This window comes from Amycolatopsis sp. FU40 (assembly GCF_021903635.1).
Lineage (GTDB): Bacteria > Actinomycetota > Actinomycetes > Mycobacteriales > Pseudonocardiaceae > Amycolatopsis > Amycolatopsis dendrobii.
In genome coordinates, this window is sequence record NZ_CP091381.1 from 451,663 (window position 1) to 508,716 (window position 57,054).

At 70.7% G+C, this 57,054-nt stretch carries 54 protein-coding genes (2 of these 54 cut by a window edge); 26 read left to right on the forward strand and 28 right to left on the reverse strand.

Annotated features, from left to right (window positions below; all coding sequences use genetic code 11):
• The 3 genes in view from L3Q65_RS03340 to L3Q65_RS03350 are tightly spaced (at most 47 nt apart) and all read right to left on the reverse strand, a layout consistent with a single transcriptional unit that may run on beyond the window.
• Positions 1–165 carry the start of a 3-hydroxyacyl-CoA dehydrogenase NAD-binding domain-containing protein gene (locus L3Q65_RS03340; protein WP_237598764.1) on the reverse strand. It extends 798 nt beyond the left edge of the window, so only the first 165 of its 963 coding nucleotides appear in the window; the start codon lies at positions 163–165; its stop codon lies beyond the left edge, outside the window.
• The gene (locus L3Q65_RS03345) at positions 162–1,274 is read right to left on the reverse strand and encodes an NAD/NADP-dependent octopine/nopaline dehydrogenase family protein (RefSeq protein ID WP_220506953.1); all 1,113 of its coding nucleotides are present in this window, start codon (positions 1,272–1,274) and stop codon (positions 162–164) included. Before L3Q65_RS03345 ends, L3Q65_RS03340 begins: the two co-directional genes overlap by 4 nt.
• 47 nt (positions 1,275–1,321) lie before the next feature.
• Complete coding sequence (locus L3Q65_RS03350; protein WP_182890518.1) at positions 1,322–2,104, reverse strand: SDR family NAD(P)-dependent oxidoreductase; 783 nt, start codon at positions 2,102–2,104, stop codon at positions 1,322–1,324.
• Between the two features lie 51 nt (positions 2,105–2,155).
• Between L3Q65_RS03350 and L3Q65_RS03355 the strand changes: the two genes are divergently transcribed.
• Entirely contained in the window at positions 2,156–2,920 is a 765-nt protein-coding gene (locus L3Q65_RS03355) for an IclR family transcriptional regulator (protein WP_182890517.1), read from the forward strand.
• Positions 2,921–2,963: 43 nt separating this feature from the next.
• On the opposite strand, the gene L3Q65_RS03360 is transcribed toward L3Q65_RS03355, so the two are convergent.
• The 3 genes from L3Q65_RS03360 to L3Q65_RS03370 form a co-directional block, all read right to left on the reverse strand.
• Positions 2,964–4,235, reverse strand: a complete 1,272-nt coding sequence (locus L3Q65_RS03360) for a ribonuclease D (RefSeq protein ID WP_237598765.1) — start codon at positions 4,233–4,235, stop codon at positions 2,964–2,966.
• Between the two features lie 71 nt (positions 4,236–4,306).
• Positions 4,307–5,023 (reverse strand): response regulator transcription factor, encoded by a 717-nt coding sequence (locus L3Q65_RS03365; protein ID WP_033291604.1) that lies wholly within the window; start codon positions 5,021–5,023, stop codon positions 4,307–4,309.
• A gap of 672 nt (positions 5,024–5,695) precedes the next feature.
• The gene (locus tag L3Q65_RS03370) at positions 5,696–6,259 is read right to left on the reverse strand and encodes a DUF3000 domain-containing protein (RefSeq protein WP_182890515.1); all 564 of its coding nucleotides are present in this window, start codon (positions 6,257–6,259) and stop codon (positions 5,696–5,698) included.
• Positions 6,260–6,994: 735 nt separating this feature from the next.
• On the opposite strand from L3Q65_RS03370, the gene hemE reads away from it, so the two are divergent.
• From hemE to L3Q65_RS03390, 4 genes are read left to right on the forward strand one after another with little or no spacing between them, the layout of a single operon-like run.
• Positions 6,995–8,077, forward strand: coding sequence for a uroporphyrinogen decarboxylase (gene hemE, locus L3Q65_RS03375; protein WP_237598766.1), 1,083 nt, complete (start codon positions 6,995–6,997; stop codon positions 8,075–8,077).
• On the forward strand, positions 8,074–9,483 hold the full coding sequence (gene hemG, locus L3Q65_RS03380; RefSeq protein ID WP_237598767.1) for a protoporphyrinogen oxidase: 1,410 nt from the start codon (positions 8,074–8,076) through the stop codon (positions 9,481–9,483). The genes hemE and hemG overlap by 4 nt, the downstream gene beginning before the upstream one ends.
• A 46-nt stretch (positions 9,484–9,529) precedes the next feature.
• Positions 9,530–10,222, forward strand: a complete 693-nt coding sequence (gene hemQ / locus L3Q65_RS03385; RefSeq protein WP_182890512.1) for a hydrogen peroxide-dependent heme synthase — start codon at positions 9,530–9,532, stop codon at positions 10,220–10,222.
• Positions 10,223–10,228: 6 nt separating this feature from the next.
• On the forward strand, positions 10,229–11,596 hold the full coding sequence (locus L3Q65_RS03390) for a CoA transferase (protein ID WP_237598768.1): 1,368 nt from the start codon (positions 10,229–10,231) through the stop codon (positions 11,594–11,596).
• Between the two features lie 251 nt (positions 11,597–11,847).
• Here L3Q65_RS03390 and L3Q65_RS03395 read toward each other — a convergent pair whose 3' ends face one another.
• From L3Q65_RS03395 to L3Q65_RS03440, 10 genes are all read right to left on the reverse strand, one after another.
• The gene (locus L3Q65_RS03395) at positions 11,848–12,627 is read right to left on the reverse strand and encodes a TIGR04222 domain-containing membrane protein (RefSeq protein ID WP_182890510.1); all 780 of its coding nucleotides are present in this window, start codon (positions 12,625–12,627) and stop codon (positions 11,848–11,850) included.
• A gap of 101 nt (positions 12,628–12,728) precedes the next feature.
• The gene (locus L3Q65_RS03400; protein ID WP_182890509.1) at positions 12,729–13,055 is read right to left on the reverse strand and encodes a hypothetical protein; all 327 of its coding nucleotides are present in this window, start codon (positions 13,053–13,055) and stop codon (positions 12,729–12,731) included.
• Positions 13,052–13,855: a DUF692 domain-containing protein gene (locus L3Q65_RS03405; protein WP_182890508.1), complete on the reverse strand. Its 804-nt coding sequence runs from the start codon at positions 13,853–13,855 to the stop codon at positions 13,052–13,054. Before L3Q65_RS03405 ends, L3Q65_RS03400 begins: the two co-directional genes overlap by 4 nt.
• Positions 13,848–14,675, reverse strand: coding sequence for a TIGR04222 domain-containing membrane protein (locus L3Q65_RS03410; protein WP_182890507.1), 828 nt, complete (start codon positions 14,673–14,675; stop codon positions 13,848–13,850). The genes L3Q65_RS03405 and L3Q65_RS03410 overlap by 8 nt, the downstream gene beginning before the upstream one ends.
• A gap of 47 nt (positions 14,676–14,722) precedes the next feature.
• Entirely contained in the window at positions 14,723–15,670 is a 948-nt protein-coding gene (locus L3Q65_RS03415; protein ID WP_237598769.1) for a TIGR04222 domain-containing membrane protein, read from the reverse strand.
• 98 nt (positions 15,671–15,768) lie between these two features.
• Positions 15,769–16,677, reverse strand: a complete 909-nt coding sequence (locus tag L3Q65_RS03420; RefSeq protein ID WP_237598770.1) for a TIGR04222 domain-containing membrane protein — start codon at positions 16,675–16,677, stop codon at positions 15,769–15,771.
• A 112-nt stretch (positions 16,678–16,789) separates the two neighbouring features.
• A complete protein-coding gene (gene msrB / locus L3Q65_RS03425; RefSeq protein ID WP_182890504.1) occupies positions 16,790–17,218 on the reverse strand; it encodes a peptide-methionine (R)-S-oxide reductase MsrB in 429 nt (142 codons plus the stop codon).
• 19 nt (positions 17,219–17,237) lie between these two features.
• Positions 17,238–17,543, reverse strand: coding sequence for a hypothetical protein (locus L3Q65_RS03430; RefSeq protein WP_116206679.1), 306 nt, complete (start codon positions 17,541–17,543; stop codon positions 17,238–17,240).
• A gap of 70 nt (positions 17,544–17,613) precedes the next feature.
• Complete coding sequence (locus tag L3Q65_RS03435; RefSeq protein ID WP_237598771.1) at positions 17,614–19,209, reverse strand: serine/threonine-protein kinase; 1,596 nt, start codon at positions 19,207–19,209, stop codon at positions 17,614–17,616.
• A 165-nt stretch (positions 19,210–19,374) separates the two neighbouring features.
• Positions 19,375–20,049, reverse strand: a complete 675-nt coding sequence (locus L3Q65_RS03440; RefSeq protein ID WP_237598772.1) for a TVP38/TMEM64 family protein — start codon at positions 20,047–20,049, stop codon at positions 19,375–19,377.
• A 37-nt stretch (positions 20,050–20,086) separates the two neighbouring features.
• Here L3Q65_RS03440 and L3Q65_RS03445 point away from each other — a divergent pair, with 37 nt between their 5' ends.
• The 3 genes from L3Q65_RS03445 (at position 20,087) to L3Q65_RS03455 (ending at position 22,804) form a co-directional block, all read left to right on the forward strand.
• Positions 20,087–21,109, forward strand: a complete 1,023-nt coding sequence (locus L3Q65_RS03445; RefSeq protein ID WP_182890502.1) for a DNA polymerase domain-containing protein — start codon at positions 20,087–20,089, stop codon at positions 21,107–21,109.
• A 192-nt stretch (positions 21,110–21,301) separates the two neighbouring features.
• Positions 21,302–21,694, forward strand: a complete 393-nt coding sequence (locus L3Q65_RS03450) for a DUF6221 family protein (RefSeq protein WP_037713305.1) — start codon at positions 21,302–21,304, stop codon at positions 21,692–21,694.
• A 114-nt stretch (positions 21,695–21,808) separates the two neighbouring features.
• Positions 21,809–22,804: an LLM class flavin-dependent oxidoreductase gene (locus tag L3Q65_RS03455; protein WP_182890501.1), complete on the forward strand. Its 996-nt coding sequence runs from the start codon at positions 21,809–21,811 to the stop codon at positions 22,802–22,804.
• Here L3Q65_RS03455 and L3Q65_RS03460 read toward each other — a convergent pair.
• Both L3Q65_RS03460 and L3Q65_RS03465 read right to left on the reverse strand, forming a co-directional pair.
• A complete protein-coding gene (locus L3Q65_RS03460; RefSeq protein ID WP_237598773.1) occupies positions 22,801–23,457 on the reverse strand; it encodes a maleylpyruvate isomerase N-terminal domain-containing protein in 657 nt (218 codons plus the stop codon). The genes L3Q65_RS03455 and L3Q65_RS03460 overlap by 4 nt on opposite strands.
• Before the next feature lie 40 nt (positions 23,458–23,497).
• A complete protein-coding gene (locus tag L3Q65_RS03465; RefSeq protein WP_182890499.1) occupies positions 23,498–25,090 on the reverse strand; it encodes a CdaR family transcriptional regulator in 1,593 nt (530 codons plus the stop codon).
• A 117-nt stretch (positions 25,091–25,207) separates the two neighbouring features.
• Between L3Q65_RS03465 and pruA the strand changes: the two genes are divergently transcribed.
• Both pruA and L3Q65_RS03475 read left to right on the forward strand, forming a co-directional pair.
• A complete protein-coding gene (gene pruA / locus L3Q65_RS03470; RefSeq protein WP_237598774.1) occupies positions 25,208–26,836 on the forward strand; it encodes an L-glutamate gamma-semialdehyde dehydrogenase in 1,629 nt (542 codons plus the stop codon).
• 15 nt (positions 26,837–26,851) lie between these two features.
• Positions 26,852–27,781 carry a proline dehydrogenase family protein gene (locus L3Q65_RS03475; RefSeq protein WP_182890497.1) on the forward strand — a complete coding sequence of 310 codons (930 nt, stop codon included), beginning with the start codon at positions 26,852–26,854 and terminating at the stop codon, positions 27,779–27,781.
• Positions 27,782–27,856: 75 nt separating this feature from the next.
• Here the strand turns inward: L3Q65_RS03475 and trxA are convergent, their stop codons facing one another.
• The gene (gene trxA / locus L3Q65_RS03480; RefSeq protein ID WP_134666387.1) at positions 27,857–28,228 is read right to left on the reverse strand and encodes a thioredoxin; all 372 of its coding nucleotides are present in this window, start codon (positions 28,226–28,228) and stop codon (positions 27,857–27,859) included.
• Positions 28,229–28,315: 87 nt separating this feature from the next.
• On the opposite strand from trxA, the gene L3Q65_RS03485 reads away from it, so the two are divergent.
• Positions 28,316–28,555 carry a DUF2630 family protein gene (locus L3Q65_RS03485; protein ID WP_182890496.1) on the forward strand — a complete coding sequence of 80 codons (240 nt, stop codon included), beginning with the start codon at positions 28,316–28,318 and terminating at the stop codon, positions 28,553–28,555.
• A gap of 74 nt (positions 28,556–28,629) precedes the next feature.
• Positions 28,630–29,217, forward strand: a complete 588-nt coding sequence (locus tag L3Q65_RS03490; protein ID WP_182890495.1) for a TetR/AcrR family transcriptional regulator — start codon at positions 28,630–28,632, stop codon at positions 29,215–29,217.
• 353 nt (positions 29,218–29,570) lie between these two features.
• Here L3Q65_RS03490 and L3Q65_RS03495 read toward each other — a convergent pair whose 3' ends face one another.
• From L3Q65_RS03495 to L3Q65_RS03525, 7 genes are all read right to left on the reverse strand, one after another.
• Positions 29,571–31,139: an alpha/beta fold hydrolase gene (locus L3Q65_RS03495; protein WP_237598775.1), complete on the reverse strand. Its 1,569-nt coding sequence runs from the start codon at positions 31,137–31,139 to the stop codon at positions 29,571–29,573.
• Positions 31,140–31,232: 93 nt separating this feature from the next.
• Positions 31,233–32,306 carry an ATP-dependent DNA ligase gene (locus L3Q65_RS03500; RefSeq protein WP_182890493.1) on the reverse strand — a complete coding sequence of 358 codons (1,074 nt, stop codon included), beginning with the start codon at positions 32,304–32,306 and terminating at the stop codon, positions 31,233–31,235.
• A gap of 26 nt (positions 32,307–32,332) precedes the next feature.
• Positions 32,333–32,932 carry an alkaline shock response membrane anchor protein AmaP gene (locus L3Q65_RS03505; protein ID WP_182890492.1) on the reverse strand — a complete coding sequence of 200 codons (600 nt, stop codon included), beginning with the start codon at positions 32,930–32,932 and terminating at the stop codon, positions 32,333–32,335.
• On the reverse strand, positions 32,932–33,465 hold the full coding sequence (locus tag L3Q65_RS03510; protein ID WP_182890491.1) for a DUF6286 domain-containing protein: 534 nt from the start codon (positions 33,463–33,465) through the stop codon (positions 32,932–32,934). The genes L3Q65_RS03505 and L3Q65_RS03510 overlap by 1 nt, the downstream gene beginning before the upstream one ends.
• Complete coding sequence (locus L3Q65_RS03515; protein ID WP_237598776.1) at positions 33,465–33,851, reverse strand: Asp23/Gls24 family envelope stress response protein; 387 nt, start codon at positions 33,849–33,851, stop codon at positions 33,465–33,467. The genes L3Q65_RS03510 and L3Q65_RS03515 overlap by 1 nt, the downstream gene beginning before the upstream one ends.
• Complete coding sequence (locus L3Q65_RS03520) at positions 33,848–34,024, reverse strand: hypothetical protein (RefSeq protein ID WP_009075692.1); 177 nt, start codon at positions 34,022–34,024, stop codon at positions 33,848–33,850. The genes L3Q65_RS03515 and L3Q65_RS03520 overlap by 4 nt, the downstream gene beginning before the upstream one ends.
• A 239-nt stretch (positions 34,025–34,263) precedes the next feature.
• Entirely contained in the window at positions 34,264–34,719 is a 456-nt protein-coding gene (locus L3Q65_RS03525; protein WP_237598777.1) for an Asp23/Gls24 family envelope stress response protein, read from the reverse strand.
• Between the two features lie 670 nt (positions 34,720–35,389).
• On the opposite strand from L3Q65_RS03525, the gene zapE reads away from it, so the two are divergent.
• Positions 35,390–36,433 carry a cell division protein ZapE gene (zapE, locus tag L3Q65_RS03530; RefSeq protein ID WP_182890488.1) on the forward strand — a complete coding sequence of 348 codons (1,044 nt, stop codon included), beginning with the start codon at positions 35,390–35,392 and terminating at the stop codon, positions 36,431–36,433.
• Here zapE and L3Q65_RS03535 read toward each other — a convergent pair.
• Positions 36,375–36,956 (reverse strand): phosphatase PAP2 family protein, encoded by a 582-nt coding sequence (locus tag L3Q65_RS03535; RefSeq protein WP_237598778.1) that lies wholly within the window; start codon positions 36,954–36,956, stop codon positions 36,375–36,377. The genes zapE and L3Q65_RS03535 overlap by 59 nt on opposite strands.
• Before the next feature lie 77 nt (positions 36,957–37,033).
• On the opposite strand from L3Q65_RS03535, the gene L3Q65_RS03540 reads away from it, so the two are divergent.
• From L3Q65_RS03540 to L3Q65_RS03550, 3 genes are all read left to right on the forward strand, one after another.
• A complete protein-coding gene (locus L3Q65_RS03540) occupies positions 37,034–38,167 on the forward strand; it encodes a serine hydrolase domain-containing protein (RefSeq protein WP_182890487.1) in 1,134 nt (377 codons plus the stop codon).
• A gap of 35 nt (positions 38,168–38,202) precedes the next feature.
• A complete protein-coding gene (locus L3Q65_RS03545) occupies positions 38,203–38,553 on the forward strand; it encodes a hypothetical protein (protein ID WP_182890486.1) in 351 nt (116 codons plus the stop codon).
• A gap of 62 nt (positions 38,554–38,615) precedes the next feature.
• Complete coding sequence (locus L3Q65_RS03550; RefSeq protein WP_237598779.1) at positions 38,616–40,094, forward strand: hypothetical protein; 1,479 nt, start codon at positions 38,616–38,618, stop codon at positions 40,092–40,094.
• Positions 40,095–40,127: 33 nt separating this feature from the next.
• Here L3Q65_RS03550 and rocD read toward each other — a convergent pair whose 3' ends face one another.
• Positions 40,128–41,366, reverse strand: coding sequence for an ornithine--oxo-acid transaminase (rocD, locus tag L3Q65_RS03555; RefSeq protein WP_220506952.1), 1,239 nt, complete (start codon positions 41,364–41,366; stop codon positions 40,128–40,130).
• A 184-nt stretch (positions 41,367–41,550) separates the two neighbouring features.
• On the opposite strand from rocD, the gene L3Q65_RS03560 reads away from it, so the two are divergent.
• The 10 genes from L3Q65_RS03560 to L3Q65_RS03605 all read left to right on the forward strand — a co-directional run.
• Positions 41,551–42,405, forward strand: coding sequence for a PPK2 family polyphosphate kinase (locus L3Q65_RS03560; protein ID WP_182890484.1), 855 nt, complete (start codon positions 41,551–41,553; stop codon positions 42,403–42,405).
• Between the two features lie 21 nt (positions 42,406–42,426).
• A complete protein-coding gene (locus L3Q65_RS03565) occupies positions 42,427–44,529 on the forward strand; it encodes a S9 family peptidase (protein ID WP_237598780.1) in 2,103 nt (700 codons plus the stop codon).
• A 288-nt stretch (positions 44,530–44,817) separates the two neighbouring features.
• Complete coding sequence (locus tag L3Q65_RS03570) at positions 44,818–46,311, forward strand: aminotransferase class I/II-fold pyridoxal phosphate-dependent enzyme (RefSeq protein ID WP_237598781.1); 1,494 nt, start codon at positions 44,818–44,820, stop codon at positions 46,309–46,311.
• Complete coding sequence (locus tag L3Q65_RS03575; RefSeq protein WP_237598782.1) at positions 46,308–47,600, forward strand: lysine N(6)-hydroxylase/L-ornithine N(5)-oxygenase family protein; 1,293 nt, start codon at positions 46,308–46,310, stop codon at positions 47,598–47,600. The genes L3Q65_RS03570 and L3Q65_RS03575 overlap by 4 nt, the downstream gene beginning before the upstream one ends.
• Positions 47,597–49,390 (forward strand): IucA/IucC family siderophore biosynthesis protein, encoded by a 1,794-nt coding sequence (locus L3Q65_RS03580; protein ID WP_237598783.1) that lies wholly within the window; start codon positions 47,597–47,599, stop codon positions 49,388–49,390. The genes L3Q65_RS03575 and L3Q65_RS03580 overlap by 4 nt, the downstream gene beginning before the upstream one ends.
• Positions 49,387–50,691, forward strand: a complete 1,305-nt coding sequence (locus L3Q65_RS03585) for a glutamine synthetase (protein WP_237598784.1) — start codon at positions 49,387–49,389, stop codon at positions 50,689–50,691. The genes L3Q65_RS03580 and L3Q65_RS03585 overlap by 4 nt, the downstream gene beginning before the upstream one ends.
• Positions 50,692–50,713: 22 nt before the next feature.
• Positions 50,714–52,144, forward strand: a complete 1,431-nt coding sequence (sthA, locus tag L3Q65_RS03590; RefSeq protein WP_182890478.1) for a Si-specific NAD(P)(+) transhydrogenase — start codon at positions 50,714–50,716, stop codon at positions 52,142–52,144.
• Between the two features lie 75 nt (positions 52,145–52,219).
• Positions 52,220–54,154: an intein-containing Rv2578c family radical SAM protein gene (locus L3Q65_RS03595; protein ID WP_237598785.1), complete on the forward strand. Its 1,935-nt coding sequence runs from the start codon at positions 52,220–52,222 to the stop codon at positions 54,152–54,154.
• 973 nt (positions 54,155–55,127) lie between these two features.
• On the forward strand, positions 55,128–56,924 hold the full coding sequence (aspS, locus tag L3Q65_RS03600) for an aspartate--tRNA ligase (protein ID WP_182890476.1): 1,797 nt from the start codon (positions 55,128–55,130) through the stop codon (positions 56,922–56,924).
• Between the two features lie 42 nt (positions 56,925–56,966).
• Positions 56,967–57,054, forward strand: the 5' portion of a protein-coding gene (locus L3Q65_RS03605) for a DUF389 domain-containing protein (protein WP_237598786.1). Its footprint extends 854 nt past the window's final position; only the first 88 of its 942 coding nucleotides appear in the window; its start codon is at positions 56,967–56,969; the stop codon falls past the right edge of the window.

Genomic DNA, 57,054 nt, shown 5'->3' on the forward strand with positions numbered 1-57,054 from the left:
CGCGCGCAGCCGGTCGGCGAGGCGCTTGCGCACCTCGTCGCGCCGGAGCTGGCGTTCTTCCTCGGTGCGGTCCTTGACGTCCGCGAGCAGCACCGGATGTCCCGCCGCGAGGAAGGCCAGCGCGATGCCCTCGCCCATCCGCCCGGCGCCGACGATGGCGATCACGACTGGACTCCGTCCTGCAGCAGCTTGGTCAGCCCGGCGCGGTCGAGATCCGCCAGGCCGAGGTTCTCGAAGGTCCGGCCCTCGGCGTAGAAATCGCGGCCGGTGATGGCGGAACCCAACGCCAGCAATCCTTCCGCGACCGGCGTCGGCACCCCGGCGAACCGGCCCGCGGACACCAGCAGCGACAGCCCGAGCCGGGTGTCTTCCACCATGTAGCGATGCGTGTGGAGGTCGATCTTCTCGCGCCAGTCGCCGCTGTCGGTGAGCCTTTCGTGCGCCGAGCGGCCGTACATCCATTCTTCGCCGTCGGTGGCGTAGTGGTCGGCCAGCGGGAAGTGCGGCGCGCCGTAGCCGAACGCTTCGCGCAGCGCGACCCGCTCGGCGTCCAGCGCGTCGGTGACGCTCCGGATCGACGGCTGTGTGCCCTCGTTGTGGATGTCCCAGGCGGCGAAATGCTCCAGCGGACCGGCGTTCATCGTGATCAGCGGCGGGTGGATGATCGGACCCGCGTTCATCAGCGCACCGCTGAGCCCGTCGCCCGCGTCCTCGACGCTCGGGTACGCCTCGCGCAGCGTCTTGAACGCGCTTTCCGCCAGCCGCAGCGGGAAAACCCCGGTCGGCAGACGGGTCGCGTACCCGCTGATCACCACTTCCGCGTCCCCGTGCCGGCGCGCGAGATACGGCAGCGTCCCGGCTTCGGCGAACGCGATCTCCGAGCTCCCGCCCGCCGCCGCGACGGCCTTGGCGAACACCATCGAACCGAACGTGCCCGGCGGCAGGAACACCACCTGGCCCTCGGCCAGCAGCGGGGCGAGCCGGGGAGCCAGGTCGTCGTGCGTGGTCGACGGCAGCGGGAGCACGACCAGAGCCGCGTCGCGCACCGCCTCGGCGAGGTCCGTCACCGGGTTGATCTCCCCGGCGCCGTCGCCCACCGGCACCGATCGGGAACCCCGGTAGTCCCGGACGCCCACCGCTCCGGTCGCGCGCACCGCTTCCAGCGCCTCGGCGTTCCGCCGCCACCAGCGCACTTCGTGGCCGTGCTCGGCGAGTTCCGCCACCGTGGCCCAGGAACCGTGCCCGCCCCCGAGAACCGCGATCTTCACTGTCATGTGCTCCTGTCTCGTACTGGTGTTCTTCTCGCGCCGACCGCACTTTCTCACGGGTCGACGAGGTCGGTCTCGGCCCACAGCCGATCTTGCTGTTCGCGCACGATCCGGCCGAACTCGCCCGGCACGATCGTCCGGTACGGCCCGGATTCGACCGCCACCCGCGCGATGGTCTCGATCGCCGGCTCCGGATCGCGCTGCATGGCGAGGAAATCCGAGAAGTCGTGGTCCGAGGCAGGTGCGTTCTCGACGAGTTTTTCGTTGAACCCCGTGGAAAACGGCCCGGGCTCGACGACCCGGACTTCGATGCCGTGCGGCCGCAGTTCCTGGCGCACCGCCTGTGCCATGGCTTCGAGGGCGGACTTGCTCGCCCCGTACGGGCCCGCGCCGGGAGCGACGAACAGCCCGGCCACCGACGTCACGAACACGATCCGTCCGCCCCGCCCGGCGGCGACGAGCCGGTCGGAGACCAGCCGCGTCAGCTCCAGCGTGCCGAAGACGTTGACCTCGAACGTCTTCCGGACCACTGCGGAATCCGTACGCAGAAGCGGTCCTTCCGCGCCGAATCCGGCATTGTTGAGCAGAACCGACGCGTCGAGCGCCGCCGCTGCCTCGCGATCAGCCGGGTCGAGCAGATCAAGCCGGGAGACCTCCGCGGCGAGCCCGCGTTCGGCGAACGCCGTCCGGACCGGCTCGATCTGGTCGTCCCGTTCGACGGTGGCGAACACCCGGTGTCCCCGCGCGGCGAGCGTCAATCCCGCTCCCAGCCCGAGACCCGATCCCGCCCCGGTGATCAAAACCGACTCGGTGCGTTCCTCGTTTGGCCGACCCACGCCCGCAGTGTCGCTTGCGTCGCGGCCCGGCCTCAATCAGACTTCCGCCACATGGAAGCCAGACCCACCGCGGCGGCGCGGCTGCTGTCGGTGCTGGACTGCTTCAGCCCGCGGACGCCGGTCCTTTCCCTGACCGAAATCGCCCAGTCCGCGCGCCTGCCGTTGAGCACGGCGCACCGCCTGGTCGGCGAACTGGCCGAATGGGGAGCGCTGGCCCGCGACGAACACGGCGGCTATCACCTCGGCCTGAAACTGTGGGAGCTGGGCTCGCTGTCGCTGGCCAGGGCGTCGATCCGCGAAATCGCGCTGCCGTACCTCGGCGACCTGTTCGACGCGACCGGCGAAAACGTGCACCTGTCCGTGCTGGACGGAACCGACGTCGTGTTCCTGGCCAGGCTGGCCGGACACCGCTCGGTCGGCATCCTGACCACGACCGGCAGCCGCCTTCCCGCGACCACCACCGCCACCGGCCGCGTCCTGCTCGCGCACGCCGCCGCGGATACCCGCGAATCCGCGCTGACCAGCCCGATCCCGGCGGAAACAACGCACACCACGACCGACCCGGAGACCCTGCGCGCCGAACTCGCCGACATCGCCCGCACCGGCTACTGCGTCGCCGACCGCCAGCTCGCCGACGACGCGGTCGCCGTCGCCGCCCCGATCCGAGACGCTTCCTCCCGCGTTACCGCGGCGGTCGCGGTCGTGGGCCGCCGGGAGACGACCTCGGTGGCCCATCTGGTGCCCGCGGTGGTCACCACAGCCACCGGCGTGGCGCGGTCGCTCGGATACCGCCGACCGGCACGCCGCCGTTTGTGACGGGGTCTCAACCTCAGCTAGAGGTCTGAACCACCGGCCCGGGTCAGGAAGCCGTGCTGTGCAACGCCTTGCTCAGCGCCGCCGCGGTCAGCTCCACCTGCCACGGCCGCGCCCCGCCCGCCCGCAGCGCGTCCGCGACCGAGTCCTCCGCGAGGTCGGCCGGGGGACGCCAGCAGGTGCGCCGGACCAAATCCGGCAGCAGGAGGTTCTCCACCGGCAGCTTGCGGTCCTCCGCGATCGCGGCCAAAGCGGCACGCGCGGCGGCGAGCCGGGCGGCGGCGTCGGGGTCCTTGTCGGCCCAGCGGTTCACCGGCGGCGGACCGTCGGACGGCTGGCTCGGGCTCGGCAGCTCGCTCGCCGGCAACGCCTTGGCCGCCTGGAGGTGCCGCAGCCAGCTGGCCGTGTATTTGCGCTGCACGCGTCCGCTGAACACCGGCAGCGCCTGCAACTCCTCGACTGTCTTCGGGTCCGACGTCACCGCGTTGACGATCGCGCTGTCAGGCAGGATCCGGCTCGGCGCGCGGTCGCGTTTGCGGGCCAGTTCGTCGCGGGCCTGCCACATCTCCCGTACCGCGGCGAGGCCGCGCGGGCTGCGGATCTTGTGCACCCCGGACGTCCGGCGCCACGGTTCGGCCCGCGGCGCGGGCGGGGGAGCGGTGCGCACCGCCTCGAACTCCTGCTGCGCCCACTCCAGCTTGCCCTGAGCGGCCAGTTCGGTCTCGAGTTTCGCGCGCAGTTCGTTGAGCAGTTCGACGTCGAGCGCGGCGTAGTTGAGCCAGTCGATCGGCAGCGGACGCTTCGACCAGTCCGCGGCGCTGTGCCCCTTCTCGAGCGTGTACCCGAGCAGCAGCTCTACCAGCGTGCCCAGCGCGACGCGTTCGTACCCGGCCAGCCGCCCGGCCAGTTCGGTGTCGAACAGCGATCGCGGCCGCAGGTCCAGTTCCGCCAGGCACGGCAGATCCTGGGACGCGGCGTGCAGCACCCATTCGGCGTCGTTGAGGACGTCCCGCAGCGGGGCGAGGTCGTCGGCGAGCGCGATCGGATCGATCAGCACCGTGCCGGAGCCTTCGCGGCGCAGCTGGACGAGATAGGCCTTCGGCCAGTAGCGGTAGCCCGAAGCCCGCTCGGTGTCGACGGCGACGGCACCCGTGCCCGCGGCGAGCCGCGCGCACGCCTCGGCGAGCGCGTCGGGATCGGCCACGACCGGAGGGGTGCCTTCCGCCGGTTCCCTGAGCAGCACCGGCGTTCGGGAGGCCCCGGAGTTCTCGGTGGTCTCGTCTCCGGTCCGCGCTCCGTCCGCCTGTGCAGTTCCCATGTCCGACGACCCTACGGGACGGGTGGACCGCGCCTGGTCCGCCCGCCCCGCAGGGACGTGGTTCGTCGTCGTCAGCGGATCACGCCGGCTCGCATCGCCAGCGCGACCATCTGCGCCCGGTCGCCCGTGCCGAGCTTGCGCCCGATGCGGGACAGGTGGGACTTGACGGTGAGCGCGGAGAGGGAAAGCTCCTCCCCGATCTCCTTGTTCGACTGCCCGTCCGCGACGAGCTGGAGCACCTCCACCTCGCGAGCCGACAGCTCGCGCGGGGTGTTGTCGGTGCCCGCCACTCGCGTGCCGGTCGCCAGGACCGGGGCCACGCTCGGGTCGGCGTAAACGCCGCCTTCGAGAACCCGGCGCACGCCGTCGGTGACCACCACCGGCGACGCCGACTTCAGCAGGTACGCCTGAGCTCCGGCCTGGAACGCGGAGCGCACCGCGTACGGGTCGTCGGAGGATGCCAGCACCACCACGCGCGGCCAGCCGTGGCTACGGAGTTCCGTAACCAGCTCGATGCCGCTGCCGTCCGGCAGTCCGAGATCGAGGATCGCCAGGTCGCACGGGCCGGTGGCCTGTGCTCGCGCCCTCGCCTCGGCCACCGTGGCGGCTTCGTGGACGGTGCCCGCACCCATTTGTGCGAGTCGTGCTGCGATTGCCTCCCTCAACAGCGGGTGGTCATCGACCACCAACACGGAAAAAAGCTCTTCCCGCGGGTGCGGAACCATGCTCGCCGGCAAGGCGCCGGCTGGCGTGGATCGGACGGCCTGAGATAAGCCGACGGTAGCCACGTCACTACCTCCCTGGAGTCGGTCGTGCCCCCCGACCGGCACCGGGACCTTCGGCCGTTCAGCCGCGCCAGCTTTAGACCGAAAGTGGTGTCGTCCCAGGCACTGTAGCCGTCCGGACGCCGTTGCGGGGGGATCGAATGGGTATCTATCCGAAACAGTTCGTCACTCAGCGAGGTCGTTGTAACACGATCGGACTAACGATCGGAGTCTTGTTAACGACTGGCGACCGGGCTGCGATGCACCTGAGTTACCGGCAACGAAACGGGCGTGCAGATGGCCCGTGCACCTGCGGGTGCTTGCGGAGCCGGGCTGCCGTCCCGACGGTCCGGGCCCGGAAATGCGCCCCGGCCGGGGCAAGATCATTTTCTTTCATGTTTTGCCGCGCATCCTGCTCGCTCGCCCGCGCCTCGCCGGAAGCGCCGGGAAGGGGTCCGCGACCGCGTCGGAGCTGGTTACCGGGGGTTCACTGCCTGTGATCACGCCCGGCCACGAACGTGCGGCATCCGGAGCAGTGCCGCCTGCAGTCCACGATGGACGGTCGGCCGCGGACGCCCGGACGCCCCGCCGAAGATCCCCGCGGAGCGCCGCGAGGGCCCGGATCCGCCCGGGAAGGCGCGTTCGTGCGCGTGCAAGCGCCGCGAAGACGCTGCCCGACCGGGTGAACTTAGGAAATCAGGAGCTCTGCCGCTGCTCGAACAGCGTGACGCCCACCGGAGGCAGCCCCACGACGCTCGCCATCACCTGGCAGAACGCCAGCCCGTGCGGCCCGAGCGCGGCGTCGGTCGGGGTCCAGGACGCCCGCAGTTCGAGGTCGTCCGTGCGGGCGGGACCGGAGATGTCGCCGAACCGGGCCGAGGACGTCTCGGTGACGGTGCCGCCGAGCGCCTTCCACGACGCCCCGGAGGCCTCCAGCGCGTCGGTGAGCCACGACCAGCCGACCGCGGGAAGGAACGGATCCGTGGCCAGCTCGCGGTCGAGTTCGGCGCGGACGTACATGACCAGCCGCAGCACGCCGTCCCAGCCCTCCTGGCCGTCCGGGTCGTGCAGCAGCACCAGCCTGCCGGACGCGAGCACGTCCGCGGGGCCGGAGACCTCGCAGCTCAACGCATAGGACCACGGCGCGAGCCGCTGCGGCGCACGCATCGTCTCCAGCCGGATCTCCGGGCGCGGCCGGACGGCTTGCAGCGCCGCGACGGCTTCGCGGAAGAGCTCGGGCACTGGCGTCATCGCGGTCACGCTCCGACTGTAGGGCGGCAACACCCGGTTGCGGACGCAGGCGCGCCGAGCGAGACCCACCCGCGACCCGCGGGACGGCTCGGCTGGCCAATGCCCCACGCGCTCCACTGCGCCGCACGCTTGCTCCGCGGGGCACTCGGCTCCGCTCCCTTCGTGAGTGTTTATGCCGGTTCTAACCGGCATAAACACTCACGAGACTCCGCGCGTTCGGGCGCGCTGCGCGAGGCGATGGCGGCGTGGCCCTGGGCAGCCGCTCTAGGCCTCTGAGTGGCGAGCCCGGGGAGAACCGTCGCGCATCGCCTGCCGCCTTGTCGTGCCGGGTCGTTGTCCACGCCGTCGTCGCGCCGCAGCCCCGCTGTCCGCCCGGTCTTGCCCAGCCGGCCTCACCGCGCACTCCGCTTTGCCCCGCTGTCTCGTTGCCCACTCCGCCTTGCTCCCGCCTCGATGACCGCCGCGGTTCTGCCCCGCCGTCCGTCCAGTCACGCCTCGCCTTCTTCCGTCCTGTGCACCCGACGCCGCTTCGGGTGCATGACGGGACTCGGCGAGCCAACGCCGTGCCGGGTGCGCCGGAGGCAACGAACGCCGCGGCCGACGCGACACGCAACGAATGCTGCACTGCGATCCGGTGGAGGGCACCGAATCCGAAGCGGGCCGTGGGAATGCCGCTGCCGCGAAAACCGGGTTGTGGCTCGTTGGGCACGGGGCGGCCCGGGACTGCCGGGCCCGCGTGGGACCATGGGGTTCGTGCCTCAGGTTTCGTCCGCGCCCGTCGGCGCCCCGTCCGTTTCGCCCCGTCGCGCTCTGCCCGGCTCGGCTTTCCTCGCCGCCGCGCGCGGGGAGCGGCCCGCGCACGTTCCCGTGTGGTTCATGCGCCAGGCAGGCCGCTCGCTGCCGGAGTACCGCGCGCTGCGCGAGGGCGTGCCGATGCTCGACGCGTGCTTCGACCCGGAGATGCTCGCCGAGATCACGATGCAGCCGGTCCGCAGGCTGGGCGTCGACGCGGCGATCCTGTTCAGCGACATCGTGGTCCCGCTCAAGGCGGCGGGCGTCGACATCGACATCGTCCCCGGCACCGGTCCGGTCGTGGCCTCGCCGGTGCGCGACGCGGACGCCGTGCGCGCTCTGCCGAAGCTCGAACCGGAGCAGGTCGGGAAGGTCGCCGAGGGCGTCCGGCTGCTGGTGGAGCGGCTCGGCGAAACCCCGCTGATCGGGTTCGCCGGCGCGCCGTTCACGCTGGCCAGCTACCTGATCGAGGGCGGCCCGAGCCGCAACCACGAGCACACCAAGGCCTTGATGCACTCGCAGCCCGAGGTCTGGCACGACCTCGCCGCGCGCCTCGCCGACGTCGCCGCCACGTTCCTGCGCGCCCAGCTCGAGGCGGGCGTCGACGCGGTGCAGTTGTTCGACTCGTGGGCCGGTGCGCTGTCCGAGCGCGACTACCGCGAGTTCGTGCTGCCGCATTCGACCCGGGTGCTGGCCGTGGCCGGGGAGTACGGCGTGCCGCGGATCCATTTCGGCGTCGGCACCGGCGAGCTGCTCGGCGCGATGCGCGAGGCGGGCGCGGACGTGGTCGGCGTCGACTGGCGGATCCCGCTCGACGTCGCGGTCCACCGGCTCGGCGGCAACGTGTCGGTGCAGGGCAACCTCGACCCGGCGCTGCTGTACGCGTCGTGGCCGGTCCTGGAGGCCGAGGTGCGCCGGATCGTCGAAGAGGGCCGCGCCGCTCGCGGGCACGTCTTCAACCTCGGCCACGGCGTGCTGCCGGGCGTCGACCCGGAGGTGCTGAAGCGGGTCGTCGACCTGGTGCACTCGCTGTGAAACACGTCGCGGTCGTCGGCGGCGGGATCTCCGGGCTGGCCGCGGCGTACCGGGTGCGCCGGCTGCTCGGCGACCGGGTCACGATCACCGTCTTCGAGAGCACGGCCTCGATCGGCGGGAAGCTGCGCACGGCGGAGGTCGGCGGAGTCAGCTACGACGTCGGGGCCGAAGCGTTCCTCGCCCGGCGGCCCGAGGTGGTTTCGCTGGTGGAGGAGGTCGGCCTCGCCGATCGCCTGGTGCATCCGACGAAGGCGCGCGCCAAAATCCACGCCGGCGGTTCGGTGCAGAGCCTGCCGCCCGGCACCGTGATGGGAGTCCCGGCGTCCGCGGACTCGGTCGCGGGCGTGCTGTCCGAAGACGGCCGCAGCGCGGTCGAGAAAGAACGTTCGCTCGGTCCGGTCGACCTGGGCGAAGGCGATGTGCCGCTCGGGCCGCTGCTGCGCACGCGCTTCGGCGACGAACTGGTGGACAGGCTGGTCGACCCGTTGCTGGGCGGCGTTTACGCGGGCGGTGCCGACGGTCTCGGCCTCCGCGCGACGATGCCCGGCCTGGCCAACGCGATCGAGGGCGGAGCGGGTTCGCTCACCGAGGCCGCGTCGTCGCTGCTGCCGAAAACGCCGGGCACCGCACCGGTTTTCGGCAGTCTCACCGGCGGCTTGCGGGGCTTGCTCGACCGGTTGCTGGAGCTTTCCGGCGCTGAGCTGCGCACTTCGTCAACGGTCCGCGCGCTGACGCGGACGCCGTCCGGCTGGCGTCTCGAATTCGGTGCTGCCGCGCCAGCGCACGCGCCTGCCGACAGCCCGGTGGACGCGGACGCGGTGCTGCTCGCAGTGCCCGCACCGGCCGCCCGGAAACTGCTCGACGGCGTAGCCCCGGCGGCTTCGACCGCGTTCGGCGAGGTCGAACTGGCGTCGATGGCGGTCGTCGCGTTCGCGTTCCCGCCCGGCACGGAGCTGCCTGACGCGTCCGGAATCCTCATCGGCGCGGGGGAGCGGGACGCGGAAGGCGTGCCGTACGCGGCCAAGGCGTTCACGTTTTCGTCGAACAAGTGGGCTCACCTCGGCGACGCCGGACCGGTGCTGGTGCGCGGTTCGGTGGGCCGGTTCGGCGAGCCCGGCGCGTTGAACGGCGACGACGATTCCCTGGTCGAGGCGGTCCGCGCGGACCTGGCTCGCCTCGCCGGCGTCACCGCGAAGCCGATTGACACGCTGGTGACCCGCTGGGGCGGCGGCCTCCCGCAGTACGGCACCGGGCACCTGGAGCGGGTGACGCGGATCGAGACGGCAGTGGCGGATGTCCCGGGCCTTGCCGTGGCGGGCGCCACGCTGCACGGCGTCGGCCTGCCGGCGTGCGTGGCCACGGCCGATGCCGCTGCCCGCCGGATCGCGGAGCAGCTCTTCGTGTGACGGAGCCCCATGGCGATCGCCGGACCGGAAGTGCCAGGATGGAGTCATGGCGCGGCTGAATTACCACGAACTCAACGACACGATCCGCTACACCACGTGGTCGGTCTTCCGGATCGAACCGGGGAAGTTGGGGGAGGACCGCGGCGCCGCGGGCCGCGAGACGGCCGAGTACCTCGACGGGCTCGAGGCCAAGGGCGTCGTCGTCCGGGGCGTCTACGACGTGTCGGGCCTCAGGGCTGACGCGGACTACATGATCTGGTGGCACGCCGAGGAGATCGAGCAGGTCCAGGCCGCCTACACCGGGTTCCGGCGCACGCCGCTCGGCCGCGCGTCCACGCCGGTCTGGAGCCAGACCGCGCTGCACCGGCCCGCCGAGTTCAACAAGAGCCACGTGCCCGCGTTCCTGGCCGGCGAGGAGGCGCGGAAGTACATCTGCGTGTACCCGTTCGTCCGGTCCTACGACTGGTACTTGCTGCCCGACGAGGAACGCCGCAAGATGCTGGCGGACCACGGCAAGGAGGCGCGGGACTACCCGGACGTGCGCGCCAACACCGTCGCGTCGTTCGCGCTCGGCGACTACGAGTGGATCCTCGCCTTCGAGGCCGACGAACTGCACCGGATCGTCGACCTGATGCGCCACTTGCGCAACACCGAGGCGCGTCGCCACGTGCGCGTCGAGATCCCGTTCTACACCGGAACGAAGGTGCCGCCCGCCGAGCTCGTCGCGGCTCTGCCGTAACCGCCGGTGCAGGACGTACTCGCCGGAGCCTGGCAGTCGCTCGCCGGGGAACCGCTGCCCGCCGTGTCCTTGACCGGCGACGAATCCGTGCTGCCCGGGCACTTCCGGGTCCCCGCCATGGCAAGCGCGAGCATCGCCGCGGCCACCTTGTCCGCCGGTGAATTGCTGCGGCTGCGCGGCATCGACCCGGGCACGGTGTCGGTCGACACCCGCCACGCCGTCGCCGCGTTCCGCAGCGAGCACCTGCTGCGCATCGACGGCGAGCCCGGACCGAGCCCGTGGGGCCGCATCGCGGGCGACTACCGCGCCGCCGACGGCTGGATCAAGCTGCACTGCAACACCTCACGGCACGAGGCAGCGGTCTGCTGGGCGCTCGGCGTCCCGGCGACCCGCGAAGCGGTGACCAAGGCCGTGGCCGGGAAGACCACGGCAGAGGTCGAATCCGCCGTGGTGACCGCGGGCGGCGCGGCGGCGTTGATGCGCTCGCGCGAGGACTGGCTGGCGCACCCGCAGGGCCAGGCTGTCGCGGAACTGCCGCTGGTCGAGCTGAACCGCATCGGGGACGCGCCGAAGCGCACCCTGTTCGACTCGGACCGCCCGATGGGCGGCGTCCGCGTGCTGGAACTGACGCACGTGCTCGCCGGACCCGTCGCAGGCCGCGTGCTGGCCGCACACGGCGCGAACGTGCTGCACGTCGGCGCCGCGCACCTGCCGCGGATCCCGGTCCTGACCATGGACACCGGCCAGGGCAAGCGTTCCGCGTTCGTCGCGCTCGACACCGAAGGCGGCCGCGCGAAGCTGAAGAAGCTCATCGCCCGCGCGGACGTCCTCCTCCAGACCTTCCGCCCCGGCGCACTCGCCCGAATCGGCTTCGGCCCGGACGAGCTCGCCGAACTGCGCCCCGGCCTCGTGATCGCCGACGTGTCCGCGTACGGCTGGACCGGCCCGTGGGCCCGTCGCCGCGGCTTCGACAGCCTCGTGCAGATGTCGTCGGGCATCGCCGAGGAGTACGCCACCGACGCTCCGGCACCGCTGCCCGCGCAAGCCCTCGACCACGCCACCGGCTGGCTGACCGCCGCCGCCATCATGACGGCAATCCGCCGCACCGCCACCGACGGCGGCACCTGGCACGCCCGCTTGTCCCTGGCCGGCACCGGACGGTGGCTCGATTCCTTGGGCCGCAAGGACCCGGAACCGTCCGAAGCGGACTACGCGGACGTACTGGAGACGGTCGACAGCGACTTCGGCCGGATGACCCGGGTGCGGATGGCCGGAGAACTGCCGGGCGCGCCGCCGCACTGGGACCACCCGTCGCACCGGCCCGGCGCGGACACGGCAGTGTGGTCGCCGGTCGTGCCTCAGCCGGTCTCGTAGGTGCTGCCGGTCTCAGCGTCGTCAGCTTCGTCGGTGGCCGCGCCGGTTGCGTGGCTGCCGCTGCGCCCGTCCGGTGGATGCGGTCAGCTGAGGAGCGCCGCGTCGGTCTCGAGGCGGACTCGCCGTTGAGGCGAGCGCGGTCGGTCTCGCGGGTGCCGTGTCGGTTTCGCGTGGGCACTGCCAGTACGGGTGCGCCGCATCGGACCTCGCGCGGATGCCGCCACAGTCCCGTGAGCAGCGCCAGCTCGCGGCTAAATCGGCATAAGCCCTCCCGTCACCCGCTTGTCCGGATAAGCCGCCAGACCGCCCAACGCGACCAGCTCGGCAGGTCCCGCACTACCACCCGCGCCAGCCTGCTGTTGGGCCCGCGCGAGGACCGTCGCACCCGCAGTCGTCGGCGGCAGCGAACTGACCTTCCGCTCGGCGAACGTCTTGGTGATCCGCTGACTGCCGACGAGACAGAGCCACAGCGTCAATACGACCTCGCCGAAGACAAGCAGCACCATGGCGTTCAGATGAGACTCGCCCACGTCGTAGACCAGCCGTCCCACCCCGGCCGCCAGCACGACCAGGGCGACCGCCGTCAACGTGTACCCGAGACCGGTCAATGGCCTGCGCCGGCTGACCAGCCGCCGTTGCACGAGATCGGTTTCGAGCGTCCGGATCACCGGCTTGAGCACCGACGAACGCGCGACCCACGATGCGAGGCGACCGCGTCCGGCCGCCTGGTGCACAGCCTGCTCAAGCGGCGGCGACGCAGGTGGCGGGCCCGCGGCGACGATCTCGCCCAGCGACCCGACTCGCAGCTGGCCGCGCGCGAGCAGCGTCGCGATCGCAGCCTCGACCAGCCGAGGACGCCCGCCAGCCAGGTATGCGACGTCGTAGACATCGCGCGGCACGGCGGCCGGCTCCGGCGCGGACGCCTGGGTGGCCAGCTTGTCCTTGCCGGTGGCCAAAATGCTCGCCAAACCCGCGGCGGTGGCCACGTAGACGAGCAGCATCGGGCTCAACGCGGCCCAGAATCCGTTCACGACAGGTTTCCTCCCTCCCGGCTCGGCAGAGATCGGATAACACCGCCGTAACCAGACATGTCGTCAGCGTAGTCAGCACCACCGACAAAAACCGGACGGGCTCAGCGCCGAAACCACCTGCGCCGAGGTTTAGGCAGGTCACCGCGGGCGATGAGCCACTCCGCGAAGGCGTCGGCATACTCGCGCGCCCGGATCGAAGTCGTCTTGGGCCGCTCCGCCGCGTACGTGTCGAAAAGCGGCCGATACCGCGGGCCCAGCGCCTCAGGCAGGTCCGGCCGCAGGTATGCGACCAGTCGCCGTCGCTTGGCGAGCAGGACGTCCGCCTCGATGCGCAACCGCGAGGCATCGAAGCCGGACGGTGCCTCGGCCCCGGTCAACAGGCTGTCCAGCAGCGCAGCTTGCCGAGCTGCCAGTTCTTCCCGGCTCACAGCGTCACCGCGGTCCGCAGTGCGACCAGTTCGGCAGCGAGTTCGGAATCGGTGGGGTAGTCGTCGTCGCGCTCCAAGAGAACGCCCGGCGGATCCGTGCGCCGGCGCAGTTCGGCGAGCAACTCCAGCACCTCCGGCAGCACCGGATGCGCGTGCGTGTCGTGATAAACCCCGTCGCGTTCGACACCGCCCGCCATGTGCACGTACGCGAGCCGTTCCCACGGAATCCCGTCCAGGAACGCCGCCGGATCGGTGCCCACGTTGCGCGCGTTGGCGTACAGGTTCGCGACGTCGACGATCAGCAGACAGCCGGTCCGTTCGGTCAGCTCGGTGAGGAATTGTTCCTCGCTCAGCTCGTTTTCCGGCCATTCCAGCAGCGCGGCGATGTTCTCCAGCGCCAACGGTACGTCCACAATGGACTGTGCGAGCCGGACGTTGTCCACCAGCACGTCCAGCGCCTCGCGCGAGCGCGGCAGCGGCATCAGGTGCCCGGAGTCGAGCCCGCCCGCGCGGACGAAGCACACGTGGTCGCTGGCCAGCGGCGCGTCGAGGGCCCGCGCCAGTTCGGCCAGATGCTCCACGCGCGCGGTGTCCAGCGGCTCGGCCCCGCCCAGCGACAGCGACACCGCGTGCGGCAGCACCGGCATCCCGCGATCCTTCAGCGCCAGCAGGCTTTCCGGCAGGTGCGGGGCGTGCAGGTTCTCCGCGACCACCTCGACCCAGTCGACACCCGGCAGCCGCGCGATCGACAGGTCGAGTTCCGGTCGCCAGCCGATGCCGATTCCCAGCCGGTCAGCCACCGCATCCACCTCCGCCTCCGCATCCACCGCCACCACCGCACGACGAGCCGCCGCCGGACGACGTTCCCGCGCCGCTCCTCAACGCCAAGCTTGTCGCATGGTCCGGGTACTGTGCGAACCCGCCCAGCGCGACCAGCGAAGCAGCGCCGACCAGCAGCGCACCGGACTGTGCCCGCTGTGCCGCCGGATCCGTCCGCACCGCGACGACCATCCCGCGGCCGGCCTTGGTCAGACGGGCCTTCGGCCGCTTTCGGCTGGTCACCGCCAGGACCGTAAGAATCGCCGTGACCGCCAGCAGCACGTTCAACCCCGCAGTCGGCCGATGCAGCGCGGAGCCGTTCGCCGAGCGCACCAGACCGACCACGAACAGGGCGGCGTAGACCAGAACAACTCCCGTAGCGAAGCCGGCGGAGGCGAAGGTGACCAGGCCGCGCTCGCGCAGTTCGTTCCTGATGTTCCGTACCGGTACGGAACATGTCTCCTTAGCGCGCAGCGTCGCGGCTGTCTGGGTCCGATTGCGCACGGCCGCGTGGACAGCCTGCTCAACCGGTTCGGTCGGCGTTCTGGAGACGGCGGTGAGCTGGCCCCGGCTGTCGACCCGCAGCAGCCCACGCTCCAGCAGCGCCGCGATCGCCGTATCGACGGTGCGGTGGTGACCGCCCGCGAGGTAAGCGAGCTGATAGACGTCGAGCGGACGGTGCACGTCCGCAGGCGCCTTGCGCAGCAGCGGCCAGCCCAGTTGCACCACCAGCGTCAAGGCCAGCGCAGATCCGTAGATCGCCAGGAACTGCGGGCCTGAGATCCCCCACGGCTCGTGCACGACGTCTCCCTCCTCGGCCCGCGGGCGGGCCGTGCGCCTCGCCGCGGCTACCCGCCGCAGCCGCCTCCACCGCCGCAACTGCTGCCTCCGCCGCACGAAGACCCGCTGCTGCACGAGGAACCACCGCTGCTGCAGGACGACCCGCCGCTCGACCCGCCGCCCCCGGTCCAGCTGCCGCCGCCGCTGATCAAAGCCGTGCTCATTTCCTCGTCCGGGTACAGCGCGATACCGCCGAGCGCGACCACTGCCGCTGCACCGACGAGCAACGTTCCGTTGCCGCTTCGGTTCGTCGCAGCGAACTCCTCAGGCCGTTCCTCGGCAGCTTTCGCGTCTTCGCGGGCACGCACCACGATCGCGTGGCCCGCGTCGGTCGGGCGCGAGGTCTGCGAGCCCTTGCGGACCCCGTAAGCGATCAGCGTCAGGGTCCCGGCCACGACGAGCAGCCCGATCAGCCCGCCGATCGGCCGGTCGAGCTGCGCGCCGTTGACCGCGCGGACGATGCCGATCAGCAGCAACGCGGCGTACCCGGCCACGATGCCGGCGCGAAAGCCGTCCAGCCCGTCGCCGGCGACGAGCAGTCCGCGTCGTTCGAGGTCCTGGCGGATCTTCTCCACCTCCGGCTGGACCATCGGCGACTTGCGCACCATGGCGACAGTCGCCGTTCCGCCCTGTGCGGCGTCGTGCACCGCGCGTTCCAGCCTCTTGCGAGCCGGTCGCTTGCCGATCGCGCTCAGCTTGCCTTTGCTGCTCACCCGCAGCAGCTCCTGTTCCAGCAGCGTCGCGATCGCGGTGTCCACCGTGCGGTCCGAGCCGCCGGCCAGGTACGCGAGCTGGTAGACGTCCGGCTGCAGCGGCGCCTCGACGGTCGCGGGCGCGCTCCGTCGCCGGGACCGCGCGATCGACGGCCAGCTGATCTGCACCAGCAGGACGACGGCCAGTGCCAGACCGAAGATCAGCAGGAATTGCGGGCCGGAAATGCCCCACGGTTCGTCCACGGCTTCCCCCTCGTATCAGCGTTGCCGGAACCCTAACCGGCCGGTCGCCGGAGGCTGTCGGCAGAACTGACGCACGTGATGTCCGGTTCGTTCCCGGCTCAGCTGTTCCCGCCGCCGCAGCCCCCGCCGCCACACCCGCCTCCGCACCCCGACCCGCCGCATCCGGAGCCGCAACCCGCTCCGCCTCCGCATCCGGACGCGCAGCCCGACCCGGCGGCCCAGTACCCCGCCGGTCCGGCGAACCCGCCCGCCGCTCCCGCGATGGCCACCCCCGTCCGCCTGGTCGCCGGGAGCCCGCGGAGCAGAGCGATCCGCAGTTCGCGATCCGGATGATTCGACAGCCCGCCGACCGCGACGCTCCCGGTCAGGCCGCTGATCAGGCTCCGGTCCGGCCACGCCGCTTCGGCTGCGGTGCGGCCGGCGTCGGTCGGCCGGATCCGCCGGGCCGCCCGGCGACGGGACAGCGCGGCGAACGCGAACCACGCGGGCAGCAGAACCGAAATCAGCACATAGCCGTTCAGCCCGCCGACGAACGCCGCCACGCCGGCTGCCGCCAGCACCGCTTCCTCGATCGCGGTCCACTTCCATGCTCTCCGCAGCGCCTGGCCGTCAACCAGCAAACCGCGTTTGGTGAGGTCGTCGATCAGCTCGCGGACCGTGTCGCCCTCGACGAGCCCGCGCAGCACCGTCGCGACCCCGACTCCCGTGCCGGTCAGCTCGGCAGCTTCCCTGCTCAGCGCGTCCGACGGTGCGGTCGGCGTGCGGTACAGCCGCCCCACGGAGTCCGCGCGCAACTGTTCCCGTTCCAGCATCGAGGCGACCGTCGTTTCGGCGACGCGGATCGGTCCGTTGGTCAGCAACGCGACCTGCGCCGCGGACGTCAGCCGGGTCTCAGGATGCCTGCCCCGGTTCAGCCGGGCGGCGGTCCGCCGTCCGAGCCACCAGCAGGCCAGCGCCAGCACCAGGATCAGCGCGGCCGGCATCGCGCGTTCGATCGTCCAGTCCATCACGGTCCCCCTCCGGATGAACAAACCACGTTACCCGCCTGCGCGGGGTTGCCGCCGGACGAAAAACCGCCCTCCCCGGAGACGGGAAGGGCGGTTTCAGCGGACCTCGGCGTCAGTCGCCGGCGTCCTCGACGAGCTTCAGGGAAATCGAGTTGATGCAGTACCGCTGGTCGGTCGGGGTCGCGTAGCCCTCGCCCTCGAACACGTGCCCGAGGTGGCTGTGGCACGAGGCGCACAGCACCTCGATGCGCCGCATGCCCATGGTGCGGTCCTCGCGCAGCAGCACCGCGTCGGAGTCCGCCGGGTCGTAGAACGACGGCCAGCCGCAGTGGCTTTCGAACTTCGTGTCGCTGCGGAACAGCTCCGCGCCGCAAGCCCGGCACTCGTACACGCCGGTGGTCTTGGTGTCGGTGTACTCGCCGGTGAACGGCCGTTCGGTGCCGGCTTGCCGGAGCACCGCGTACTCCTCGGGGGCAAGCTGCTCCCGCCATTCCTGGTCGGACTTCACCACGCGCGGAGTGGTGCCGACGACGGGTTTCATACCTTTCACCCTTCCCACGTTACCTGGAGAGAAAAGCGACCGTGTGCAGCGCGATGTCCCAGGCGGTGACCAGCAGCCCGAGCACGATCAGCACCACGACCAGCGCGGACACCCAGTAGCGGAGCCCGCCGGTGCGGGTGCTGGAATCGGCGAAGTCGGCGACCTGGTCCAGGCACGCCTCGACGGTGAAAGTCGGCCCGGTGCGCTCCATCCGGTCGAGATGGGCGGCGAACGCACGGGCCTCCGGGTCGTACGGATCCAGCCCGACCAGATCCTCGTGGAACCGAGGATTCCAGCCCGGCGGCAGAGCTCCGTTCTCGGCCATGCCTCAACGGTAGGCTATTCGGCCTGCCGGACCCACCTCTGCGGCGAGTGTCACTGCGCGAAGGAACTCGCTAGGTGCCCGAGGCCGGAGCATCAACCTTTGTGTTGCTGTCGATGCGCATCTGCCCGCCAAGGATCACGATGTGGTAGGGACGGCGAACGCCGTTGAGTTCCATCGTCAGATCCAGCGAGCCGTCGGGGTTGGGGGAGCCCAGAGCGCGAGCGCTCCGGTACCCCTGAACCTTGTGGCTGTCGTCCGCCCAATAGGCCGCGTAAGCCTCTTGAGAGCCGTACACTGCTTGCGCCGCGGGCGTCAGCAAGTTCCAGCCTTGGCCGGGGTCCGGATAATAGCTGTCGGTGAGAAAGTGGCCGGCCGCACCGTAGTCGGTGATCTTGCCTTCCGACGGGGTTTTGCCGAGACCCGCAGGGCTGGCGGAGCTACTGGGCGCACTGCTGGGCGGAGCGGTCTGGCTCGCAGCCGACTGGCCGCCCGGCGTCTGCGCGTTCGACGAAGGCCCGCCCTTGTCCCGGCTGCTGCTCAAAACCAAAAACACCACCAACGCCACCGCGACAACCGCCACGGCCCCGCCAGCGAGGAACGCCATCTTCTTCTTCCGCGCCGCAGCAGGCGAAACCCGATCCCCCGACCCAGCACCGGAATAATTCGGCGCTGCGGCAGTAGGCGTCGGCCGCACCGCGGGCTGCGGACGCGGCGGCGTGTTCGCCGGGGGAGCAGGACGCGAAGGCGCGCCCATCGGCATGAATGCCGCAGTCGGCGTCCGAGGCGGGTTCGACGGAGCCTTCGGCGCCGCAGCAGCAGCCGCCGGAGCAGCCGTACGCGCCCACGGCGGACGAGACCCGTTGCTCCCCGGACCGCGATTCCCCGAAAGCAACTGCTGCGGCGCAGCCGGTTCCCCAGTCGCCAACGCGGCCAGCCGCTCCCGCGCCTCGGCCATGCTCGGCCGCTCGGAAGCTTCGCTGCGCAGCAGGCTCATCAGCAACGCGGTCGCCGGACCGGCCTGCGTCGGCGGGTTGACCTGGCCGTTCGCCGCCGCGTAGAGCAGGGCGAGCTGGTTCGTGGTGTTGCCGTACGGGGTCTGTCCCTCGATCGCCTGGTATAGCGTCGCGCCGAGGGCGAAGACGTCCGAGCTGGGCACCGGGTCGGCACCGCGGGCCAGTTCGGGGGCGAGGTACGCCGGGGTGCCGCCGATGAGGCCGGTCTGGGTGAGCGTCATGTCGCCGGCCGCGCGGGAGATGCCGAAGTCGGTGATCTTCGCGGTGCCGGTTTCGTCGATGAGGATGTTGCCGGGCTTGACGTCCCGGTGCACGATCCCGGCGCGGTGCGCGGCCACGAGCGCCGCGGCGACCTGCTCGCCGATCCGCGCGACCTGGCCGACCGGCAGCGTGCCTTGTTCGGACAGCACCGCCGACAGGCTCGGGCCGTTGAGGTACTCCATCACCAGGCACGGGTCGCCGCCGTGCTCGGCGACGTCGAACACGACGATCGCGTTGGGGTGCTGGAAGCGGGCGGCGTTCTTCGCCTCGCGCATGGCGCGCTGGCGCATGTTGTCGCGTTCGGCCTCGGAGACGCCCGGCTGCGGCAGGATCTGCTTGATCGCCACGGACCGCTCCAGGCGCACGTCCACGGCACGCCACACCACGCCCATGGCACCGCTACCAATGTGCTCGACGAGGCGGTAGTGCCCCGCGATCAGCTGCCCGGTGTCGATGACGCCCGCTCCTGACGAAAGTCCCGTGATCGTGGTCGTGCGCAGCGCGGATACCCCTCGCGCACCCGAACGAGTGTAGCGGTCGGAAGTACCTGCCCGCCGTCAGCCAGCCGGTGCCGACGGCACGGGCGCCTCCGGCTCGGCGGCGGGGACGCGCTTCCGCAGCACCCGCACCAATCCTGCCGCGCCGAGCGCCGCGAAGACCGCGTAGCAAGCCAGCAAAGCGGGCGGCGTGTCGCCGGTCAGCGCGTCCGCGAAAACGACCACCGCGACGGTTCCGGGGACGCTCCCGAGCGCCGTTCCGGCAAGGTACGGAACGAGTTTCACGGACGAAACGCCGCACAGGTAGTTCATCGCCGAAAACGGGACGACCGGGATCAACCGCAGCGAGGTGATGGCGAGCACGCCACCGTCGGAGAGCCGGTCGTTGACGGCCCGCACCGGCGCGCGGTGCAGGTGCCGCAGGATCAAGTCGCGGCCGAGCAGCCGGGCCAGCCCGTACGCCAGTCCGGCGGCGATCGTGGTGGCCGCCAAGGCGATGACCACCCCCGCGACGCTGCCGACGAGCAAACCGGCGGCCAGGTTGAACACTGTGCGCGGGATCGGCGCGACGGTGAGCAACGAGTACGCCACGAGGAGCACCAGCGGAGTCATCGATCCGGTCGCCGCGGCCCAGGCACGCAACTGCGCCGGTCCCGGGATCGGCAGCCACAGTGCGGCGGCGCCGAGAAGAGCTAGCACGACCAGGGCGGCGATCAGCTTGGTTCTCCCGGACACCCCGCCACGGTACGGCACTCGCGGCTACGGTGGCCGCATGGCCAAAAACGGCGATCCGGTCGAGTACCAGGTGGGGGAGCGCACCGTCCGGGTGTCGAGCCCGGACAAGGTCTATTTCCCCGAACGCGGCATCACCAAGCGGCAGGTGGTCGAGTACTACCTCGCCGTGGCCGACCCGTTGCTGCGCGCGATCGGCGAGCGGCCGACCACGCTGAAACGCTACGTCGACGGCGTCACCGGCGAATGGTTCTACGCCAAGCGCGTGCCCAAGGGCGCGCCGGACTGGCTCGAGACCGCGCGGATCACCTTCCCGTCCGGCCGCACCGCCGACGAGGTCTGCCCGACCGAACCCGCGGTGTTCGCCTGGGCGGCCAACCTCGGCACCTTCGACTTCCACCCGTGGCCGGTCCGCCGCCCGGACCTGGACCATCCGGACGAACTGCGGATCGACGTCGACCCGCCGGAGCGCGCCGGATTCGCCGACGCGGTCGAGGTCGCCGGCGTCGTCCGCGAGGTGCTCGCCGACGCCGGGCTCGCCGGCTACCCGAAGACCTCCGGCGGCCGCGGCGTGCACGTCCTCGTGCGGATCCGCCCGGAATGGGACTTCATCGCGGTGCGGCACGCGGTGATCGCGCTCGGCCGCGAGGTCGAACGGCGGATCCCGGACAAGGCGACGGTCTCCTGGTGGAAGGAGGAACGCGGCGGCCGCGTCTTCCTCGACTACAACCAGGCGGCCCGGGACCGGACGGTCGCCTCCTCGTGGTCGGTGCGCGGCACCCCGCGCGCGACCGTGTCGACCCCGTTGACCTGGGACTTGCTCGCCGACGTCGACCCGGACGACTTCGACGTCCTGACCGTCCCCGGCTTCCTCGCCGAGCACGGCGACCTGCACGCGCCGATGGACGAGAAGGCGTTCGGCCTGGAGACGCTGCTGGAGTGGTACGAGCGCGACGACCGCGACCTCGGCGGCGCGGAACTGCCGTACCCGCCGGACTATCCGAAAATGCCCGGCGAACCGAAGCGGGTGCAGCCGAGCAAGGCCCGATCCGACCAGGCGTGATCGTCCGATCGCCGGGCGTGTTCACTCTCGGTGATCAACATCGCGGCGAATTTCACGAATGTTTCCGCAGGTCGCACTGATTTTTCCGAGGTCGATTACGATGGGGCGTGCCGCTGGGCGGTAACGCGCCGGGGTCGAGGTGCGACTATTGCCGGGGCCGGAGGGGAGCCGGGACCGGAGGAGGGAGACGTCGTGGACGACCTGATCGCGTTCCTGGCCGCGCGCGTCGGACAGCGGCAGGCGCTGATCATGCAGGCGGTGCAGAAAGGCAAGGCCGGCGAGCCGCTCACTCGCGGCGAGGCCAAGGTCGGGCTCGAGGAGCGGGTCCGCTCCCTCGGCGACCTCGAACTCGACGTGGTCAACCAGATGATCAACGAGATCGAGGCGACGCGGCGGATCATGCTCGCGCATCGGACTACAGTGTCGGAGAAGGTGCCTGGGTTCCCGCTGTACGGCAGCGAGTATTGGTGTGAGACCTGTCATGTGCCCGCGGACGAGGCCGGATCGAATTGGTGCTTGACGTTGCGGTTGCTGGCGTTGCCGTACGCGGATCATCCGGATTACAGCGAGCGGTGGAGGCCCTGATCGTCGGGTGCGCTGGCTGCGGTTTCAGTGCCGTGAGGGAATCAGGAGCCGCGAGGGCGGCCCTCGCGGACGGTCGCTGGGGCGGGGAATTCGCACTGCGCGGCCGGCGTTGGCGTGAGCGTGGACGTTCCGATTTCCGTGCTGGACCGGTCGCCCGTGCGGCGAGGGCGGGGGACCGCGCAGGCGATCCGGGACACTGTCGCGTTCGCGCGTGACATCGAAGCGCTCGGCTACCACCGGTTCTGGGTTTCCGAACACCACGGCGTGCCTGGGGTCGCCGGGTCGTCGCCTGCGGTTCTCGCGTCAGCCGTTGCCTCCGCGACATCGCGCATCCGGGTCGGGTCCGGCGGCGTGATGCTGCCCAATCACCGTCCGCTCGTGGTGGCTGAGCAGTTCGGGATCCTGGAGTCGTTGTTCCCCGGGCGGATCGATCTCGGGATCGGGCGTTCGGTCGGGTTCATCGAGCCGGTGCGGCGGGCGCTCGGGCAGGGCAAGGACGCGGCCGACGGCTTCGACGAGCAGGTTCGCGAGCTTCTCGCGTTCTTCCGCGGCGAGCACGACGGTGTGCACGCGATTCCGGCCGAAGGCCTGCCGGTGCCGGTGTTCTTGCTCGCGACCGGTGCGGGTGCGGATCTCGCCGCTCGGCTGGGCTTGCCGCTCGTGATCGCTCCCGCGCATGGTCAGCGTGCGATGGTCGAGGCGATTTCGCGGTACCGCGACACTTTCCGGTCCGATGTGGACGATCCCTGTGTCGTCGTGTCGACAGCGGTCGCGGTGGCGGACACCGCGGAGGAGGCCAGACGGCTGCTGGTGCCCGAGGCTTGGTCCACTGTGTACTCGCGCAGCCACGGCGTGTTCCCGCCGCTTTCGCCCGCGGACGAGATTTTGGCGCTGCCGATGACCGATCGCGAACGCCGTCGTCTCGACGACACGTTGGCCGGGCAGATCAGCGGCACTCCGGACGAGGTCGGCGCACGTCTCGCGGACCTGGTCGCCTCGACGGGAGCGGACGAGCTGCTCGTCAGCACCAGCACTTACGACCCGGTCGCGCGCGTCGAATCGTTCGCCGCGCTTGCCGAGTTGGCTGCGGCGGAACGGCTTTCGGTTTAGCCCAGGACGATCGGCAGCTTCTCCGCCAGCGAACCCAGCGCCGCCTTCTCCTCGTCAGTCGCGGCACGGCGGCCGGTCGCCACCAGAAGTGCGCTTTCGTCGTCCAGCGACGACGGAAGCGGCCAACCCAGAGCGGTTTCCACGGTTCGCCGGGTCGCTGCCAGGCAATCTGCGTCCGGACCGTCCACTCCGGACAGATGCATCACGAGGTCCAGGTGGTGCAACGTCGCCTCGACGACGTAGGTCTCGAAATAGTCCGCGACTGTCAGCACGTAGTCGCGGGTTTCGATCTTCGATGCCGGGTCTGCGAGCGCGGCGGCACGCCCGGCCGCCTGGGCGAGGTCGTCGAAGTGGTGCGCCAGCCCGGCGGCGGAGCCGTAGCTGACCGCCGCGCGGCGGGTGAACAGCCCTTCTGCCTCCATGCCGGTCGGCAGGTCGGTGCCGAGTTCCCAGTATTCGGCGGCGGTGCGCGTCGGCTCGCCTTCGGCAGGGGTCGCGAGCGTGATCAGGATGTCCTGCGCGTCGATGACCAGATGGAACACCAGATCCTGCACCAGCCAGCCGGTGCAGCCCGACGGGGCGAGCCACTGCCCGCCTTCAAGCGATTTGACGGCGTTCTGCAGGGCGTTCCAGGAGCGGAAGAAGAGGTCCACGACGGCACCTTAGCGATCACGAACCCCCGCGGCATCCGATTTACAGTCGCAGCAACAGTTCGGTGAGCAGCCGCTGAGCTGGATCAGCCAGGTCGATCCCGGACACCTCCGACGCCCGTCGCACCCGATAGCGCACGGTGTTCGGGTGGATGTTCAGGGAGCGCGCGGCCGTGCGGACGTCGCCGAAAGCGTTCAGGTACGCCAGCACCGCGGGGATCAGGATGTCGCCGTGATCGGCGTCGTGGGCGCGCAGCTGCGCGAGCCGCGGATCGCGCAGCCGCGGCTGATCTTCCAGGTAGGCCAACACTTCCGACAACAACACGTCGGCCCGGACGTCCGCCAGCGACGCGACGTCGGACGGCCAATGACCGCGCGTCATCGCCATCAGCACCCGGTCGGCATCGCCACGCGACAACGCTGCGTCCGACAGCCTCGGCACAATTCCGCCGAGCGCGGCACGTACCGGTGCGTCGAGGTGTTTCCTTGCCGCACCAACGATTTCCTTCGCCAACGCCAGCACTGGCGCAGCCGAGTGTTCCGGCAGATCCGGGAGCAACGCGTAAACCCGGCCGCCGAGCACGCTCACGAGCGCGGTTCGCCGGTAGGCCGCGGTGTGCACGGCGATCAGGTGCACCAATTCGGCCCTGCGCAGCAACCGGTCCGAAGCGGCGGTCGACTGCTGCCGCGAGAGCGTGAACGCCAAAACCTGTGCTGGACGCGCGGGATCGGCGCCGATGTCGTCTGCGACCGACTCGGCGTCGACGCGTCCTTCCAGCAATCCGGCCAGCAAGTCCTCGCGCAGCCGAAGTTGCGGATCGGGCAGGGTGCGTGCGCGGATCAGTTGCGGGGCAAGGGTTCTGCTCGCGCCGAGCAGTGCCGCCTCGGCCTGCTCGGTCAGCGGCTGCGCGCCTTCCTGCACCCAGATCGTGCCAAGCGGTTGCGATCCGGCGTGGATCCCGGCGGCGATGCGGCGGCGGATTCCCAGCTCCGGGCGTTCGTCCACGCGCACGATTCCTTCGCCCGCCCGCAATCGCTGGTAGACGCCCCATTCGCGGAGGATCGCGAGGTATCGTTCCGGCCCTTCGCGACCCAGGATCGACAATCGCCGCAGCTCGTCGACCTCGTCGCCGGCCCTTGAATACGCCAGGACGCGGCTCGCGGTGTCCTCGATGCTGACCAGGCCGCCGGTGAGCGTCGCGACCGTCTGGGCCAGTGCGAACAGGTCGCCGAGCACCTCGCCGGTTTCCGCTTCGCCGCCCGCTCGGGCCGCGTCGACGACCCCTCGCGCCAGCGCCTCGACCTGCTCCCATCGCGCCTCCGCGCCGACGGTGAGCAGCGCGACGCCAGCGTCCGCCGCGACGTCCGCGCCGCCTTCGCCCTTCACTGCCACCGCAGCTGCTCCGGCGCGTCCGGCCGCCCGGATCGCCGCCGCCGCCGAACGACCCCGCGCGCCGATCACCAGGACCAGGTCGCCGGCGTGCGTTTCGGGCGGGTCCTCGGGGTCGAGGATCACCACGTCCTGCACCGGAACGCCCAGTCCGCGCGGCGCGACGAGCACCCGCACGAGGGGTTCGCCGAGCGTCGCGAGCACGTGCCGCAGCGAGGCGCCCGCGAACGGTTCAGCGGCCGTCATCGCGTAGGCCGATCGGACAAAACCATATGGGCGATTCTAGCCGCTTGAACAAACCCCTGAACGCTGCGCAGCGTTATCTTTCGGGCAACCGACGAGTAAGCCAACGAGGGAGCCGCCGTGGACGCCGTGACCCAGACCCCCGCCCCGAAGAACGAGCCGGTGCTGACGTACGCGCCGGGCAGCGCCGAGCGCGCCGAGCTGGAGGGTGCGCTGAAGAAACTGGGTCAGGCCGGTCCCGTCGACCTGACGGTCACCGTCGGCGGCGAGCAGCGCGCCGGCGGCGGCGAGAAGATCGACGTTGTCCAGCCGCACAACCACGGCCACGTCCTCGGCACCATCCAGAGCGCCACGAAGCAGGACGCGACCGACGCGATCGCGGCCGCCGCGAAGGCCGCTCCGGAGTGGCGCGCGCTGTCCTACGACGACCGTGCGGCGATCCTGCTGCGCGCCGCTGACCTGCTGAGCGGCCCGTGGCGCGCGACGCTGAACGCGGCCACCATGCTCGGTCAGTCGAAGACCGCGACGCAGGCCGAGATCGACTCCGCGTGCGAGCTCGCCGACTTCTGGCGCTTCAACGTCGCCTTCGGCCGCAGCATCCTCGACCAGCAGCCGGTCAGCTCGCCGGGTGTGTGGAACCGGATGGAGCACCGTCCGCTCGAGGGCTTCGTGTACGCGATCACACCCTTCAACTTCACCGCCATCGCCGGCAACCTGCCCACCGCGCCCGCGCTGATGGGCAACACCGTGCTGTGGAAGCCGTCGCCGACGCAGAGCTTCGCCGCGCACCTGACCATGCGCCTGCTCGAAGAGGCCGGCATGCCGCCGGGCGTGATCAACCTGCTGCCGGGCGACGGCAAGGCCGTCTCGGAGGTCGCGCTGACGCACCGCGACCTGGCGGGCATCCACTTCACCGGCTCCACTGCGACGTTCCAGCACCTGTGGGGCACTGTCGGCGCGAACATCGCCGGCTACCGCAGCTACCCGCGCCTCGTCGGCGAGACCGGCGGCAAGGACTTCGTGCTCGCGCACCCGTCGGCCGACATCGACGTGCTTCGCACCGCGCTCGTCCGTGGTGCCTTCGAGTACCAGGGCCAGAAGTGCTCCGCCGCTTCGCGTGCGTACGTGCCGCGCAGCGTCTGGGAGCAGATGAAGGACGGACTTGCGTCCGAGACCGCCGCGCTCAGCTACGGCGACGTCACTGACCTGTCGCACTTCGGCGGCGCAGTGATCGACCGTCGCGCCTTCGACAAGCACGCCTCGCTCTTCGAGCGCGTTAAGAACGACAGCGAGGTCGAAATCCTCGTCGGCGGCACTGCGGACGACAGCGTCGGCTACTTCGTGCAGCCGACCGTTCTCGTGTCGACGAACCCGAAGCACGAGATCTTCAGCACCGAGTACTTCGGCCCGATCCTGTCGGTCTACGTGTACGAAGACGCTGACTTCGACTCCGTGCTGCAGCTGGTCGACGAGACCGCTTCGTACGCCCTGACCGGCGCCGTGATCGCGAACGACCGCACGGCTGTCGCGAAGGCGTCTCAGGCGCTGCGGTTCGCTGCGGGCAACTTCTACGTCAACGACAAGCCGACCGGCGCTGTCGTCGGCCAGCAGCCGTTCGGCGGGGCGCGCGCCTCCGGCACGAACGACAAGGCCGGTTCGGTCTTCAACCTGCTCCGCTGGACGAGCCCCCGCTCGATCAAGGAGACGTTCGTGCCGCCGACCTCCGTGCGCTACCCGCACCAGGGCTGAGAAGGAGACACCGCCATGCTGCGTGCCCCGTTGCTCGCCGCCGCTCGTTCGCAGCGGATGCGTGCGCTCGTCGAAGCGGTACCGGTCACCCGGTCCGTAGTGCGCCGGTTCGTGTCCGGCTCGGCTACCGCCGACGCCGTGCGCGCCGCACGGGAACTGGCCGCCGACGGCCGGAAGATCACCATCGACCACCTCGGCGAAGACACCACCGACGCCGCACAGGCCACCGCCACCGTGCAGGCGTACGAGGAGTTGCTGACGGCGCTGTCCGAACAGGGCCTCGCCAAGGGCGCGGACGTCTCGGTGAAGCTGTCCGCGGTCGGGCAGTTCCTGCCGGGCGACGGCGAAGGCGTCGCGCTCGAGAACGCGCGGAAGATCTGCGCGGCGGCCGACGCGGTCGGCGCGACGGTGACGCTCGACATGGAGGACCACACCACCACGGACTCGACGCTCGGCATCCTCCGCGAGCTGCGCGCCGAGTACCCGTGGGTGGGCGCGGTGCTGCAGGCATACCTGCACCGCACCGAGCAGGACTGCCGCGAGCTGTCCGGTCCCGGGTCGCGCGTGCGGCTGTGCAAGGGCGCTTACGCCGAGCCGGAATCGGTGGCGTTCCAGGACAAGTCCGAGGTGGACAAGTCGTACGTGCGCTGCCTGCGCGTGCTGATGGCGGGCAAGGGCTACCCGATGGTGGCCTCGCACGACCCGCGGATGATCGCGATCGCGGGCAAGCTCGCCGCCGACGCCGGCCGCAGGTCCGGCGACCACGAGTACCAGATGCTGTACGGCATCCGGCCCGAGGAGCAGAAGCGGCTCGCCGGCGAAGGCGAGACGATGCGTGTGTACGTGCCCTGCGGCGACGAATGGTACGGCTACTTCATGCGACGGCTGGCCGAGCGGCCGGCGAACCTCGCGTTCTTCCTGCGCGGGCTCGTCACCCGGTCCTGAACAGCTGCGAAGGCCCGGCACCCTGGTGGGTGCCGGGCCTTCGCATTACCCCGGATTGCGCCTGTGGTGGCCGGTTCAGGCCTGCTCGGCTTCTTGCGCGGCGGCGGCCTTGCGCACCTCGTCCATGTCGACCTCGCGGGCCTGGCGGATGAGGTCCTCCAGCGCGGCTTCCGGAAGGGCGCCGGGCTGGGCGTAGATGAGGGTCTTGTCGCGGATCACGGCGAGCGTCGGGATCGAGCGGATGTTGAACGCCGCGGCGAGCTGCTGTTCGGCCTCGGTGTCCACCTTCGTGAAGGTGATGTCGCTGTGCTTTTCCGACGCCTTCTCGAACACCGGTGCGAACTGGCGGCACGGGCCGCACCAGCTTGCCCAGAAGTCGATCAGCACGAACTCGTTGTCGGTTACGGTCTGGTCGAAGTTGTCCGCGGTCAGTTCCACTGTGCTCATAGGCGGTCCAACGAACGAACCGGGTGGGGAATTCCCCGCGGCGGGGTAGCGTCCTGGTGAGTGTCCGATGCTTCCTTGGAGGTTGATGTGGCTGACGGGATCTTGGGACGGATCGACGAGCTGATCGCGGAGGAGAAGGAACTGCGCGACCGGGCGATCGGGGTCGGGCTGTCCTCGGACGACCGGGAGCGGTTGCGCCGGGCCGAAGAAGAGCTCGACCAGTGCTGGGACCTGCTGCGGCAGCGCCGGGCAAGGGTCGAGTTCGACGACGATCCGGACGAGGCTTCGGTCCGGTCGGTGGGCGAGGTCGAGGGATACCGGCAGTAGTCCCTCGGCGCGCCCAAAAGCTAACTGTTAGCTTTTGGTAACCGGCCAGACTTTGTGGCTGATAGCATCCCCGGATGACTGAGCCGTCCGGGCGGCGCGAGCGCAAGAAGGCTGCGACCCGTCAGAAGATCGCCGACACCGCGCTCCGGCTTTTCCTCGAGCGCGGGTACGACGAGGTGGGCATCCGGGACATCGCGGCCGAGGCCGACGTCGCCGTGACCACGGTCTTTTCGCATTTCGCCTCGAAGGAAGCCCTGGTCTTCGAGCAGGATTCGAACTTCGAGGAAAGCTTGCGCGGCGCGGTCGAGCGGCGGGCGTCGGCGGAATCGTTGATCCCGGAGTTGCGGGGCGAGATCCAGGCGCTGGTGCGGCATTGCACCGCGGACAGCGTCGCGCCGGTCTGGCGGATGATCGACGGGTCGCCCGCGCTGCGGGAGTACGAGGAATCGATGCGGCTGCGGCACGCGGAGTCGCTCGCGGCGGCGATGGCGGCTGATCCCAGTCTCGGGCGGACTCCGACGGCGTGCCGGGCAATCGCGCGGTTCGTCGTCGACGCGTATTCGGTGGCTCGCGAGGCCGCTGATCCCGAGGCCGCCGTGGACGAGGTTTTCCGGATGATCGAGGCGGCCTGGGCGGCTGCCAGTCCTGCTGTGTCGCGTTAGGACGGTCGGCCTCGCATTGCTCGGCTCCTGGCCGCGAGTGGCGGGATTCGGTGCGCTGGCGGGGTTTTCGGCACTCCTGGTGAACTTCCCGGTCTCATGTGGGTGAGCGGATCCCGCTGGGCCGAGTGATGCGCTCTCGAACAGGTGTTCGAGATACTGGGTGGGTGTTCGAGACGACTTCGGCGGGGCAGCCCCGGTTCCGCCACCTCAGACCTCAGCGGGGATTGTTCGGCCGGATCAGCGGGCTGGTGCGTGGCTGGCGGCGCTGTCTCGGCGAGATGGAGCCCTTTGACAGACGCGCTGTGCGAACCGCACGGCGCGAGCGGCTCCGTGCTCGCCTGCCTGGCCGATCCCTAGGCCGGGCAGAGGGTGCCGTTGTCCGGGATCTTGCCGTCGATCAGGAAGGACTGCGCGGCGGCAGTGACGCAGGAGGACTGTCCGACCGCGCCGTGCGCGACGCCCTGCCACGTGACAGTCACGGCGCTGGGCATCTGGTCCGCGGCCCGGGTGGTGCCGAGCTGCGGCGTGACCGGGTCGGTGGCGGTCGCGGCCACCAGAATGGGCGGGGCGCCGGGCGCACCGCCGGGAGGCAGCGCCTCGCGGCGGACGGGCCAAGCACCGCACCAGGCGAGCTCCTGGGCGACTGCTGCGCCGAACTGCGGGTACTTCGCGCGCATTCCGGCCGCGGCGCGGTCCAGTTGGTCGGCGGGCAGCCGGGTGGTCGAGTCGTTGCACCGGGTCGCGATGGTGCCGCCGATGCGCGACGTGCGGCCGCGGACGTCCGCGACGATCGGATTCGCGAATGCGGCCAGCGCGGTGACGTCGCCGTTCTTCGCGGCGTTCAGCGCGTCGGCGAGAGCGGGCCAGTTCGAGCGGTCGGCGAGCCCTTGGTACACCGCGTAGGTCGCTACGCCAGGGCTCATCGTCACGCCGTCGTCAGTGTCCACAGGGGACGTACGGAGCCGGTCGGTCACCGTCTTCAGCGCGACCTTCGCGTCGCCCATCGGACAGTTGCGAGCGGCGCAGTCGGCAGAGAAGGCGTCGAACGTCGCCTGTGCGCCAGCGGCCACCGCGTCGAGCACTGCCGCACGGTCGGCGCCCGGGTCCGGAATGCCGTCCAGCACCATGCGGCCGACCTGCGCCGGGTAGCGCACCGCGTACTCCGAAAGCACCTTCGAGCCGTCACCGCGGCCCAGCGCATTGAGCCGGTCAAGGCCGAGTTGCTTGCGCAGCTGGTCGAGGTCGCCGGCGGTGCGCCAGCTGTCCAGCGCGGTCTGCGCGGTGTCGAGATCGAGCGCGCACTGCTGACCGGCCCGGCGAGCCGCGTCGAGCACCTCGCCGAGACCGCCCTCCGCCGGGTCCGCGCCCAGCAGGTCCGAACGCACTTCCAGCGGCACGCACTGCACGCCGCCGGACAGCCCGGTGCCGCGCCGGTCCACGCCGATCAGCGAGAACTTCTTGAGGAACTCCGGCGGAAGCCGGGTCGCCAAGCGCGCGGCGTACAGCGAGCCCGGCTCGCCGCCGACGTCGTTGACCACCACGAGGGGGATCGGTCCGTCGCCTGCCTTGAGCACGAGGATGCGGGCGAGCAGATGCTGCGAGTCCTCGGGCGCGTCGAGCGGCGACGTCACGCGCGCACAGCTGACGTGCAGCGAGTCGGGCAGCGCCGGAGCGGCCATCCGCTGCCGGGTGTCCGCGTCGCAGTTGGCCCAGCGCAGGGCGGACTTCTTGGGCTCGGCCAGCGGCGGCAACGGCACCGCGGCGGTGCTCGGGGGCGGTGCGGTCGTGGCGCGCCCGTCGTTGTCGATCACCGCCGGGCGTACGGAGGGTCCGCTGGTGCAGCCGGCCAGCAGGAGCACTCCCAGCGTCGCCGCCACCAGCCGGGCGCGCGTACGGAAACGGCTGGGGGAACGGCGGTGCACGGGCTGGTCCTCACGTCTGCTCGGCGGAACTCTCGGACGAGCTTGGCACGCCTGGTGTGGGAAGCCAGTGAGCGGGTCCTGCGGCGTGTCCGGTCAGCGGGTGCGCACGACTTCGCCCCGGAACACCGCCGACAGGTCGTACCGGGCCGGCTCGTCCAGTTGCGAGTAGCCGCACGACGAGGGCTCCCGGTCCGGCCGCCAGCGCGCGAACTGGGCGGTGTGGCGGAAGCGCGACGGATAGCCGCCCTCCGTGTGCTCGTACGAGACCTCCACCACGCGCTCCAGCCGCAGCGGCACCCACGGCTGTTCCTTCGACCGCCAACGCGTGATGCCGCCCGGGATCCGCTGGCCCTCGCGGACCGCGTCGCCCAGCCACGGATGCCCTTCGCCGTCCGTGATCAACGGGGCCAGCTCCTGCGCCAGCTCGCGGCGGCGTGCGACCGGGAACGAACCGACCACGCCGACGTGGTGCAGCAGCCCGTTCTCGTCGTACAGGCCGAGCAGGAACGAGCCGACGGCCTCGCCCGGTTCGCCGTCCACGTGCCAGCGCAGGCCCGCCAGCACGCAGTCCGCGGTGCGGGAATGCTTGTACTTGAACAAAACCCGCTTGCCCGGCGAATACGGCTCGTCCAGCGGCTTGCCGATCACGCCGTCCAGTCCGGCTCCTTCGAACAGCTCGAACCAGTGCCGCGCGGTCTCCGGATCGGTCGTCGCCGGCGTCAGCGCGATGCCCGGCAGGGATTCGAGCCGTTCGCGGCGCGCCGACGTCGGCTCGTCCGCGAACGACTCGTCGCCCAGCGCGAGCACGTCGAAAGCCACGAACTGCGCGGGCGACTGCTCGGCGAGCAGTCGGACGCGGCTGTCCGCCGGGTGGATGCGCTCGGTCAGCGCGTCGAAATCGAGCTTGCCGTCGCGAGCCACCACCAGCTCGCCGTCGAGCACGACGCGCTCCGGCAAGGATTCCCGCAGCGCGGCGAGGACTTCCGGGAAATACCGGTTCAGCGGCTTCTCCGCGCGCGACTGCAGGGTGATCTCGTCGCCGTCCCGGAAAACCAGGCAGCGGAACCCGTCCCACTTCGGCTCGAACAGCAGCCCGCCGGAATCGGGAATGGCTTTCGCCGGCTTCGCCAGCATGGGCTTGATCGGTGCCTGCACAGGGAGGGCCATGCGGGCATTCTGGGCGAAACGCGGGATCAGCGCACGCGTGCCGGGCCGGTCGTGTCGAGTTCGAGCCGCACCGCGGTCGGCAGGGTCTCGACGCCGAGCGACTCCCTGGCCCGGGTCAGCACGTACGCGTCGAGGTCTTCCCACACCCGCCGGACTTCCGTGCCCTCGGCCAGCCAGAGCGTGATCCGCAACGCCGGATCGGCCACGGTGCCCACCGACCGGACGCGAGCCCGGGTAACCCCGTCGACGCTCTCCGCGTCCGTTTGCACGGCTCCGGCCAGTGCTCCGGCCGTGACGGTCAGCTCCGCGCCGATCGTCTCGTCGAGCTTCAGGTCCGGACGGCGTTCCGGGCGCAGCGAACGGAAAAACCACCACAGTCCGAACACGAGCAGCAGCACCCCGAGCACCACCGCACCGATCCGCGCGTACAGCGCGTGGTCGCCGAGCCAGCCGACCGCGATCGGGTCGAGCACCGGCCGGTGCCCGCGGAACTGCCCGAGCCACCCCATGCCGACCACCAGCGCACCGGCACCAGCCAGCACCCCGAGCACGCCGACCAAGGAGGTCAGCGTGCGCTCGGCACCGTACGAACGGCCTTGCGCGCGACGCGCCGCGGAAGCGCTCATCACCGGTCCTTCGGGGAGTCGACGACCACGGACACCTTCGGACGACGCTGCAGCGGGAGGTCGTCCAGCACCCCCGCGACAGTTTCCAGCAGCCGCGGCCGCAATTGTTCCTCGTTTTCCAGCCGGCTTGTCGCGCGCACGCGGACCCGACGGGAACTGGCCGTCACGGACGCGCCGCGCACGTTGTCCTCCGCGCGCACCGCCAGCCCGACCAGCCGCGCGAGCGCGCGCGGCGAGGTGTTCACCGTGATGCCGTCGGCGGGATCGGTCATCCGTACCGCGCGGTCGCCCGCACCGAGTGCCAGCAACAGGAGCACAAGCCCGGCGAGCACGGCGATTCCCGCGGTGATCCGCACCGGCGTGCTGGTCCAGTCCAGCTCGGCGATCGCGGTTTTCCACCGATGCCACGGCACGAGCAGCGGTTCCTTGCCGGGCTGCCACCAGGCCCACCCGACCTCGAGTGCCAGCAACGCGCCGCCGGCCGCGACGGCCAGGCCGAGCAGTGTGGACAGAAGACGGACGAGGATGCGCATCATCGCACCCTCGGCGGCACGTCCGGCAGCAGCGCGGTGACCGTCACCGCGACCGAACGCACGTGATAGGAGGTGATGCGTTCGACCTCTTCGACGACTTTCGCGCGCACCTGCCCGGTCACTTCCCGCACCGGTGCCGGATAACGCAACGCGAGATCGAGCGACAGCTCGACGTCGTTGTCCGAGCCGCCAACTTTCGCGGACGTGCCGGTTATCCCGGTGCTGACCCCCGCGACGCGGCGCTCGGTGCGCATCGTTCCCGGCACCTGGTCGGCGGCGTGCTGCGCGACCTTGCGCACCACGGCGTGCGCGATGGTCAGCGAACCGCGCTCGGCGGCCTCCGGAAGGTCGCTGCGGGACGGCCCTGCCTCGACCGCCCCGGTCACTTGTCTCGGCCCTTCCCGAACAGGTCGCCGAGGTCGAGTTCGCCGTCGAGGACCCGGCCGACCACGAGCCCGATGATGCCGACCGCAAAGGTCACCAGGAAAGCGGTGAACCCTTGCGTGGCGGCCAGGCCGAGAATCAGCCCGGCGAGGATCCCGGTCTGCGTAGCGTTCAACGTGCGCCCTCCTGGGATGTGCGTGCTGCGGCGGTTGCGGTGATGGCTGGTCTGAGGTGCTGCGGTGTTCGGTTTGGCGAGCGTCTTCGCGGCTGCGGCTCGCTCGGTGCTCCGGGTTCGCCGGAGCGGAACGCCGTCACTGGGCCCGAACCGGCCCGGCCCGGCTGACGGCGGCGCCCCGGCGCGGTCGAAGCGCCGCGCTTGAGCTGCCGTGGCCGAGACACCGGCCGGTCACCAGGTCATTCGACCCGGCTCGACTCGGGCTCGTCCTCCTCGCCGGGCAGGTGGACGTCGTTGACCGCGATGTTGACCTCGATCACCTCGAGCCCGGTGATCTGCTCGACGGAGGTGATGACGTTGCGCCGCACGTCGCGGGCGACTTCCGCGATACGCGCGCCGTACTCGACGACGACGTCGAGGTCGATCGCGGCCTGCTTCTCGCCGACCTCGACCGAGACGCCCGCGGTGGAGGTCGCGCCCGAACCCGGGATCCGGTCCCGGATGGCCCCGATCGCCCGCGACACCCCGCCGCCGAGCGCGTGCACCCCGGCGACCTCGCGCGTCGACAGCGCCGCGATCTTCTGCACGACCAGCGACGAGATCGTGGTGCGTCCCGCGGTGTCCGTCTGGTCGACCGCCGCCAGCGCGGAAGACGGAACAGCGGTAGGCACATCGGGCCGGTTCGTGCTCGGCATGGTTCCTCGCTCCCTGTATGTGGACATGGCGCGTCCAGTGTCGCCGCGAGCGGCCCGCGGCGCCGGAGACGTGCCCGCCGGAAGGACCTCCCGACCGGGCGAAAACTCACGCGGCATCCCTCGAATGGGTGAGTCGGCAGCACGTGAAAAGCCCGTGCCGAGCCATGCCGGACTTGACCGGCGGCCGACGGACCCGAGCTCCGTGCGATGGCTGCCTCGGCGGCCGTGCCGCTGCCTGCACGCCGGTGATCGACTCCGCCGCCGCGATCCGCCGCTCGCGCCAAGCCAGCCACGCAGCTCGAACCAGGACAGCGGCGCGGGGCTCGGCCCCTGCTCGCGCTGGGTCGGTGACACGCCTCGACCCAGCGACGCGGTGCAGGGCGACCTCGCTGTTCGCAGCGGTCTGGCCGAGCATTTCGGCCCCTGTTCCGTGGTGCCGAGCCACTGCGCCGGTTCTGGCCACGCGGCTCGGCCCAGCGCCGCAGCGCCCGACCGAGCCAGCGCAGCGGGGCGCCTGACCAGCGCGGCAGCCCGGTGACAGTTACCACACGCATCCCGCCGCACCCTCCCCGTCCGCAGTCGAAAGCGGCTCCGACCGGGGGATTTGCCGTTCGCGGCCCGGCTGAGGCGCGCCGAAGGGGCCGGCACCGTCCGGATAGGCTCTCCGACCATGCCCGCAGCTGCGCTGACCGACCGGTTTCCCGAGCTTGGGGCCGACGAGCTGATCGCGTCCCTCGTGCCGCCGCCGCGGTTCGGCGAGGCTCGGTTTTCCACTTACCTGCCCAATCCGGACGAGCCCAGCCAGGCGGCCGCGGTCGAGGCGTGTTCGGCGTTCGCTTCGCGGATCGGGGCGGCTAAGGCCAAGAAGTCCCGCTTGCGGTCGCTCTTCGGCGGCGGGGCGGCGATTCCGGACGGGCCGATGGGGCTTTACCTCGACGGCGGGTTCGGGGTCGGCAAAACCCACCTGCTCGCGTCGACTTGGCACGAGACTCCGGGGCCCAAGGCGTACGGCACGTTCGTCGAGCTGACCCACCTCGTCGGCGCGCTGGGGTTCGCCAACGCGGTCGCGCGGCTTTCGCAACACCGGCTGCTGGCGATCGACGAGTTCGAGCTCGACGATCCCGGCGACACCACGTTGGTCAGCCGGTTGCTGCAGGAACTCACCGACGCGGGCGTCTACGTCGCGGCGACCTCCAACACCCTGCCGGACAAGCTCGGCGAGGGGCGGTTCGCGGCGGAGGACTTCCTGCGCGAGATCCAGGCGTTGTCGCGGCGGTTCGGCGTCGTGCGCGTCGACGGGCCGGACTACCGGCACCGCGGGCTGCCGGATGCGCCGCCGCCGGTCGGCGACGACGAGATCGACGCCTCGGCGGCCGCGCATGAAGGGTCCACTGTGGACGAATTCAGCGCGTTGATGGCGCATCTCGAGCGGCTGCATCCCTCGCGGTACGGGAAGCTGCTCGACGGGATCCGGCGGGTCCACCTCAAGCACGTGACGCCAGTGCCGGACCAGATGGTCGGGCTTCGGCTGGTCGCGTTGGCGGACCGGCTGTACGACCGGGCCATTCCGGTGGTCGTGTCCGGCGTGCCGCTGCCCGAACTGTTCGGCGAGGAGATGCTGAACGGCGGTTACCGCAAGAAGTACCTGCGGGCGATCAGCCGGTTGACGGCTCTCGCGCGCGACGCGGTGACAGCGCCGCCCGCATCGCGGTGACCACGGCGGGGGCGAAGCAGACGCCGCCGGCGATGTCGGTCAGGTAGTGGTAGCCGAGGCCGATCATGCCTACGGCCGCGCAGCAGACGAGCACTGTGCCTGCCGCAACGGCGGCTGCCTTGAATCTGACCAGCAGTACTACGGCGGTGAGCACGGCTACCAGGCTGACGGTGTGGCCGCTCGGGTAGACGAGCGTGCCGCCTTTCCAGCGGTCGAAGGCTGGTTTCAGCGCCCAGCTGTTCAGCGCGATGGCGACGAAGGGACCTGCCACGGCGAGTAGTGCGTCGAGGCGGTTGCGGCGGTAGAGGCAGATTCCGGCGATGACGACGACGGCCGGGATGAGTACGTACGGCTCGGTGGGCAGCACGAGTGTGCCGAGCAGGCTCGAGTTCAGCTTCGAGGCAGACCTCTCGGCCCATTGGTCCACTGTGCCGGGTGCGTAGGGCGCGACTAGCAGTCCCAACGCGACTGTGGCGAGCGCGCAGAGCGCGGCGAATAGGGCGAGGGTTCGCCTGGCGGTCACGGGAACGAAGCCTAGTCACATTCACGGCGGCGCGCGGGTCCTCCTTTCGACACTGACGAACGGAGGGACAAGAACCAATGGGGGACACTGAGATCCACGGGACTGTCGCGGACGGTTTCGAGGCGGTCCGCGACGAGTTCGCGACAGCGGCTGAGGCGAGTGCTGGCGTGCAGTTGGCGGTCCGCGTGCAGGGGCGGCTGGTGGTTGATCTCTGGGCGGGCGACGTCACGGGCGAGACGTTGACTGGCGTGTATTCCTCGACCAAGGGGGCGACCGCGCTGGTGGTGGCGTTGCTCGTGCAGGACGGCGCGCTGGACCTGGACGAGCCGGTCGCGCGCCACTGGCCCGAGTTCGCCGCTGCGGGCAAGGGCGGAATCACGGTGCGCGACGTGCTGACTCATCGTTCCGGCGTGCTCGGGGCGGACGGCGGGCTGTCCGCCGAGGAACTCGCGGACGATCGGGTGATCGCGCAGCGGCTGGCCGGGCAGCGGCCGTTCTGGCGACCGGGATCTGCTTACGGCTACAGCGGATTCGCCGGGTTCTCGGTCGTCGCGGAGGTGGTCCGGCGGGGCACCGGGCGGTCGGTGCGGGAGCACTTCGAGACGCGGATCAGGAAACCGTACGGCCTGGACCTGTATCTCGGGCTGCCCGAGCAGGAGGAGCACCGGTACCGCGAGGTGCTGGCGGGGGAGGCGGGCGCGGAGGAGCTCGCGGCGTTCCAGGCGCACGTTCCGAGTCCGTACAGCCTGGGCGGCATCGGCTACGGGCTCGATTCGACGCCGCCGCTCGATCAGGTGGCGTTCGTGAACACCCGGCGGGTGCGGGCGCTCGGGCAGGTTTCCGCTGGTGGCGTAGGGAGCGCGCGGGGGCTGGCTGGGCTGTACGCGGCTGCGGTGTCCGGTTTGGACGGACGGCGTCGGCTGCTCGAACCTGGCACGCTCGGCGAGTTCGCGATGCTCCACTCCACCGGCCGTGATCTGGTGACCGGGGAAGCGGGCCAGTACGCGCTCGGGTTCCAGGCGAAAGGGCTGCGGTATCCGTTCCTCGGCGCGAATGCGTTCGGGCACAACGGATCCGCCGGGTCGGAGTCCTTCGTGGACCCGCGTAGCGGCGTCGCGTTCGGGTACACGCGGCGGCAGTTCTCCGCGACCTGGTCCTATCCGGAGCACGACCGCCTGGCCGCGGCAGTGCACGCGGCGGCCAGCCGGTGAGAGCCGGGTGACCGCCGCAATGCGATGCTTGTCCCATGTCGCTGTTCTCGCGCCGTCCGGCCGAAACCCCGTCCGGCCCGTTCCGTTTCCGGATTTCCGAGATCTACCAGATCCCGACGCGCGGAATCGTGGTCACCGGCACGGTCACCGACGGCACCGTCCAGGTCGGCGCGAACGCTGTGGTGCAGCTGCCCGGCGGCGCGCGCCAGGTCGTGGTGACGAGGATCGAAACGGCGCGCCGCAAACGGCAGTCCGCGGAAGCCGGTGCCGAGGCCGGGCTGTACCTGTCCGGCCTCAGCACCGATGACATCCCGACCGTGCCGGGCGGCGACGGGCAGCAGCAGGCCAACAACGCGCTGAGCGGCGTCGAGGTGACTTCGGCCTGAGCGGGCACGCTGTGTGAGCACCGCCTCTGGTGTCTTCACGCGGAGTGCAGTAAACACCCATTGTGCTCAATTCACCAGAACCGCGGCGGGCGTCGGCGCTCCGGCTGATCCGGTTCCTGCGGCTGGTGTACGCGGTGCCGCTCGGGCTCGCGATCGCGGGCGTCGTCGGCGGGTTCGTCCTCGATTACGGCTGGTACATCGCGGCCGGATCGGTCGGCTTCAGCCTAGCGATCATGGCGCTGACGCTCGGCAGCGTCGCGCGATCGATGCGCGGGAACGCGTCTCCGCAGAGCATGCGGTTCGTCCAGCAGCACGGCGACCGCGCGCTCGCCAAGATCGAACGCTTGAAGACCACCGGAGCGCAGGTCAACGACGCGTACGTGACCGAGTTGAAGCTGGTCGTCGCGCCGCCGGACGAGACTGCGTACCGGGCGACGGCCCGGGAGTTGATTCATCCGGTGCGGTCCGCGGCGTATCAGCCGGGGACGGTCGTTGTCGTCAGGCACAGTCCGCGGTATCCCGGCGTGGTCGCGGTGGACGCTGATCCGCCGCGGGAATGGACTCAGCGGCCGTGGCAGGCCGGGATCATCGGCGAGGAGCGCACACCGGAACCTGAAGCGCGGCTAGGGAATGCGGTCGGACGGCTGGCGATGACGGTGGTGAGCACGGTCGTCGTCGCGGTGGCTCTGCTGGTGCCGATCCGCGACGACGTCCTCGGTCAGCTGATCTCTCCGCCGGACCTGTTCAGCGCGGAGGATCTGCGTGCCGGCATAGCGAAATTGTCCGCCGAGAGCGAGCGTTTCGAAGACCTGACGGTGGAGCCGGACCAGTTGCGCGCCACGATTCCCGGCGCGTACCTCAGCTATCGCGGCGGCACGGTCAAACGCGACTCGTCCGGCGCTGGCAAGCCGGACAAGCAATTCGCCGCGAACGAAGTCAATTTCGCCGCGATACCCGGCCTTGTCGCGAGTTTCGGCGGAGACCCGGCGGACGCTCGCGTGAGCGTCCGGCGCGAGGACGTCGGAATCACGATGACCGTCCGGTCGGCCAACGACGGCAACCGGCAGCTGGTCGCGGACGCGCAGGGCGTACCGGCGCTGACTGCGGATGCGTTCACGGAGAACGGTTTCCGGCAGGTCGCCGAGTCGCTGACCAAGCTGAGCGGCCGTCCGGAAGCGTACGAGGCGATCATCCGGGCCGACCACGTCGAATTCCAGGTGCCTGGCCCAGGTCCGGGCACTTCGGACGACTACGACTGGTATCGCGGACGTCTGGTCGAACACCGGCCTTCGCCGATCCAGCCGGATCCGGGCGCGCCGCTGTTCGCGTTGTCGGAACTGTCGCCGAAAGCGCTGCCCGCGATTCTCGCGAAGGTGAACGAGCGCATGCCCGGCTTCCCGCGCGACAAGGTTTCGGTGGCGCTCCGGCAGAACGACGGAACGTGGAGCCTGACTACGTCCGTCCAGGATGAGTACGGCCGCGGCATCGAGGTGACCGCTTCGCCGGACGGGTCGACGGTCGCGGTGATGCCCACCCGGTGACCGCCGCCCGGAAAACGGCGGTCACCGGGCAGGTCAGCCGCGCACGACCTGGGCGATCGCGTCGACGCCGCGGTCCAGTTCGGCTTCGGTGATCACCAGCGGCGGCGCGACGCGCAACGTGCGGTCGTGCGTTTCCTTGCACAGCACGCCCAATCCGGCCAGCGCCTCGGACGCCGCCCGTCCGGTCGGGCCGCCCGGCGCGATGTCGACGCCTGCCCACAGACCGCGTCCGCGGACCTCCGAGACGCCGTCGCCGACCAGCTTGGCCAGCCGCTCGTGCAGGTGTGCGCCGAGTTCGGCGGACCGCTTCTGGTACTCGCCGGTTTGCAGCATCCGCACCACAGCGCGGCCGACCGCGCACGCCAGCGGGTTGCCGCCGAAGGTCGAACCGTGTTCGCCCGGCTTCAGCACGCCCAGCACGTCGCGGCTGCCGACCACCGCGGACACCGGGACGATGCCGCCGCCGAGGGCCTTGCCCAGCGTGTACAGGTCAGCGCGGACGCCTTCGTGCTCCAGTGCGAGCACGGTGCCGGTGCGCGCGAGACCGGACTGGATCTCGTCGGCGATCATCAGCACGTTGTTCTCGTCGCACAGCCGTCGCACTGCGGCGAAGAACCCTTCGGGCGGCACAATGACGCCTGCCTCGCCCTGGATCGGCTCCATCAGCACTGCCGCGGTGCGCGGCGTGATGGCTGCCTTCAACGCTTCGGCGTCGCCGTAAGGCACCTGGACGAAGCCGGGCGTGAAGGGGCCGTAGTCGGCGCGCGCGGTTTCGTCGTCGGAGAACGAGACGATGGTGGTGGTGCGGCCGTGGAAGTTCGACGCCGCGACCACGATTTCCGCCGTGCCCGCCGGAACGCCCTTGACCTGGTACGCCCACTTCCGCGCGACCTTCACCGCGGACTCCACGGCCTCGGCCCCGGAGTTCATCGGCAGCACCATTTCGGTCCCGGTCAGCTCGGCGAGCTCGCGGCAGAACAGGCCCAGCTGGTCGTGGTGGAACGCGCGCGAGGTGAGCGTGACGCGGCCCAGCTGCTCGGTCGCGGCGGCGATCAGCTCGGGGTTGCGGTGGCCGAAGTTGAGCGCGGAGTAGCCGGCCAGGAAGTCCAGATAGGACTTGCCGGCCACGTCGGTCACCGAAGCGCCCTCGGCTTCGGCGATCACGACCGGCAGCGGATGGTAGTTGTGCGTGCTCCATTGCTCGTCGAGCGCGATGAAGCCGTCGGAGGAGGTGGGACGCGCGGTGCCGGCAGGCTGGACGGACGCTGTCATGCGTTCAGGCTAGAGGCCGTTCGCGGGGAGTTCAGCCGGGAAACGTTGCTTTCCCCCGTCGTTCGTTGCGCAATCGAGGGGTCTGCCCGGCGATTCGCTGCGCGGCTCGCTCGACCGGATGACACCCGCCCGCACCGGCGGAGAAGTCCCCGGGATCGGCCGCCGGCCCGGTTATCGTCCCGGGATGGCGAAGAAGCAGCAGAACGGAAACCGGGTCCGCGACGCGCTCCGGGCGGGCGACGAGCTGCCGGACCCGGCTTCGTCGCCCGTGGGGCCGGAAAAGAAGGCGAAAGGCGGCAAGAAGCTCGAGTCCGCCGGGGAACAGCTCGCCGAGTTGCAGGAGGCGCTGTACGCGGAGGGCATCGGCGGCGGCGCCCGCAGCGTGCTGTTGGTGTTGCAAGGCATGGACACCTCCGGCAAGGGCGGCACCGTCGGCCATGTGCTCGGCTTGGTGAACCCGATGGGCGTGCAGTACGCCGGGTTCAAGAAGCCGACGGCCGCCGAACTCAAGCACGACTTCCTGTGGCGCATCCGCAAGAAGCTCCCGTCGCCGGGCCACCTCGGCGTGTTCGACCGCTCGCATTACGAGGACGTGCTCGTGCCGCGCGTGCTCGGCCAGCTTCCCGCGGCCGAGCGACGGAAGCGCTACACGCAGATCAACGCGTTCGAGAAGGAGCTGACCGACAACGGCACTGCCGTGGTGAAGGTGTTTCTGCACATCTCGCCGGAGGAGCAGCTTCGCCGGCTCACCGCGCGGCTGGACCGGCCGGAGAAGCGGTGGAAGTTCGATCCGTCGGACATCGAGGCGCGTCGACAGTGGCCTGCCTACCAGAAGGCGTACGCCGACGTGTTGAAGCGCACGTCGACCGCGCACGCGCCGTGGTACGTGGTGCCCGCCGACCGCAAGTGGTACCGGAACTGGGCCGTCGCCGAACTGCTCGTCGAGACATTGACCGACATGGACCCGCAGTTCCCGGAGCCGGCCTTCGACGTCGAAGAGCAGCGAGCCGCGCTGCAGGGTGTTGGCGTGTCCGGCTGATCATCTGAAAGAGTGCTGGTCGTGACCGATTTCGCACTCGACGATGTTCCGTTCCTCCGCCAGCAGGCCCGCACCCAGCGGTTCACTCTCGGCGCGCCCAAGCAGTTCCGGGTCGCCCCGGACGGATCGCGGGTGCTGTTCCTGCGCAGCGCCACCGGCACCGATCCGCGGCACAGCCTGTGGTCGTTCGACCTCGCGACCGGCGAGGAGACGAAGCTGATCGACGCCGCCGAGCTGGTGTCCGGCGACGAGGACCTGCCGCCGGAGGAGCGGGCGCGCCGCGAGCGGGCCCGGGAGACCGGCGGTGGCGTGGTGGCCTTCGGCGTCGACGACGCGTTCACCGTCGTCACGTTCACGCTGTCGGGCAAGCTGTACACGCTCGACCTCGCGAGCGGCGAGACGCGCATCCTGGTCGACGGCTCCGTGATCGACCCGCGGCCGAACCCGACCGGCACGCACGTCGCGTACGTGCGCGAGCGCCGGCTGCACGTGATCGAACTGGCGACCGGTGAGGACCGCGTGCTCGTCGGCGAGGACGACGAGGATGTCACCTGGGGGCTCGCGGAGTTCATCGCGGGCGAGGAGATGGACCGCACGCGCGGCTACTGGTGGGCGCCGGACGGGCGCAGCGTGATCGCGGAGCGCGCGGACCGCGGCCCGGTGCCGCGCTGGACGATCGGCGACCCGGCGAACCCGCAGCAGCCGGCGAACGTCGTGGCGTACCCGTCGGCGGGCTCGCCGAACGCCGAGGTGTCGCTCGCTGTGCTGAGCCTGGACGGCAGCCGCGTCGACGTGGCACAAGGCGATTGGGAGTACCTGGTCACCGTGCACTGGTCGGCGGGCGGGCAGCCGCTGCTGGCCGTGCAGCCGCGGGACCAGAAGCGGCTGACCGTGCTCGCGCTGGACCCGTCGGACGGTTCGGTCGCCGAGGTGCACACCGAGACCGACGAGCACTGGGTCGAGATCTTCCAGGGCGTGCCCGCGTGGACCGCGGACGGCAAGCTGGTGGTGGAAAGCGCGGCGGACGGCGATCACCGGCTCGTGGTGGACGGCAAGCCGGTCACGCCCCCGGGCATGCAGCTGCGGATGGTGCTGCACGTCGGCGACGAAATCCTTTTCACCGCTTCGGAAGACGACCCGACGCAGATCCACCTGTACCGCACCGAAGCCGGCACGGTGCGCCGGCTGTCCGCAACGGACGGCGTGCACGTCGGTTCGGGCAGCGCGGCTCTCACGGTGCTTTCCTCGTGGAGCCTTGACCACAGCGGTCCGAAGGTGACCGTGCTGCGGGACGGCACCGAGGTGAGCGAGATCGAATCGTCCACTGTGGACCCGGAGATCGTTCCGAACCTGACCTGGCTCACCCTCGGCGAGCGCCGGCTTCGCGCGGCTTTGGTGCTGCCGCGCGGATACGAGCCCGACGAGGGCAAGCTGCCCGTCCTTCTCGACCCGTACGGCGGCCCGCACGCGCAGCGCGTTCTCCAGAGCCGCAACGCTTTCCTCACCCCGCAGTGGCTTGCCGACCAGGGCTTCGCCGTGCTGGTCGTCGACGGCCGCGGGTCGCCTGGTCGCGGTCCGGCGTGGGAGAAGGAGATCGCGGGCAAGCTGGCCGACGTCACGCTGGCCGACCAGGTCGACGCCCTGCACGCGGCCGCCGCGGCGTATCCCGAGCTGGACCTCGATCGGGTCGCGATCCGCGGCTGGTCCTACGGCGGCTACCTGTCCGCGCTCGCCGTGCTGCGGCGGCCGGACGTGTTCCACGCGGCGGTCGCGGGAGCGCCGGTCACCGACTGGTCGCTTTACGACACCCACTACACCGAGCGCTACCTCGGCAAGCCGGACGACGAACCGGAAAGCTACGAGCACAACTCGCTCATCGCGAGCGCCGGTTCGCTCGAACGGGCGCTGCTGATCGTGCACGGTCTCGCCGACGACAACGTCTTCCCGGCGCACGCGTTGCGGCTTTCCTCGGCGCTGCTGGCGAAGGGCCGGGCGCACGGTTTCCTGCCGCTCGCGGGCGCGACGCACATGACGCCGCAGGCCGAGGAGGTCGCGGAGAACCTCATGCGCACCCAGGTCGAATGGATCCACCGGGAACTGGCCGCGCTCGGGAAGCCGAGCTGACGTCCAGCCGGAACCGCCTTTGACTCGCGCCAGCGCTCGCGCGACACGCTGCGTTCGGCTTCGGCGGGGGAGAAAGTGACCGAGGAATACGAGATGTTCTCCCTCGCCGAGCTCCGGGCGGCCGATCCGGCTCCGCCGCGCTGACCCTTTCCCTGAACGGCCGGTGCTCCCTCTGCGGAGCACCGGCCGTTTCTTGTGCGGTGCCGCCCCGCTCACGGACTGCCGGTGGGTATCCGTATTGTTGCGCAGGGTAAAGTAAGGCAAGCTTTCCCTAAGAAAGGCGGTTCCATGGCGGATGCGCCCTCAGCGCGGGTGATCTCCCCACCCGGCGGCGTGGCTTCGGCGGAGTGGCTGGCCGGCGGCTCTGGCGGTGCGGACCGGCTGGCCCGGTTGCTCCCCGCGGCGCTGCGCGGGATGGCGGCGGGCACGGCCGAACGCGGCGGCCCGGTTCCGGCGGGCGGCCCGGCCGCGGTGGCGGCGGCCCTCGTTCAGTCCGCGGCTGGGCTCCCTCGGCACGGAGTGGGCGCCGAACAAGCCTTGGAAGAGCTTTCCGCCCTGCTCGCCGCCGGATCCGCCGATCCGGCCGACCCGGCGTGCGCCGCGCATCTGCACTGCCCGCCGCTGGCCGTTTCCGTCGCCGCCGACGCCGTCGCCTCCGCGCTGAACCCGTCCATGGACTCCTGGGACCAGGCTCCGGTCGCGAGCGAGATCGAGCGCGAGTTCACGACCGGCATCGCCCGGCTCTGCTATCCGGACGCCGCTCGCCCGGATGCCGTCATCACCTCTGGCGGCACCGAATCCAACCTTCTCGGCCTCCTGCTCGCGCGGGAATCCGCGGTCACGCGACCGGTGTGCGGAGCTAATTCGCACCACAGCGTCGCCCGTGCGGCGTGGCTGCTCGGACTGCCCGCGCCGGTCGTGGTGCCCTGCGTGGACGACCGGATGGTCGCGTCCGCGCTGGCCGAGGCGTTGGCGCCGCTCGGCGCGCAGGCCGTGGTCGTCGCGACCGCCGGGACCACCAACACCGGCCGGATCGACCCGTTGCCGGAGATCGCCGAAATCTGCCGCCGGACCGGAGCGCGGCTGCACGTCGACGCGGCGTACGGCGGTCTCGCGCTCTGCAGCGAAACCCTCCGCTCCCGCGTCGCTGGTCTGGAGCTAGCCGACTCCGTCGCGCTTGACCTGCACAAATTCGGCTGGCAACCGGTAGCCGCCGGCGTCTTCGCCGCGCGCGAGGAGACGGACCTGCAAGCGCTCACCGTCCGCGCCGAGTACCTCAACGCCGACGACGACACTGAAGCCGGACTGCCCGATTTGCTCGGCCGTTCGCTGCGTACGTCGCGGCGTCCCGACGCGTTCCGGATGGCGGTCACGCTGCGCGCGCTCGGCACTTCCGGGATCGGTGCGCTCGTGGAACGCTGCTGTGCCAACGCTTCCGGCGTGCACACGATGGTCGATGACCATCCGGCGCTGCGCTCGTGGGGCGCGCCCGAACTGTCCACAGTGGTCTTCCGTCCGATGACGGCGGACGAGCTGCCGGGAGCCGCCGGAGACGACCTGGTCGCGCAGGTGCGTCGCACGCTCCTTGAGGACGGCACCGCGGTGATCGGTCGCGGCGCGCTGCCGACCGGACCGGACGGCGAGGCGCAGTTGTGGCTCAAACTCACCCTCCTGCACCCGCACGCCCAACCCGCCGACTACCGCGCGCTGCTCGACGCGGTGGCCACGGTCGCGGCTGACCTGCGCACGAGCGTCACGCGGGAAAGCCCGGTCGCGTCGTGAGGCGTTACGACGTCGCCGGGGTCGGGATCGGGCCGTTCAACCTGTCGCTGGCCGCGCTGGCGGATCCGCTCGACCAGTTGGAGGTCGTGCTGTTCGATGCGCGCCCCGAGTTCCGCTGGCACCCCGGGCTCCTGCTGGACGGCGCGACGCTGCAGGTGCCGTTCCTCGCTGACCTGGTGACGCTCGTGGACCCGACCAACCGTCATTCGTTCCTCAACTACCTGCGCGAACGCGGCCGGTTGCTGCCGTTCTACTTCGCCGAGCGATTCCATCTTCCTCGCGCTGAGTACGACGACTACGGCCGCTGGGCAGCGTCCCGGCTGCCGTCGTGCCGGTTCGGACACGAGGTCACCGGTTTGCGCTGGATCGACAGTGAAGAAGCGTTCGAGTTGACCGTCGATGGTGCTGAACCGGTACTGGCGGCGGCGGTCGTGCTCGGTGTCGGCACGCAGCCGAGCGTGCCGGAACCGTTGCAGCCCTTGGTTTCCGCACCCGGCGTGCTTGCTCTGCATTCGGCGGACTACCTCACGCATCGGCCGGAGCTGATCGCTGCGGATTCGGTGACGGTGGTCGGCTCAGGGCAGTCGGGCGCCGAGGTGTTTCTCGATCTCGTGCGTTCGAGATCCACTGTGGACGGACTGCGCTGGCTTGCGCGGACACCGGCGTTCGCGCCGATGGAGTACTCGAAGCTGGGCTTGGAGCAGTTCACCCCGGACTACACGGCGTACTTCTATGGCCTCCCCGAGGCGGTCCGGGACAAGCTTCTCCCGATGCAATGGCAGCTGTACCAAGGGATCGACGCGGAGACGATGGCGGAGATCCACGACGAGCTGTACCGCCGGAGCATCGGCGGCGACTGGCCGGGCGCGGTGCTGACGCCGGGCGTCGAGGTGGTGTCCGCGACCGTCGGCGACGGGATCGACCTGGGGCTGCGGCATGTCCAGCAAGGAACGACCGCGACGCACCGGACGGCCGCCGTGGTGGCTGCCACCGGCTACGCGGAAACGCCGACCGGACCTTTGCTGGAGGGGCTCGGCGAAGCGGTCCGCCGCGACGCCAAGGGGCGGCTCGTGATCGGTGCCGGCTATCGCGTCGAACTCGATGTGCCGGGGCCGTTGTTCGTGCAGAACGCGGAACGGCACACGCACGGCCCCGGCACGCCGGATCTCGGCCTCGGCGCGTGGCGGGCGGCGGCGATTCTCAACGCGGTATGCGGAAAACCGGTGTACGACCTGCCCGGGCGGACGGCGTTCACCACGTTCGGCCTCGACCAGACGGAGGACCTGTGACCCTGACCGACGACGCTGCGTGGCGGGCGGCGGGCTCGCTCGTCACGCACAAGATGCTTGGCGAGTTGTCCTACGAAGCGATGCTGGCGCCGGAGCCTGGCGAACCGACGCGGGCCGGACACCGCAGCTGGCGGCTCGACCTCCACGGCGATGTTTCGTACCGCTTCGAAGCACGCCGAGGTGCGTTCGAGTCGTGGACAGTGTTGCCCGGCAGTGCAATCCGGATCGCCGAAGGCGTGGAAGCTCCGGCAGACGACCCGCGCGCGTTGATCGTCGACGCGCGCGAGGGCCTCGGTCTCACTGGCCTGCGATTGGCAGACGTCCTCGCTGAGTTGACTTCGACGGTCGCCAACGAGGCAACCCGGTTGCGCCGCGCACCGACCGCCGCGGCACTGTCCACGATGGACTACAACCTTGCCGACGGCCACCTCACCGGCCACCCTCGCCTGGTGCTCAACAAGGGCCGTGTCGGGTTCTCCGCCCGCGACCGTGCCCGTTACGCGCCCGAGTCCGGTGCCGACATCCGGCTGCGCTGGTACGCCGTGCACCGCGATCTCGCGCAGTTCCGCAGCGTGGCCGGGATCGACGCGGAAACCCTGCTGCGCGAGGAATTGGACGACAAGACCCGCGCAGAGTTCACCGCCCGCACGGCACAGCTCGGCGCTCCCGCCGACTACGTCTGGGTCCCGGTGCACCCTTGGCAGGCCGACGAAATCATCGGGACGCTGTACGCCGCCGAACTGGCGACCGGCCGGATGGCCGAACTGGGGGAGAGCAGCGACGTCTACCGTCCACATCAGACAGTCCGGACGCTGGCCAACCGCTCCCGGCCGGAGCGCCGCGATGTGAAAACCGCCGTCTCCGTGCGAAACACGCTCGTCTACCGCGGCCTGAACTCCGCCGCGACGCTCGCCGGGCCGTCGGTCACCGAATGGCTGCGCGGGATCGACGCGGCCGACCCGCTGCTGTCCGAGAAGTACCGCTTCGAGCTGCTCGGCGAGGTCGCGGGCGTTTCGGTCCGGCATCCGCTGTTCGGCTCGCTGGAGGAATTGCCGTACCGGTTCCACGAAACTCTCGGTGCGCTGTGGCGCGAGCCGCTCGTCGCCCGGCTCGCGGACGGGGAGCAGGCGATCTCGTTCGCCGCGCTGCCGTACCGCGATGCCGCTGGCGAAACCGTGCTGACCAGGCTGATCACGCAATCCGGCGACGGTGCGGAGGCGTGGCTGTCGCGACTGTTCGACCTGCTGCTCACACCGTTGCTGCACTGGCTGCTCCAGTACGGCGTCGGATTCTGTCCGCACGGCCAGAATCTCGTGCTCGTGGTGGACGCCGACGGCCGCCCGCTGCGCATCGCGATCAAGGATTTCGCGCAGGGCGTCGACCTGCTGGACGAGGAACTGCCCTGTTACGCGGACCTTCCGCCGGACGCCGCCGCCGACATGCTGCGCTGGCCCGCGCATCTGCTCGCGCAATCGCTGTTCAGCTCGGTGTTCTCCGGCCAGCTGCGGTTCTGGGCGGAACTGCTGCTCGACGATCTCGGCCTGGCGCGCGGCGGCTTCTGGGCACTGGTACGCGAGGTCGTCGGCCGCTACCGCGACGAAAACCCCGAGGTAGCCGAGCGATTCGATGCCTGCCGGTTGTTCGCGCCGGACGTCGAGCGAGTCACGCTCAACCGCGAGCATCTCGCCGGACAGGGCTTCGACAAGGTCGAACGCGACGACGAGTTCGACGTCCGCTGGGGCCGCGTGCCCAACCCGCTGCACGCACCCGATCCGGACGGCGCCTGGTGAGCCCGTTCGGTCGTCCGGTCGGGCCGCGGTCGCTGGCTGTGCGCGCCGAAGCGGGTACCGCGGCGGCTGAGGTCCTGCGTCGAGTGCTGGCCGAGGACGGCGCTCGGCTGGTGCTTTTGGTGCCTGATCCGCACGCGCGGTTCGCGGCGGTCGAGCTTGCCGCGCCGTTCGCCGCCGAAGTCGTGGACAGCGGATACGGCATGTGCAGCTACGTCTTCGCCTGGACGCCGGAGCGTGAGCCGCTGCCGGAGATCGGCCCGCTGAAGCCGTATCTCGCCGGGTTCGGAGACCTGCGCGTGCGACTCGACGCGGCGACGGCGTTTCCGCTCGGCGACCGGACGTGGGCAGTAGCGGGGGACGCGGAGTTTCCGTCCGGCGAGCCGGCTGGGCTCGCGCCGCGGACGGTGTTGCGGACGCAGTTGACGCGCCTGGAAGAACACGGCCTGGTCCCGTCGATCGGGATCGAGCACGAAGTGGTTTTCCGCAATTTGGCAGGGGAACCGCTCACCGGGCACGGCGTCGACTACGCACTCGGCGGCACTGAACGCCTCGCGCCGCTGCTGGCGGATCTGCGGGCCGCCACGGCCGGTCTCGGCGTGGAATCGGCGCGGGCGGAGTGTCATCCGGGGCAGTACGAGGTCGTCCTGCGGCACCGCGACGCGCTCGCGGCCTGCGACGATGCGTTGCTGCTGCAGATGGCGACCCGGCGGGTGGCCGCCCAGCACGGTGCGCAAGCCGACTATCTCGCGGCGCCAGAACCCGGTCAGGGGAATTCATGCCACGTTCACCTGTCACTGTCCGCTTCGGACGGACCCGTCGGGTTTCCGTTCGCGCTGGGCGCTTTTATGGCCGGGGTGCTGCGGGACGCGCGATCGTTGTCCGCGGTGTGGGCTCCGACGTGCAACAGCTACGTCCGGCTGCGCACCGCGCCGTTCTCGCCGCGTGAACTGCGGTGGGGACCGGATGACCGGACGTCGTCGATCCGGCTGTGCGGGACGTCGCGGCTGGAGTTCCGCTTCGCCGGCGCGGACGCCCAGCCGCACCTCGTCGTCGCCGCGCTGCTCGCCGCCGGTACCGCTGGCCTGGCCGAACAGCTGTCGCCGCCTGACGCGGGCGCCCCGAGCGGACAGCTCGCGTCGTCGCCGTGGGAGGCGCTGACGCTGCTGGAGCGGGGGCGGGTCGCGGAATTGCTGGGGGAGGACGTCGCCGCGCAACAGGCCGCGTTGCTGCGCGAGGAGCTCGACGCCGCGCTCGGATCGGTGACCGAAGTGCACCGCCGCCGGGGCGCCTTGCGCGCGTGAGGACTTGCGCTGACCGGCGCTGATGCGCAGGCTCGGGGCCGTGAGCGAATACGAGTACGACCTCATCGTCATCGGCTCGGGCCCGGGAGGGCAGAAAGCCGCCATCGCGGCGGCGAAACTGGGGAAGAAGGTCGCCGTCGTCGACCGCCACGACATGGTCGGCGGCGTGTGCGTCAACACGGGCACCATTCCGTCCAAGACGCTGCGCGAAGCCGTGCTGTACCTGACCGGGATGAACCAGCGCGAGCTGTACGGCGCGAGCTACCGGGTGAAACAGGACATCACCATCGCGGACCTGATGGCGCGCACGCAGCACGTCATCGGGCGCGAGGTGCAGGTGGTGCGCGCGCAGCTGCTGCGCAACCACGTCGATCTGATCGGCGGCGTCGGCTCGTTCGCCGACCCGCACACCGTCCTGGTCGACGGCAAACACCGCGGCGACCGGCGCACCATCACCGGCGATTACGTCGTGATCGCGACCGGCACCCGTCCGGCGCGCCCGGACCACGTCGACTTCGACGCCGCGCGCGTGCTCGACTCGGACGAGATCCTGGCGATGGAGACGATCCCGTCCTCGCTGGTCGTGGTCGGCGCGGGAGTGATCGGCATCGAGTACGCGTCGATGTTCGCCGCGCTCGGTTCGCGGGTGACCGTGGTCGAGCAGCGCGACCAGATGCTGGACTTCTGCGATCCGGAGATCGTGGAATCGCTGAAGTTCCAGCTGCGCGACCTCGGCGTCACGTTCCGGTTCGGGGAGAAGGTCGCGAACGTCGCGGTCTCCGCCGACGCCACCGTGACGACCCTGGTCAGCGGCAAGCGGATCCCGGCCGACGCGGTGATGTACTCGGCCGGGCGGCAGGGCATGACCGGCGCGCTGGCGCTGGAAAACGCGGGCCTCAACGCGGACAAGCGCGGCAGGCTGGAGGTCGACGAGCACTACCGGACGTCGGTCGAGCACGTGTACGCGGTCGGCGACGTGATCGGGTTCCCGGCGCTCGCGGCGACGTCGATGGACCAGGGCAGGCTCGCCGCGTACCACGCGTTCGGCGAACCGGCGAACGACATCGGCGCGTTGCAGCCGATCGGGATCTACACGATCCCGGAGATCTCGTACGTCGGCGCGACCGAGGCGCAGCTGACGTCGTCTTCGGTGCCGTACGAGGTCGGCATCGCGCGGTATCGGGAACTCGCGCGCGGCCAGATTTCCGGGGACAGCTACGGGATGTTGAAGCTCCTGGTTTCGACGGCGGACCGGAAGTTGCTGGGAGTGCACGTCTTCGGCACCGGCGCGACCGATCTCGTCCACATCGGCCAGGCGGTGATGGGCTGCGGCGGGACGGTGGATTACCTGGTGGACGCGGTCTTCAACTACCCGACGCTGTCCGAGGCGTACAAGGTCGCGGCCCTCGACGCGACGAACAAGATCCGCGCCTTGGAACGGTTCGCCGGCTGAGCTCCGCCTCGCTCGTTCGAGGGGTGTTCGAACATGTGTTTGACAGTGCTTTAGAACATGTGTTCGACTGTAGGGGTGCGTTGGGAACAGTTGCGAGCGGGGAAGGAGGAGCCGGCACTCCCCGGTCTCGGTGCCTTCGGGGATGTGGTGCGCTCGGTGCGCGCGCCGGAGTTCGGCGGCGTCACCTTCCACGAGGTGCGCGCCCGGTCCGTGCTGAACCGGGTGCCCGAGTCGTCCGCGGTGCCGTTCCGGTGGTCGGTCAACCCCTATCGCGGGTGTTCGCACGCGTGCACGTACTGCCTCGAAGGCGACACGCCGGTGCTGATGGCGGACGGTCGCGCGAAGCCGATCGCCGAGCTGCGCGTGGGCGACCGGATCATGGGCACGCGCGGACACGGCGTCGCGCGCAGGCTCGTGCCCACCGAGGTGCTCGCGCACTGGACCACGGTGCGCCCGGCGTACCGCGTCACGCTGGACGACGGCACCCGGATCGTCGCCGGTCCAGACCATCGGTTCCTCAGCTCGCGCGGCTGGAAGTACGTCACCGGCAGCAAACTCGGCACCGCGCAACGGCCGCACCTGGAGTCCGGCACCGAGCTGGTCGGCGGCGGCCGCTTCACGCGCACGCCGGACGACACGCTCGGCTACCGCGCCGGGTACCTGTGCGGAATGCTGCGCTCCGGCGGTTTCGCTGCGGAATCGGACGCCGCCGCACGAGCACTGGCGTACCTGCCGGATTTCGGTTCGTCAGTAGGCTTCATGCGGATCCCGCGAGAACCGGATGCCCACTGGGCACGCGGTTTCCTGGCCGGACTGTTCGACCTCGCGGGCGGCTACCGGCGCGGCACGCTCTCCATCGCGCACGACGAGAACGAAGTGGTGGACATGCTGTTCGCCGCACTGGACCGGTTCTCGTTCGGCTACGACACCGTCGGCCACCGCCAGCACCCCGGCCGCCGACAAGCGAGGCTCACTGGCGGCACCGGCGAGGTGCTGCGGTTCCTGCACCTGGTCGACCCGGCCGTCGAATGGAAACGCTCCCTCGACGGCACCGTGATCGGCGGCGTCCGGCGCACAGTCACGAGCGTCGCGCCGATGGGCCTGGAGCTGCCGCTGTTCGACATCACGACAGGCACCGGCGATTTCATCGCGGACGGGATGGTGTCGCACAACTGTTTCGCCCGGAACACCCACACATACCTGGATTTCGACGCCGGCCGGGACTTCGACACCCAGGTCGTGGTCAAGGTCAACGCGCCGGAAGTACTGGCCGCACAACTGAAACGACCGAGCTGGCAACGAGAACCGGTCGCCATGGGCACGAACACCGACCCGTATCAACGCGTCGAAGGCCGCTACCGATTGATGCCCGGGATCATTCGCGCCCTGGCCGGCTCCGGCACCCCGCTGTCGATCCTCACCAAGGGCACCATGCTGAGCCGAGACCTGCCCCTGCTGGAGTCAGCGGGCAAGGATGTCCCAGTCCACCTGGCGGTATCACTCGCCCTGCTGGACGGCGACCTGCAACGCCGCCTCGAACCCGGCACCCCGACCCCGCGAGCCCGCCTGGACCTGATCCGCAAAGCCGCTGCCGCGGGTCTGCCGTGCTCCGTGATGGTCGCGCCGGTGCTGCCGTACCTGACAGATTCGCCAGAGGCACTGGACCCGCTCTTCGCTCAACTGGCCGACGCCGGGGCGACCAGGGTGACGGTCCTGCCACTGCACCTCCGGCCGGGCGCACGGGAGTGGTTCGCCGCTTGGCTGAAGCGCGAGTATCCCGCGCTGGCACCGCGCTACCGCCGCCTGTACGCCCGAGGAAGCTACGTAGACCGCGGCTACCGGGAACGACTTGCCACGGTGGTCGGCCCGTTGCTTCGGCGGCACGGTCTGGACCCGCGGGCGCCCAGGGCGCACTCGGAAACCCGGACAGAACCGGCCCCGCCGGGGGAGGCGGGCGCCGAGGTGCCGGAACAGCGAGCGGGGGAGGCAGAACAGTTGCGGTTGCTGTGACACGCCCGGGCTCGACTATCGTCGCGGGCCACGCTGAGTCGGCGGCCAGGCGATCTCGGAGTGCCGACCGCGCCGCGCACTAGCCGGAATCCCGCGACGCGGACGAACGGGACTCGCACCGCGATCCGGGACGGAGTCTCTCGTGCGGAGCGTGCAGAAGGACCGACCCCTCGCTTCGCGCGGGCGGGCGGACCCGGGGGCTGCCCGCCCGCTGATTGAGGTGGGCGGCTTGCTGTGGTCGTGTGGTGGTGCTGATTGAGGTGGGCGGCTTGCTGTGGTCGTGCCGCGGCACCGAGTGAGGTGAGCGGCACGGTTCGGCCTCGCCTGCGGCACTGACTGCGGTGAACCGCGGGCTCCTCCTGCCGGGGCGAAGATTGCGGCACAGCGCGCGATCCGTGCCTCGCCGGGCGAACTGTGCTTCGCGCGCCAACGACCAGGCGAGCGGGCCTGCCCGTGAACCCCGCACCGAGCCAACTCCACTGTCCCGCGAAGCGTCCCCGCCGTACGGGCGCTGGCTCGGGGGAGTTTTGCCTCTGGCGCTGGGCCTGTCCGCCAGGCTCGCAGTCCGCAGCACCCCAGTCCTGCCGTCCGCGAACCCGGGCCGTCGCCGCCAAGAGTTCACCGGTCTAGCGGAGTCTTTCCTCTGGCCCGGCGCATGCCCGGAGCGCTGACCGCCCCACCGAACCGGTGCCGTCCCCGCCAAGCGGGCATTGACCCCACGGGATCGCACCCTCGCCCGGGCCCCGCTAGCCAGACCCGCACCACTCCAACTCCACTCGCCGACCCAGCTCACCCGCCGGCCCGACCGCCCCGAACCGCGCCCCCGTCATCCGCCCCACCGGCCCGACCCAAACCTGCCCGCACCCCCGGACACCGAGTTCGTTAGCCTCTGTATCCGGCGAAATGCGTGTTCGGCTCAACCCCGCACACCCGCCGCACCCGAAATCTCGTGGACCTAGGGAGAGCAGTCGCAGTGCTCCGCACTCATCAAGCCGGCACTCTGCGTGCCGGGCAGGCCGGTCAGACCGTCACCCTCACCGGCTGGGTGGCGCGGCGGCGCGATCACGGCGGAGTCATCTTCATCGATCTCCGGGACGCCAGCGGCGTCGCGCAGGTCGTGTTCCGCGAGGGCGAGATGGCCGAGCGCGCGCACGCGCTGCGGTCGGAGTTCTGCGTGAAGGTCGTCGGCGAGGTGTCGAAGCGGCCCGAGGGCAACGCGAACCCGGACATCGCCACCGGCGAGATCGAGGTGCTGGCCACCGAGCTGGAAGTGCTGTCCGAGGCCGCTCCGCTGCCCTTCCCGATCGACGACCGGGTCGACGTGGGCGAGGAGGTCCGGCTCAAGTACCGCTACCTCGACCTGCGCCGCAGCGGTCCGGCGGCCGCGATCCGGCTGCGCAGCGAGGTCAGCCGCACGGCGCGCGAGGTGCTGCACGCGCAGGACTTCGTCGAGATCGAGACGCCGACGATGACCCGCTCCACCCCGGAAGGCGCCCGCGACTTCCTGGTGCCCGCGCGGCTCAAGCCCGGCTCCTGGTACGCGCTCCCGCAGTCGCCGCAGCTGTTCAAGCAGCTGCTGATGGTCGGCGGCATGGAACGCTACTTCCAGATCGCCCGCTGCTACCGCGACGAGGACTTCCGCGCGGACCGCCAGCCCGAGTTCACGCAGCTCGACATCGAGATGAGCTTCGTCGAGCAGGACGACGTCATCGCGGTCGGCGAAGCGATCGTCAAGGCGCTGTGGAAGCTGATCGGCCACGAGATCGCCACCCCGATCCCGCGGATCACCTACCGCGAGTCGATGGCGAAGTACGGCTCCGACAAGCCGGACCTGCGCTTCGACCTCGAGATCACCGAGCTCACCGACTTCTTCTCGGACACGCCGTTCCGCGTGTTCCAGGCCCCGTACGTCGGCTCGGTCGTCATGGCGGGCGGCGCCTCGCAGCCGCGTCGTCAGCTCGACGCCTGGCAGGAGTGGGCGAAGCAGCGCGGCGCGAAGGGCCTGGCGTACGTCCTGGTCAACGAGGACGGCACGCTCGGCGGCCCGGTCGCCAAGAACCTGTCCGAGACCGAGCGCGCGAACGTCGCGGAAGCCGCGGGCGCGAAGCCCGGCGACTGCATTTTCTTCGCCGCGGGCAAGGTTTCCGCCGCTCAGCCGCTGCTCGGCGCCGCGCGCGACGAGATCGGCCGCAAGCTCGGCCTGATCGACGAGGACGCCTGGTCGTTCGTGTGGGTCGTGGACGCGCCGCTGTTCGCGCCGGTCGAGGACATCGGCGACGACGTCGCGGTCGGCTCCGGCAAGTGGACCGCCGTGCACCACGCGTTCACCTCGCCGACCCCGGAGTGGATCGACAAGTTCGAGCAGGACCCGGGCAACGCGCTCGCCTACGCCTACGACCTCGTCTGCAACGGCAACGAGATCGGCGGCGGCTCGATCCGTATCCACCGCGAGGACGTCCAGAAGCGCGTGTTCGCGCTGATGGGCCTCGGCGAGGAGGAAGCGCAGGAGAAGTTCGGCTTCCTGCTCGAGGCGTTCCAGTTCGGCGCGCCCCCGCACGGCGGGATCGCGTTCGGCTGGGACCGCATCGTGATGCTGCTGGCCAAGGCCGATTCGCTGCGCGACGTGATCGCGTTCCCGAAGACCGGCGGCGGCTACGACCCGCTCACCGCCGCGCCCGCGCCGATCACCGCGCAGCAGCGCAAGGAAGCCGGCATCGACGCGAAACCGGCGGTCCCGCAGAGCAAACCGGCCGCCGCACCGGAGAAGTAGCGGCGTGTCCGTCGAGAACGGCTGGAGGGGCGGGGCGGTCTAGTGCTGCACCTCAGGGCTATCTGCCCGCCGGAGCGCACTGGCGAGACGCTGGAGCTGCTGCGCACCCATCCGGGCGCGGCGCACCTGA

Excerpts from the sequence above, each read along its gene's own strand:
- rocD (WP_220506952.1), bottom strand. The coding sequence starts at position 41,366 with ATGACAGCGTCCGTCCAGCCTGCCGGCACCGCGCGTCCCACCTCCTCC.
- L3Q65_RS03540 (WP_182890487.1), top strand. The coding sequence starts at position 37,034 with ATGGGGGACACTGAGATCCACGGGACTGTCGCGGACGGTTTCGAGGCG.
- L3Q65_RS03345 (WP_220506953.1), bottom strand. The coding sequence starts at position 1,274 with ATGACAGTGAAGATCGCGGTTCTCGGGGGCGGGCACGGTTCCTGGGCC.
- L3Q65_RS03545 (WP_182890486.1), top strand. The coding sequence starts at position 38,203 with ATGTCGCTGTTCTCGCGCCGTCCGGCCGAAACCCCGTCCGGCCCGTTC.
- L3Q65_RS03525 (WP_237598777.1), bottom strand. The coding sequence starts at position 34,719 with ATGCCGAGCACGAACCGGCCCGATGTGCCTACCGCTGTTCCGTCTTCC.
- L3Q65_RS03490 (WP_182890495.1), top strand. The coding sequence starts at position 28,630 with ATGACTGAGCCGTCCGGGCGGCGCGAGCGCAAGAAGGCTGCGACCCGT.
- L3Q65_RS03560 (WP_182890484.1), top strand. The coding sequence starts at position 41,551 with ATGGCGAAGAAGCAGCAGAACGGAAACCGGGTCCGCGACGCGCTCCGG.
- L3Q65_RS03435 (WP_237598771.1), bottom strand. The coding sequence starts at position 19,209 with ATGGGCGTGGTGTGGCGTGCCGTGGACGTGCGCCTGGAGCGGTCCGTG.
- hemE (WP_237598766.1), top strand. The coding sequence starts at position 6,995 with ATGGGGTTCGTGCCTCAGGTTTCGTCCGCGCCCGTCGGCGCCCCGTCC.
- sthA (WP_182890478.1), top strand. The coding sequence starts at position 50,714 with ATGCGCAGGCTCGGGGCCGTGAGCGAATACGAGTACGACCTCATCGTC.
- L3Q65_RS03475 (WP_182890497.1), top strand. The coding sequence starts at position 26,852 with ATGCTGCGTGCCCCGTTGCTCGCCGCCGCTCGTTCGCAGCGGATGCGT.
- zapE (WP_182890488.1), top strand. The coding sequence starts at position 35,390 with ATGCCCGCAGCTGCGCTGACCGACCGGTTTCCCGAGCTTGGGGCCGAC.
- L3Q65_RS03430 (WP_116206679.1), bottom strand. The coding sequence starts at position 17,543 with ATGGCCGAGAACGGAGCTCTGCCGCCGGGCTGGAATCCTCGGTTCCAC.
- L3Q65_RS03465 (WP_182890499.1), bottom strand. The coding sequence starts at position 25,090 with ATGACGGCCGCTGAACCGTTCGCGGGCGCCTCGCTGCGGCACGTGCTC.
- msrB (WP_182890504.1), bottom strand. The coding sequence starts at position 17,218 with ATGAAACCCGTCGTCGGCACCACTCCGCGCGTGGTGAAGTCCGACCAG.
- L3Q65_RS03500 (WP_182890493.1), bottom strand. The coding sequence starts at position 32,306 with ATGGCCCTCCCTGTGCAGGCACCGATCAAGCCCATGCTGGCGAAGCCG.
- L3Q65_RS03510 (WP_182890491.1), bottom strand. The coding sequence starts at position 33,465 with ATGCGCATCCTCGTCCGTCTTCTGTCCACACTGCTCGGCCTGGCCGTC.
- L3Q65_RS03570 (WP_237598781.1), top strand. The coding sequence starts at position 44,818 with ATGGCGGATGCGCCCTCAGCGCGGGTGATCTCCCCACCCGGCGGCGTG.
- L3Q65_RS03360 (WP_237598765.1), bottom strand. The coding sequence starts at position 4,235 with ATGGGAACTGCACAGGCGGACGGAGCGCGGACCGGAGACGAGACCACC.
- L3Q65_RS03445 (WP_182890502.1), top strand. The coding sequence starts at position 20,087 with ATGGCCAAAAACGGCGATCCGGTCGAGTACCAGGTGGGGGAGCGCACC.
- L3Q65_RS03420 (WP_237598770.1), bottom strand. The coding sequence starts at position 16,677 with ATGGACTGGACGATCGAACGCGCGATGCCGGCCGCGCTGATCCTGGTG.
- trxA (WP_134666387.1), bottom strand. The coding sequence starts at position 28,228 with ATGAGCACAGTGGAACTGACCGCGGACAACTTCGACCAGACCGTAACC.
- L3Q65_RS03505 (WP_182890492.1), bottom strand. The coding sequence starts at position 32,932 with ATGAGCGCTTCCGCGGCGCGTCGCGCGCAAGGCCGTTCGTACGGTGCC.
- hemQ (WP_182890512.1), top strand. The coding sequence starts at position 9,530 with ATGGCGCGGCTGAATTACCACGAACTCAACGACACGATCCGCTACACC.
- L3Q65_RS03355 (WP_182890517.1), top strand. The coding sequence starts at position 2,156 with ATGGAAGCCAGACCCACCGCGGCGGCGCGGCTGCTGTCGGTGCTGGAC.